At 50.5% G+C, this 57,671-nt stretch carries 36 protein-coding genes, 2 tRNA genes and 3 rRNA genes (2 of these 41 cut by a window edge); 13 read left to right on the top strand and 28 right to left on the bottom strand.

All coding sequences use genetic code 11. From position 1 onward, the window contains the following. From J5A66_RS09770 to J5A66_RS09820, 11 genes are all read right to left on the bottom strand, one after another. A protein-coding gene (locus J5A66_RS09770; protein ID WP_211790403.1) for a family 20 glycosylhydrolase crosses the window boundary here: on the bottom strand, window positions 1–526 show its 5' end (the start). The gene continues 1,532 nt to the left of window position 1, outside the view; the window shows 526 of its 2,058 coding nt (coding positions 1–526); the start codon lies at window positions 524–526; the stop codon falls past the left edge of the window. Between the two features lie 311 nt (window positions 527–837). Beyond that, window positions 838–2,466 carry a beta-N-acetylhexosaminidase gene (locus tag J5A66_RS09775; RefSeq protein WP_211790404.1) on the bottom strand — a complete coding sequence of 543 codons (1,629 nt, stop codon included), beginning with the start codon at window positions 2,464–2,466 and terminating at the stop codon, window positions 838–840. 113 nt (window positions 2,467–2,579) lie between these two features. Continuing rightward, window positions 2,580–3,551 (bottom strand): glycoside hydrolase family 130 protein, encoded by a 972-nt coding sequence (locus tag J5A66_RS09780; protein ID WP_211790405.1) that lies wholly within the window; start codon window positions 3,549–3,551, stop codon window positions 2,580–2,582. A 95-nt stretch (window positions 3,552–3,646) separates the two neighbouring features. Further along, complete coding sequence (locus tag J5A66_RS09785; protein WP_211790406.1) at window positions 3,647–4,981, bottom strand: MFS transporter; 1,335 nt, start codon at window positions 4,979–4,981, stop codon at window positions 3,647–3,649. Between the two features lie 90 nt (window positions 4,982–5,071). Continuing rightward, entirely contained in the window at window positions 5,072–6,934 is a 1,863-nt protein-coding gene (locus J5A66_RS09790; protein WP_211790407.1) for an alpha-L-fucosidase, read from the bottom strand. A 615-nt stretch (window positions 6,935–7,549) separates the two neighbouring features. Then, window positions 7,550–9,952: a glycoside hydrolase family 2 TIM barrel-domain containing protein gene (locus J5A66_RS09795; RefSeq protein ID WP_211790408.1), complete on the bottom strand. Its 2,403-nt coding sequence runs from the start codon at window positions 9,950–9,952 to the stop codon at window positions 7,550–7,552. A gap of 51 nt (window positions 9,953–10,003) precedes the next feature. Next, window positions 10,004–10,837, bottom strand: a complete 834-nt coding sequence (gene lgt, locus J5A66_RS09800; protein WP_211790409.1) for a prolipoprotein diacylglyceryl transferase — start codon at window positions 10,835–10,837, stop codon at window positions 10,004–10,006. A gap of 102 nt (window positions 10,838–10,939) precedes the next feature. Next, on the bottom strand, window positions 10,940–12,040 hold the full coding sequence (gene ychF / locus J5A66_RS09805; protein WP_211790410.1) for a redox-regulated ATPase YchF: 1,101 nt from the start codon (window positions 12,038–12,040) through the stop codon (window positions 10,940–10,942). A gap of 795 nt (window positions 12,041–12,835) precedes the next feature. Continuing rightward, window positions 12,836–14,200: a TolC family protein gene (locus tag J5A66_RS09810; protein WP_211790411.1), complete on the bottom strand. Its 1,365-nt coding sequence runs from the start codon at window positions 14,198–14,200 to the stop codon at window positions 12,836–12,838. 60 nt (window positions 14,201–14,260) lie between these two features. After that, window positions 14,261–17,389, bottom strand: a complete 3,129-nt coding sequence (locus J5A66_RS09815) for an efflux RND transporter permease subunit (protein WP_211790412.1) — start codon at window positions 17,387–17,389, stop codon at window positions 14,261–14,263. Between the two features lies 1 nt (window position 17,390). Beyond that, entirely contained in the window at window positions 17,391–18,410 is a 1,020-nt protein-coding gene (locus tag J5A66_RS09820; protein WP_211790413.1) for an efflux RND transporter periplasmic adaptor subunit, read from the bottom strand. 171 nt (window positions 18,411–18,581) lie between these two features. Between J5A66_RS09820 and J5A66_RS09825 the strand changes: the two genes are divergently transcribed. From J5A66_RS09825 to tsf, 6 genes are all read left to right on the top strand, one after another. After that, window positions 18,582–19,478, top strand: coding sequence for a helix-turn-helix domain-containing protein (locus tag J5A66_RS09825; protein WP_211790414.1), 897 nt, complete (start codon window positions 18,582–18,584; stop codon window positions 19,476–19,478). A gap of 639 nt (window positions 19,479–20,117) precedes the next feature. Further along, on the top strand, window positions 20,118–21,554 hold the full coding sequence (locus J5A66_RS09830; protein ID WP_249109966.1) for a DUF5723 family protein: 1,437 nt from the start codon (window positions 20,118–20,120) through the stop codon (window positions 21,552–21,554). 418 nt (window positions 21,555–21,972) lie between these two features. Then, window positions 21,973–22,434, top strand: coding sequence for a 50S ribosomal protein L13 (gene rplM, locus J5A66_RS09835; protein WP_211790415.1), 462 nt, complete (start codon window positions 21,973–21,975; stop codon window positions 22,432–22,434). 11 nt (window positions 22,435–22,445) lie between these two features. Continuing rightward, window positions 22,446–22,832: a 30S ribosomal protein S9 gene (gene rpsI / locus J5A66_RS09840; RefSeq protein WP_211790416.1), complete on the top strand. Its 387-nt coding sequence runs from the start codon at window positions 22,446–22,448 to the stop codon at window positions 22,830–22,832. A gap of 232 nt (window positions 22,833–23,064) precedes the next feature. Beyond that, entirely contained in the window at window positions 23,065–23,889 is an 825-nt protein-coding gene (gene rpsB / locus J5A66_RS09845; RefSeq protein ID WP_211790417.1) for a 30S ribosomal protein S2, read from the top strand. A gap of 100 nt (window positions 23,890–23,989) precedes the next feature. Beyond that, window positions 23,990–24,982, top strand: a complete 993-nt coding sequence (gene tsf, locus J5A66_RS09850) for a translation elongation factor Ts (protein WP_211790418.1) — start codon at window positions 23,990–23,992, stop codon at window positions 24,980–24,982. A 206-nt stretch (window positions 24,983–25,188) separates the two neighbouring features. On the opposite strand, the gene J5A66_RS09855 is transcribed toward tsf, so the two are convergent. The 15 genes from J5A66_RS09855 to J5A66_RS09925 form a co-directional block, all read right to left on the bottom strand. Then, window positions 25,189–26,076: a carbohydrate kinase gene (locus J5A66_RS09855; RefSeq protein WP_211790419.1), complete on the bottom strand. Its 888-nt coding sequence runs from the start codon at window positions 26,074–26,076 to the stop codon at window positions 25,189–25,191. A 35-nt stretch (window positions 26,077–26,111) separates the two neighbouring features. Next, window positions 26,112–27,854 carry a DUF4980 domain-containing protein gene (locus tag J5A66_RS09860; protein WP_211790420.1) on the bottom strand — a complete coding sequence of 581 codons (1,743 nt, stop codon included), beginning with the start codon at window positions 27,852–27,854 and terminating at the stop codon, window positions 26,112–26,114. Between the two features lie 791 nt (window positions 27,855–28,645). Further along, window positions 28,646–29,977, bottom strand: coding sequence for an Omp28-related outer membrane protein (locus tag J5A66_RS09865; protein ID WP_211790421.1), 1,332 nt, complete (start codon window positions 29,975–29,977; stop codon window positions 28,646–28,648). Between the two features lie 24 nt (window positions 29,978–30,001). Then, window positions 30,002–30,682 (bottom strand): hypothetical protein, encoded by a 681-nt coding sequence (locus J5A66_RS09870; RefSeq protein ID WP_211790422.1) that lies wholly within the window; start codon window positions 30,680–30,682, stop codon window positions 30,002–30,004. An 84-nt stretch (window positions 30,683–30,766) separates the two neighbouring features. Then, entirely contained in the window at window positions 30,767–31,558 is a 792-nt protein-coding gene (locus J5A66_RS09875) for an Omp28 family outer membrane lipoprotein (RefSeq protein WP_211790423.1), read from the bottom strand. Between the two features lie 5 nt (window positions 31,559–31,563). Continuing rightward, window positions 31,564–33,150: a DUF6029 family protein gene (locus J5A66_RS09880; RefSeq protein ID WP_211790424.1), complete on the bottom strand. Its 1,587-nt coding sequence runs from the start codon at window positions 33,148–33,150 to the stop codon at window positions 31,564–31,566. 55 nt (window positions 33,151–33,205) lie between these two features. Further along, window positions 33,206–33,697, bottom strand: a complete 492-nt coding sequence (locus tag J5A66_RS09885; protein WP_211790425.1) for a TlpA disulfide reductase family protein — start codon at window positions 33,695–33,697, stop codon at window positions 33,206–33,208. Between the two features lie 399 nt (window positions 33,698–34,096). Next, window positions 34,097–35,080 carry a FecR family protein gene (locus J5A66_RS09890; RefSeq protein ID WP_211790426.1) on the bottom strand — a complete coding sequence of 328 codons (984 nt, stop codon included), beginning with the start codon at window positions 35,078–35,080 and terminating at the stop codon, window positions 34,097–34,099. 334 nt (window positions 35,081–35,414) lie between these two features. Next, window positions 35,415–39,182: a LamG-like jellyroll fold domain-containing protein gene (locus J5A66_RS09895; protein WP_211790427.1), complete on the bottom strand. Its 3,768-nt coding sequence runs from the start codon at window positions 39,180–39,182 to the stop codon at window positions 35,415–35,417. A gap of 242 nt (window positions 39,183–39,424) precedes the next feature. Next, window positions 39,425–40,024: an RNA polymerase sigma-70 factor gene (locus J5A66_RS09900; RefSeq protein ID WP_249109967.1), complete on the bottom strand. Its 600-nt coding sequence runs from the start codon at window positions 40,022–40,024 to the stop codon at window positions 39,425–39,427. A gap of 692 nt (window positions 40,025–40,716) precedes the next feature. Then, a 5S ribosomal RNA gene (gene rrf, locus J5A66_RS09905) occupies window positions 40,717–40,829 on the bottom strand. Window positions 40,830–40,968: 139 nt separating this feature from the next. Beyond that, a 23S ribosomal RNA gene (locus tag J5A66_RS09910) occupies window positions 40,969–43,877 on the bottom strand. A gap of 148 nt (window positions 43,878–44,025) precedes the next feature. Then, window positions 44,026–44,099, bottom strand: a tRNA-Ala gene (locus J5A66_RS09915). A 109-nt stretch (window positions 44,100–44,208) separates the two neighbouring features. Continuing rightward, window positions 44,209–44,282 (bottom strand) — tRNA-Ile (locus J5A66_RS09920). Between the two features lie 137 nt (window positions 44,283–44,419). Next, window positions 44,420–45,949: ribosomal RNA gene (locus J5A66_RS09925) — 16S ribosomal RNA — on the bottom strand. The 16S, 23S and 5S rRNA genes sit together here with 2 tRNA genes alongside, the layout of an rRNA operon. A gap of 903 nt (window positions 45,950–46,852) precedes the next feature. Between J5A66_RS09925 and J5A66_RS09930 the strand changes: the two genes are divergently transcribed. The 7 genes from J5A66_RS09930 (at window position 46,853) to J5A66_RS09960 (ending at window position 54,480) form a co-directional block, all read left to right on the top strand. Then, window positions 46,853–48,535 (top strand): sigma-70 family RNA polymerase sigma factor, encoded by a 1,683-nt coding sequence (locus tag J5A66_RS09930; RefSeq protein WP_211790428.1) that lies wholly within the window; start codon window positions 46,853–46,855, stop codon window positions 48,533–48,535. Between the two features lie 89 nt (window positions 48,536–48,624). Further along, window positions 48,625–48,885 (top strand): hypothetical protein, encoded by a 261-nt coding sequence (locus tag J5A66_RS09935; protein WP_211790429.1) that lies wholly within the window; start codon window positions 48,625–48,627, stop codon window positions 48,883–48,885. Further along, window positions 48,882–49,289, top strand: coding sequence for a putative toxin-antitoxin system toxin component, PIN family (locus tag J5A66_RS09940; protein WP_211790430.1), 408 nt, complete (start codon window positions 48,882–48,884; stop codon window positions 49,287–49,289). Before J5A66_RS09935 ends, J5A66_RS09940 begins: the two co-directional genes overlap by 4 nt. 127 nt (window positions 49,290–49,416) lie before the next feature. After that, entirely contained in the window at window positions 49,417–50,499 is a 1,083-nt protein-coding gene (locus J5A66_RS09945) for a radical SAM/SPASM domain-containing protein (protein WP_211790431.1), read from the top strand. Continuing rightward, on the top strand, window positions 50,496–51,554 hold the full coding sequence (locus J5A66_RS09950) for a Gfo/Idh/MocA family protein (protein WP_211790432.1): 1,059 nt from the start codon (window positions 50,496–50,498) through the stop codon (window positions 51,552–51,554). The genes J5A66_RS09945 and J5A66_RS09950 overlap by 4 nt, the downstream gene beginning before the upstream one ends. Window positions 51,555–51,637: 83 nt before the next feature. After that, window positions 51,638–52,159: a hypothetical protein gene (locus tag J5A66_RS09955; protein WP_211790433.1), complete on the top strand. Its 522-nt coding sequence runs from the start codon at window positions 51,638–51,640 to the stop codon at window positions 52,157–52,159. A gap of 428 nt (window positions 52,160–52,587) precedes the next feature. Further along, on the top strand, window positions 52,588–54,480 hold the full coding sequence (locus J5A66_RS09960) for a DEAD/DEAH box helicase (RefSeq protein WP_211790434.1): 1,893 nt from the start codon (window positions 52,588–52,590) through the stop codon (window positions 54,478–54,480). Between the two features lie 267 nt (window positions 54,481–54,747). On the opposite strand, the gene J5A66_RS09965 is transcribed toward J5A66_RS09960, so the two are convergent. Together J5A66_RS09965 and J5A66_RS09970 are read right to left on the bottom strand one after the other, a co-directional pair. Then, complete coding sequence (locus J5A66_RS09965; RefSeq protein WP_211790435.1) at window positions 54,748–56,859, bottom strand: S46 family peptidase; 2,112 nt, start codon at window positions 56,857–56,859, stop codon at window positions 54,748–54,750. A 448-nt stretch (window positions 56,860–57,307) separates the two neighbouring features. Next, window positions 57,308–57,671 carry the 3' end of a lipopolysaccharide biosynthesis protein gene (locus tag J5A66_RS09970; RefSeq protein ID WP_211790436.1) on the bottom strand. It continues 1,100 nt past the right edge of the window, so 364 of the gene's 1,464 nt are visible here — the last part of the coding sequence; its start codon lies off the right edge, out of view — the gene reads right to left on this strand; the stop codon is at window positions 57,308–57,310.

Genomic DNA, 57,671 nt, shown 5'->3' on the forward strand with positions numbered 1-57,671 from the left:
TGGCATCCAGCTGTTTTTTGATGAAGCTGACGGGGAAAAAGTGGCGCGAGCAGTCGAGCATCATCCCGCGATACCTGAACCGCGGCTCGTCTTTCACCGAGGCACAAGCCACCCGCCCCTCTGCCGTCAGCTGCCGGATGGTTTGCAAAGCGTAGAAGAGACCTTGAGGCGTGCGGGCGATGACGGTGATTTTGTTCGGCGTAATGTTGAGCGTGTAGCTCTGCTCTTGGGTTACGGAGAGATCTTTTATCCGTATCACCAGCAGGTGAATGGAGTTTTTGACAGTCGATTTTCCGGCTTTGAGCGGACCGAATCGGTGCAGTTGCATGGTCTCGGTCACATAGTTGCGCAGCTGTTGGGCCTCTTTGCCCGTGAGATTGGTGTAGATGCGCGTGTCTTTGCTGAGTACGAAAAAGCCGGAAGAGCGACTGATGCTGTCGGGTTGAGGAATGATGGTCTGTGCGTGCAGAGCCAACGGAAGGACCAGCACGACAGATAGGAGGAGAAGTGTTAGCGTTTTCTTCATAAAAAAGAGATTTTTACAAACAGGGCAACGGTTGTTTTCTCGGTTTGTCGCCCTCCTTCGGCACCCTCTCTTCGAGGCTTTTTACCGTCTTTCTAACTCTCTTATTTTCAATGTCTTATGAAAGGCTTTGTAAAAGCTAAGCTTTTGAACCTCAAACACTAAGAAAACACACTTCAAAAGCTAAGAGATGGACCTGCGAAAGCTAAGCTTTTGCAGACGCATGCCTTGACATGCGTCTGCAAAGAGAGTAGAAAAGAGGATGAACGGGGGGCTCGAAGACCGAGATCAAGAAGGCCTGCGAGGAGACGTTTTTACCACACGGCGTTGGTGGGACGCCATTTGTCTTTCCACAAATGGCGGGCATATTCGTAGCCATAGAGGTCGTAAAGATCGCTCATACGGCGAGAACGAGCCACAAATTCTTTAAAGTTTTTGCGCTCTGCCGGTGTCCATTGCACCTCGGCCAGGGCAGCCATGCGGGGCAGAACCATGTATTCTGCTTGCGTGGTGAAGGGGATATACTCTGTCCAAAGGTTGGCCTGAACGCCCAGAATGTGATTCTTGGCCTCGGGAGAAAACGTCGGCGGCGTGGGTTCGAACTCATATACCTTGACAACGGGCAGAAAACCGCCGATGGCATCGGGTTCGTTTTTAGTGTTTTTGCTTTGATAATAGTCGAAGTAAGCATGCGAGACGGGTGTCATGATCACGTCGTGCCCCTGCAAAGCGGCCTTTTGACCCGGCTCGACACCACGCCAACTCATAATCGTAGCACTCGGATGGATGTCTCCTTCCAGGATTTCGTCCCAACCGATGATGCTCTTTCCTTTGCGGTTGACGTATTTCTCGATACGATTCGTGAAGTATTGTTGCAGCTTTTTGACGTCGATGTTCTGCTCTTTGGCCAGTTGCTGACACTTAGGACATACCTCCCAACGTGCCGTTGGCGTCTCGTCGCCGCCGATATGGAAGTATTTAGCGGGGAAAATATCGCAGATTTCGTCGATGACTTTCTGCACAAAGGTGTAGATTTTCTCATTGCCCAGACAGAGCACGTCCTTGTATACGCCCCATTTATGGCCCACTTCATAAGGTCCTCCGGTGCATCCCAGTTCGGGATAGGCGGCCAAAGCTGCGAGCATATGCCCGGGCATGTCTATCTCTGGGATAACGGTGATATTGCGCTGACGGGCATATTCGACAATCTCGCGGGCTTCTTCCTGCGTGTAATAACCGCCATAGGCGATGCTGTCGTCGATCATAGAGTTGTGTCCGACGACGGTTCCGCTTCTCTTCGATGCCACTTCGGCCAGTCGGGGCAGACTTTTTATCTCGATTCTCCAACCCTGATCTTCGGTGAGATGCCAATGGAAGACATTCATATTGTGCAGGGCCATGATGTCGATATACTTCTTGATGAAACCGATGGGGAAGAAATGGCGCGCACAGTCGAGCATCATGCCTCTATAACCAAAGCGCGGGGCATCTGTTATCTGAACGGCCGGCAATGAAATCTGGCTTTCCGTGGTTTGTATGGGCAGCGATTTGCGCAGCGTCTGTATGCCGTAGAATACGCCCGCCGAGGTATTGCCGGCAATCGTGATCTGTTTGCCGCTCACTGTCAGGCGATAGGCTTCCCGACCTTGTATCTTCGGGTCGATCAAAAGCACGATGGAGGCTTGCCTTTTGTCTTTTTTAGCGGTCTGATGAAGGCGTATACCGATTATCTGGGCTACGTAGTCGGCCAGAAACGCTGCGTTTTGCTTCATCTCCGGGCTTGTTCCTTCGTAGACAATCGGCGTTGCTGACGAGAGAATAAAGGGTTGTCCCTTCATCGTTTCTATCTTTTGAGGCATCGGAATCACGTTGTAATCCACGTTTCCGGCAGTAGCACTTAGCATGAAAGCGCATAAGGCAAGGGTCAATAGTTGTTTTTTCATATGATTGTTAATGATGGGTGAGTTTTCTTAGTCTTTAAATAGAAGGATTGCCAAGCGTGTTTTGAAAGCGGGTGAGCTTTGAGCGGAACTCAAAAACTCACCGGCTTGGAAACTTAAATGCTGTTGTTCTTCACAAAGTCTACAATTTCTTTGATGTAGCCAAAGGCCATTCCTACGACGGTATCTGCCGCTCCGTAGTATACGGCCACTCGTTCTCCGTCTTGCAAAGCGGCACAAGGGAACACTACATTGGGCACATCTCCTTGCAGTTCGTAGGGTGCTGCGGGAGCAAGAAGATAGGGACGGGTGCGATAAAGCACCTTTTCGGGGTGGTCTTTATCGAGAATGGCCGCTCCCATCGAATAGCGAAAACCGTTGCAAGTGGTGATCACACCGTGATAGAAGATGAGCCAACCCTCGTCAACAAGGAACGGAACAGAACCTGCTCCGATCTTTGTGCACTGCCAAGCACTCTCCGGAAAGGGTGTCACTTTCATCACACAACGGTGCTCTCCCCAGTATTTCATGTCGGGACTGTAACTCAAATAGATGTCGCCGAAGGGTGTATGCCCGTTGTCGCTGGGCCTACTGAGCATTGCATATTTGCCGTTGATCTTCTCAGGAAAGAGCACACCGTTGCGATTAAAGGGCAGGAAGGCGTTCTCGCACTGGTAGAACTTTTTGAAATCGAAGGTGTAGGCAATGCCGATCGTGGGTCCGTGATAGCCATTACACCAGGTAATCCAGTATCGATCCTCAATCCACGTTACCCGTGGGTCGTATTTATACTCGGATTCGATCATCTCTGTGTTGCCGGCCTCAAAAGAAATGGGTTCGTGTTGGATGTCCCAGTGAAGACCATCTTTGCTGAATCCGGCAAAGATATTCATCTGAACCGACTTGTTATCGCATCGGAATACGCCGGCAAAACCGTCTTCAAAGGGCACAACGGCACTGTTGAAGATGCTGTTTGAGGTAGGGATGTGGTAGCGTCCGATGACCGGATTCTTAGAATAACGCCACATCACGTCTGTCGTTCCCGCAGGTCTTTCTTCCCAGGGCATGATGTCTTTTAGCTGTTTCATTGTTATTTTGGGTTTTTATGTTTTTGAATTGAATAGTCGATGAGCGATTCGTTTTTCTTCCTTTTATCTGAGAAAAGAAACAGGTTGAGGTTCTTTCACGAGACAGTTTCTCCTGATTCGCTTTCCGTTTTCACAGGGGCGGAATAAGTAAACGGCACGAAATAGGTGATAAGGAAGGCCGGAATGGTGGCCACCAGCGTAAAGACAAAGAAGTATTTGTAACCCAATGCATCGCTGATAAAGCCGCTGATGCTGCCCGGAAGCATCACTCCGAGATTCATAATGCCCGATGCGAAGGCGTAATGGGCCATCTGATGCTTGCCGGGAGCCACTTGTTGCATCATGAAAAGGGTAAGACCTACGAAGCCAAAGCCATAACCGAAGTATTCCAACGTGATGGCTCCACCGATGAGAAGACCGTTTTCCGGCTGATAGAAAGAGAGTAAGGTATAGGCCACAAAGGGCAAATTGAACACGCAACAGAGCGAGAAAAGCGTCTTTTTCAGTCCGAAATGCGAGATGTAATAGCCCGCAAGAATCGATCCTAAGACAAAGGCTGCTGCCCCGAACGTACCATAATAAATTCCGATTTCTTCTTCGCTAAGTCCCAAACCGCCGATGTTACGACCGGCTTTGAGGAAAAGCGGAACGATTTTCATCACAAACCCTTCTGCAAAACGATAGAGAATGATGAAACATATATAATAGATAATGTGTCGTTTGTGGAAGAAGTCGCCCAAAACCTCTAACAAACGCTGCCATGTTTCGCGAGCACTCTCGGCTTTTTTTACGGCTACTCCGCCTGAGGGAAGCATTCTACTGTGATACAAACTGAGTAAAACCAAAATGCCGCCAAGGGCCATCATCACGATCATCCAGGCTTGAACGGTGGCCCGTTGCATAACTTCCGCCGACGCACCGGGCACTCCTCCATTCTGTTTGAGCAGCCAACCGGCCAACCAAACCAGTCCTCCCGAGGCCACAATCTTGGCAATATTGTAGAAAGCCCCTTGCCAACCGATGAACCGAGCTTGGTCTTCCTTGCTCAGTTCCGACATATATACGCCATCGGCAGCAATGTCATGGGTAGCACCGCTAAAGGCAATGATGGCCATGAGCACAATGCAAAGGGTGAAGAAGTGGGGCAAATGCAGAGCCAAACCTACCAAACCGAAGCCCACACCCGTGATTAACTGTGAGAGAACGACAAAGAACTTCTTCGTTTTGTACATCTCTAAGAACGGGCTCCACAAGAATTTCAGTGTCCATGGCATCATAATCCACGACGTCCAAAAGGTGATTTGTCCGTCGCTGATGCCCATTCCCTTGAACATCAGTACCGAAACCATGTTCAGCACCACAAAGGGAAGCCCCATGGCAAAGTAGACTGAGGGCACCCAAGTGATGGGATTGCTTTTGATTGAGGTCATTTTCTGTTGATGAATTTTGATATGTTTGAGTTTCTTTTGTTAGGAGATCCATATACGGTAGAACGCTTAATGGCTGCGAATCCTTCCCTTTCACCTCACGACAATCTGCTTCCACCGTAGTTGTTTGCCCTTGGATAGCCGAGTGGCAACCAATTTTAGGTAGCGCGTTTGTAAGCCCGGAAGCGTAAGAGTTTGAGGGATGGGATTGTTCTCGATATTCGAAAATTCGCCACCCAGCCAGCGTTTCCACTCCAACATATCGTCAGAAGCATACAGTTCGTAGTGAGTGGCCAGTCCGTCTTGATCGTTTTCGAGGGGGATATACACCAGTTGGCGACAAGCTACAGGCTCTTGCAGATCTATGAGCACAGCGTTGCTGCTGTCGTTGGCTATCGCTATGTTCAGAGAAGGCATCTGTTCATGAGCCGTCGAAGCTTTTTGCAGTGCCGATGCCGGGATTTTTACGGCGTCCTTAGGCAGCGGTGGAGCACAATACACACCGATATTCGAGATGAGCGGACAAGCCTTGGCATCATTGATGGTGAATCGTAGACGTGTGGTCTTGATGGTTGGGAAGCACACAATGCGTTTATAGCCAATCGTAGTGAGGCCCGTTGTACCCTCGGGAGCCCGTTCATCGCGCAGCGAAACCCACTTTCCGCCGACCCACGCTTCGAGTGTGAAACGCTTGACGCGCTGTCCCAGGGCGATATATTCCTGCGCAAGGAAACGGTTGATGCGTGTCGGTCGTTGGAAAGTCAGCGTCAGCGAAGCCCTTTTCACGCCATCATCGGTGGCCCAGTAGGTGTTTGTGCTACCGTCTATGGCCTTATCGGCGGCATAGGTCTTGCTTGCGCCGCGCACTTGCGATGCCGTTATCGTAGCGTTGCGGGCCAGATTGTGCGCCAGTTCGGCCCGAATCGTCTGCGCCATTGCCACGGCATGCGCCGAGTCGATAGGATGAATCAGTCCGTTTCGCGTGATGGGAAAGTTCAACAGCAGAGAGGCGTTGCGGCCCACCGACTCATAATACGTATCCACCAGTTTTTTTAAGCTTTTCACTTGGCTGTCTTCACGATCGTGATAGAACCATCCCGGGCGGATGGACGTGTCGCATTCTCCGGGCGACCAGTGTTGTCCGCCCTCCTGTCCGTTCATCAATGTGTCTCTGGGCGTATCGAAAACATAGTCGATGGTGCACCAGTTGGTGAGTCCGGCAAATCCCTTCTCGGTTCCGATCCACCGCAATTCGGCTCTGTCTCCCCAAATAACCAGATTGGGTTGGAGCCGATGGATGAGGTCGAATGTGGTCTTCCAGTCGTAGTAAGTGGCACCGTCGATTTGACGATTTTCCCTTGCTCCGCCATAATAACCTGTTCCGCCGTTAGCTCCATCGAACCAAACTTCAAACATTTCGCCATAATTGGTGAGCAGTTCTTCCAGTTGATTGCGAAAATAAGTGAGGTAAGCCGGACGGCCATAGTCGGCAAAATTTCGATCCCAGGGCGAGAGATACACGGCAAACTTCAGTCCGTATTCCCGGCAGGCATCGGCCAATTCGCGCACCACATCTCCCCGTCCGTCTTTCCACGGAGCGTTTTTTACCGAATATTCGGTGTATTTCGACGGCCACAGACAGAAGCCGCTGTGATGTTTGGCCGTGAGAATGATGCCCTTCATCCCGGCGTTTTTACAGGTGCGGGCCCATTGTCGTGCATCCAAATGCGAGGGATTGAAAAGCTGCGGATCTTCATCACCGAATCCCCACTCCTGATCAGTGTAGGTATTGAGGGAATAATGCAGAAAGGCATAGGTCTCCAGCTCGTGCCATTTCAGTTGATTCGCATTGGGAATCGGGCCGCAGGGAGCGGGAACCGTCACAGGTTTCTTAGTGCCTGCACAAAGACCGAGCGTCAGTGTCGTGAGAAACACTGCAAATAGGGTTCTTTTCATTCGTCAATAAGGGGGTTAGTCTTAATTCAAGTTGAAAGGTACTGCTTTTTCTTTGTTCGCCCCACATCCTTTCACATTGTTTAAAGATAAAGACGTTCTGCAGTCGTTGCCGCCTCGAAACGGCTGGTGCAAAATTATAATATTTCCCCCACAAACGTTACATATAGAACGTTTTTGTTGCGCCAAACGAACAAAGCCCAGTTCGTTTGAGCATTGCCATGGCGAGAGAACATGACCGCACGTTTTTCAAAAGCTAAGAAAACGAAGGGCAAAAGCTAAGAAAATGAGGTGCGAAAGCTAAGAGAATGGAACGCAAAAGCTAAGAGATGAGAATTCGTTTTGTAAACGACTGATGATCAGATGACTGGGCGTCGATATTCAGGAGCTTAAAAAGGCGATACCAACGGGATGTGTTTGCCTGTGCACAAACGCCGTTGGCATCGCCTTTTGGGGGTGTTGCCGGTCTTTCCTTCCGACTTGAACAACAGGTTGTGTCTCACGCTTTCCTGTCGAAAGGCTGAAAGTTCTCTCTCTCCTTCTGGATAGAAGGATGTGCTCTTCTCAAGAAAAAGGTATGTTGCTTGCGTGAAAGAGCAAAATAGGCTCTCCCGTTTTTTATCGAGAAGCAGAGCCGGCTGTGAGCGTTTTCGTGCCGGTAATGCCTCGTTGGGGGGCCGAGACGACGAGCTGAGCCGTTCCTTTCCGACCGTTACTCTGAACGGTAACCACTAATTGCCCATGGAAGAGACGCATGTGGGGCTGATGAAAGAGCTCTAAAGAGGTGGCATCGCCATTGCAAACGGCCTTGAAATGGGCGGCACCTGTGCAGCGAAACGTGAGTTCATCGTCGGCATCGGGACAGAGATTTCCGTCCTTATCTACCATCGAAACGGTGAGGTAGACCAGGTCTTCGCCATCGGCTTCAAGTCGTTGTCTGTCGGCCTCGATGACGAGATGATGGGGCTGACCGGCGGTTCGCACCACTTTTTCGGCTGCTTTGTTGCCTTTGGCATCGTAGGCCACCACCTTCAGTTCGCCGGGTTCATAGACGACGTTGTTCCAGCGCAGGCGATAACGGTCTAAGGGGCTTGTCTTCTCTTTGGAAAGTCGGCCCTGACTCTTGCCGTTGACAAAGAGTTCGGCCTCGGGATAGCTGGTGTAGCAATAAACAGGGGTCGTCTTTCCCTCGCGACCGGGCCACGTCCAATGGGGCAGAAGATGGAGGGTGGGCTGCTGTGTGTTCCACACCGAGCGGTAGAGATAGAACCTATCTTTGGGCAATCCGGCCAAGTCCACCGCCCCGAAGTAACTGCTTCGCGAGGGCCAATAAGAGTAATAGGGCGTGGGTTCGCCCAAATAGTCGATGCCCGTCCAGATAAATTGCCCGATGGCCCATGAGTGATCGTCTTGCGCAGCGAAGTCTATATCGGGCAGATTGCTCCATCCACAGCATTCCACATCATAGGAAGAGCATTGCCCATCGGGGTAGGTGGCCATCTTTTTCTCTTCCACCGGAAACTTATATACGCCCCGGCTGCTCACCGTCGACGTCGTTTCCGACCCGAGAAGGAAGCCCTGCGGCTGTTGGGAAATAAGCTCTTCGTAGAGATTCACACGGTAGTTGAATCCCGGAACGTCAAGGGCAGCATAGAATCCACACTCGGTATTGGCCTTGGGATTGTCTCCTCCGCAGGTCACAGTACGACTGGGGTCGAGCTGATGACAGAACTCGGTCATGGCTTTTGCTCGTGCTGCGCCTTCTTTGTTCCACTGTTCGGGAATCTCGTTGCCGATGCTCCACATCACGATAGAGGGGTGATTGCGATGTCCGCGGATCAGGTTTTCGAGGTCTTTGCGCCACCATTCGTCGTAGAAACGGTTGTAGCCGTTCTTCACTTTGGGCTCTTTCCAGGCGTCGAAGCTCTCGGCCATGACCATCATTCCCATCGAGTCGCACACGTCCATCTGCATTTGCGAGGGCATGTTGTGAGAGGTGCGGATGGCATCGGCCCCCATTTCCTTCATCAAACGTATCTGACGAATGAGCGCAGCCTTGTTGACGGCGGCTCCAAGCGGACCTAAATCGTGATGCAAACACACGCCCTTGAACTTGCGCGACTGCCCATTGAGTTGGAATCCATGCGTCTTCGAGATCGAAAGGGTGCGGATACCTACTCGCTGAGAAGTGCGATCGATGAGTCGTTTGCCCTGATACAAACTCAGACGGAGGGTGTAAAGGTGGGGCGTTTCGGGACTCCAGAGCTGCGCCCGACTCACGTTCAGTGCCGCAGAGACACGTCCTTGTGCGTCGGCAGGCAAGCTTTTCTGTGCTGCTATGCGCCCGTTGGGATCGATAAGGGCGATGTGAAAGCGCAGATGAGAGGCTGATGGGCGAGCCTTTGCCTGTGCGTCTACAGACAGTTGCGCCGTATTTTGGCGGACCGAAAGGGTGCGAAAGAAAGTGCTCCAGGGGTCGATGCGTGTCTCTCCGGTAAGGATGAGCTTCACGGGTCGGTAGAGACCGGCTCCGGGATACCATCTACTGCTCTCCTCTCGGTTGTTCAACGTCACGCGAAGTTGATTCTCTCCCGCCTTCACAAAGGGCGTAATGTCCAGTCGGAAGGCGTTGTAGCCATACATCCAACGGCCTGCTTCACGTCCATTGACATAGACAACAGGTTCGCTCATAGCTCCATCGAAGTAGAGTTCGGCATGTTGAGCACTTGCAGGTAGCCGGAAAGTGGTACGATATTCGCCCTCTCCAATCCAGGGTAATGCCCCCGAACGGCCTGTATGGTCTATGGCTTCGGTTTGTCCGTCTTGCTCGATGGCCAGGTGTTGGATGTCCCATTTGCGGTCGAATGGTCCTTGAATAGCCCAGTCGTGAGGCACTTTCACCTGCTCCCAGGTCTTTCCATCGCGCGTGAAACTCCATCTTGACAGAGTTGTTTCCTGTCTTGTCTGCGCCGTTGTGGCGGCAGACAGGGCGAGAAGCCCTGCTAAAATCAGTGGTCGCATGTATGTGTTGAATGTTAAGTTGACGAGTAAACGAGTTGACAAGTCGATGAGTCAACGAGCGGATTTCTTTCTTTTCATGCAGTAAATGCCTGCTACGATGAAAGGCAGAGAGAGGATTTGCCCCATGTTGAGCCACATTCCGCTTTCGAAATCCACCTGAATATCTTTGGTATATTCGATCAAAAAGCGGAAACTAAAGATGAGTGTGAGGCACAATCCGAAAAAGAATCCGGTGCCCACTCTTTGCGGTTGTTTGCGATACAGCCACCAACCCACCACAAAGAACACGGCATAGGCCAAGGCTTCGTAGAGCTGTCCGGGATGGCGAGGCAGCTGATCGACGCGTTCGAAGATAAAAGCCCAGGGCACATCCGTGGGTTTTCCGATGATTTCAGAGTTCATCAGATTTCCCAATCGGATGAAACAAGCCGTTATCGGGGTGGCAATAGCGATGTCGTCGAGCACCTGCCAGAGATTCATCCGCGTCTTTCGATAGTAGCAATAGAGGGCGATCATCAGTCCGAGTGTGCCTCCGTGCGAGGCCAATCCTTCATATCCCACAAATTTCCAACTGCCATCCGAGAGATATTTGATGGGCAGAAACATTTCCACAACGTGCTGCCAGCTGGACAAAAAGTGCTCCGGCTGATAAAAAAGACAATGCCCCAGGCGGGCTCCTACAAGGATTCCGACGAAGCAATAGACGAAAAGCGGATCGAAATATTCGTCTTTCACCTTTTGCTCCTTATAGAGTCGTTGCACAATGAAGTAGGCCAGGAGCAGTCCTATCAACCAACACAGGGAGTACCAACGAATGGACAATCCCCATAAACCGAATGCCTGCGTGTCAGGATTCCAAACAATATAATTCAATAGCTGTGCCATCTGTCTTGGGATAAATAATAGATGTGTTTCAAAAGAAAGAAGAAAGACGAGGATGGAAAGGCTGATGCTCTTGAGAACCCTCCTTCATTCTTCATCCGACTTTCAGACATTGAACCGGAAGTGCATAATGTCTCCATCCTGCACCACATAGTCTTTGCCCTCGATACCCAATTTTCCGGCCTCGCGCACGGCTGCTTCCGAACCGTAGGCCATGTAATCTTCATATTTAATCACTTCAGCTCGGATGAATCCTTTCTCAAAGTCGGTGTGGATAACGCCTGCACATTGCGGAGCCTTCCAGCCTCGATGGTAAGTCCAGGCTTTGACTTCCATCTCGCCGGCGGTGATAAACGTCTCGAGGTTGAGCAGAGAATAGGCCTTTTTGATGAGTCGATTCACGCCGCTTTCCTCCAATCCCAGTTCCTCTAAGAAGAGTTTCTTATCTTCATAGGTCTCAAGCGAGGCGATATCTTCTTCCGTTTTACCGGCAATGACGAGCACTTCTGCTCCCTCTTCTCTGGCCGTTTGCTCCACGAGCCGACTGTAATCGTTGCCGTTTTTGGCCCCGGCCTCATCCACATTGCAGACATACATCACCGGTTTGGCCGTCAACAAGAACAGATCTCGAGCCGCTTGCTGCTCTTCTTTGCTCTCGAAAGTCACCGTGCGAGCATTCTTTCCTTGCTCCAGCACAGCCTTATACGCCTCCAGCACGGCCACGTTTGTCTTGGCCTCTTTGTTTCCCGACGCAGCCATTTTTTGCTCTTTGGAGAGTTTGCCCTCAATGGTTTCGAGGTCTTTGAGTTGCAATTCGGTGTCGATAATCTCTTTATCGCGTATGGGATCGATGGTTCCGTCGACGTGTGTGATGTTTTCGTCGTCGAAACAGCGCAACACATGGATGATGGCATCGGTCTCGCGGATGTTGCCCAGAAACTTATTACCCAGTCCTTCACCTTTGGATGCCCCTTTCACCAGGCCTGCAATATCCACAATTTCGCAGGTAGCGGGCACGATACGCCCAGGGTGCACGATCTCAGCCAGGCGAGTAAGCCGTTCGTCGGGCACGGTAATGACGCCCACATTGGGCTCGATGGTACAGAAAGGGAAGTTGGCTGCCTGCGCTTTTGCACTCGACAGACAGTTGAATAGTGTAGACTTCCCCACATTGGGAAGCCCTACAATGCCACATTTTAATGCCATTTCTTTATCTTATCGTTGTATATACCTTATTATATATAGACAGAAGACCGCCTATTTGATGCAAAATAGCGCCAACCGAAGGCTATGGAGCTTGCTCAATATGGCTGAGGTGCCGCCTATTTTATGCAAAAATAGTGCAAATAATCGAGAAAGACAAGAATCTGCGACATTACCATGTGCAACAAGTAGAAAGAAAGACGGCAAGCCCATCTGTCTGCCTGATCTGACCAACAAACCCACCCCTACAGAATGATTGGCTTTCTCGACAACCTCACGACTCCTCTCCTCACTCCTTGCTACTCCTTTTCTTACTCCTTATTACTCCCCTCCTTACTACCCATTACTTCTCTTCTTACTACTGACTCCTTTTCTCCTTACTCCTTACTACTCCTCTCCTTACTACTCAAAAGCTAAGCTTTCGCCCTGCATTTTCTTAGCTTTTGCACGTCGTTTTCTTAGCTTTCGCACATCAAAAGATAAGAGATGGGAAACCGTTTGGTAACCGACTGAAAACCAGGAACAAATAGAGGGGGCAAAAAACAGGAAGAAGCGAAAGGAGAAAACAAGAGAGAGGGAGTACAAAGGTAGTAAGGAGAAAAGGAGTCAGTAGTAAGAAGAGAAGTAATGGGTAGTAAGGAGGGGAGTAATAAGGAGTAAGGGGAGGTGTAATAAGTAGTAAAGGAGAAAGGCGAAACCCAGGAAAAGACAAGCCCCGAGAGGGTCTTTCGATGAGAGAAAGACCGCCTCGGGGCTTACTGTTAGGGACTTGCCGCGACGGAAAAAGAGCAAGAGGCGTTATCGCTGGCTGCCTCTGCCGGTAGCGATCAGGTAGGCTGTGCGGCTGTTGAGATAGGCAATGACGGCCTCGGTGTACTGGTTCCGTGCTTGCTGGTCGCGCGTTTGAGCATCGAGCAGATGGGTCATCGTGCCCGTTCCTGCCTCGTAATAATCGCGGTTCAGCCGTAGATTCTCGGCTGCTTGCTCTATACTCTTGCGGGCAAGGAGTATCTGTTTGTAGGCCGTTTCAAAATTATCGTAGGCACTTTGCATCTGAATGAGCAGCAATTGTCGGCTGTTTTCCTTCTCGTCTATGGCTATTTGCTCGGCTATTCGCTGGCGTTTCAAGGCTCGGTTGCCCCACCAGTTGCTGATAGGCAGACTGAGTGTGGCCAGCCCTACAGCGTTGAACCGGCCCTTGTTGGTAAGATCTTGATACATACCGGCTACGCCAACGGCCAGCGTGGGCAGCATTTCGGCCCGCTTCATCTTGGTGAGCAGATGGTTGGCCTCAATGTTTTTGTCGAGCAGATGGGCTTCGGTGCGCTGTTCCAGGGCCGACGAATGCACCACGGCCAGCTCGCTGGGCGGAGGCAATTGGGTGGTGAGGGTGCGGTCGATATCGATGTTCTCTCCAGCCTTCCCGATGTATTGAGCCAATACCATCTTGGTGAGGCTGATGCCGTTTTGCAATTTGAGTCGGTTGATGGCCATATCGTTCTGCTTGAGTTGCACGCTCAACACGTCGTTTTTGTTCACCACACCCGCTTCATAAGCATGGGTGGCATCTTTCAAGATGGCTGCCAACTGCTGGTCGGCAGCATCCAATGTCTTCTCTTGCTCGTAGAGAGCGAGTAGCTGATTGTAGTACATCTCCGTCGTTCGGCTCACGTCATCGGCACTCTGTTGCAACATTAGCTCCTTCACTTCGGTTTGTACGCGCGCCAGTCGGTTGGCGTTGACGATGCGTCCGCCCGTGTAAATCGGCTGCATAGCCATGAGAGAGACGAGCGTTCCGTGCTTCACGGCCTGCAAAGTGTAGCTCGTGGGCAGCGAAGCAAGCACTGCCGGATTGCCACCCAACGCGGTGATGATGCCCGCGAGCTTATGTTGCGCATCGGTGGAGAGCGATACTTCTTCTTGAAGAAGGTGATCGGGGGCAATGAAATAGGTGCCGTTGGCGGTGACTGTTGGGAAATACTTCATCCAAGCTTCTTTCTTCAGTTCCTGGGCCGACTGTATTTCGAGTCTGCCACGACGCAGTTGAATGTTGTTTTCTTGGGCCAACGCCCGACATTGGGCCAGCGTGTAAACGGTCTGCGCCTGCATGGCAAGCGGCAGGAACAGTGCCAACAGCAATGTTTTTATTTTTCTTTCTATCATGTGTGTTGTCTTTTTGTTGAGAGGTTTCAGAGATTCGGCCCTTCGATCAGGCTCTTTCCTTCAGCGTTCGGCCTTGGCTATCTTGAGTGTTCTCTTACGGTCTTCCCACCGGAAAATCATCCAATAGCCAATGGGAATCATCGTGATGATGAAGAAAAGCGAAATGAGGGTGCCAAAACAAACCACTACTCCCATCGGTCCCCATAAGGGTGTGTTGGCGATAACCATTGGGATGACGCCCATAGAGGCGGCTGCACTGGTGAGGAAAATGGGTCGCATGCGTCGCTGAGCGGCTTGCAATGCGGCTCGTTTGGCCGAGAGACGATGGTCGACACGCAGCTCTTCGGCGTAATCGATCATGATAATGCCGTTGCGGACGATGATACCCATGAGCGAAATGATGCCCAAAATGCCTGTAACTCCTACTTCTTGTCCCATGATAAGCACGCCGCTGGCCGCGCCAAGAAGCGAGAAGAGCAACGAAATCATGATGAGAACAGACATCCGAATGTCTTTAAAGTGGAACAGAAGGATGGCAAAAATAACGACGATCGAGATGGCCAAACCGTTGTAGATCTGAGGTCCGGTTTCGAGATCTTTCTCCCGTTGTCCGCCCACAGAGAGGGTAATGCCCTCGGGAAGCTTGATTTTCGACACCTCGGCAATCACCTTATCGGTCACGTTATTGAGGTTCAAGCCGCGTTGGGTGTCGGCATATACCGAGAGAGAACGTATGCCATTGCGGTGGTGAATGGAAGTGTTGGTCCAGTCGGGAGATACCTTTGCCACTTGTCGCAGCGGCACATTGATACCCGGAAGCATGCCGCTCACGGTGGCATTGTTGAGGTCGGCCACGGTCTGATGTCCCGAATGACTGTCTTTGAGCATCACTTTCACCGGATAATCGCCCTCCCAAACAGTGGTGAGAGGAATGCCTTCGCCAAATCGTGTGGCCAAATTCAGCGAGAGAAGACTCTTACTTAGGCCCAGTCTACTGGCTTCATAATCGTTCATTTCCACAGTCAATCCGCTCGTAGTTCCATCGAATGTGCTGCGAACCAACAACAGTTCGGGCATCGAACGCATTACCTTTGTGGCACTGTCTACGGCCTGATGAATCTTGTTCAGATCGTTTCCACTGAATCTGATCTCAATCGGCGAGAGCGCATCGCTATAGTCGAGCTGCTTAATTCGCACCTGCGCATCGCTGAAATAATCGGTATACAGGTGGGTAAACTCGTCTACCAAGGCCATCGTTGCAGCGTCGTTCTCGGTGTTGACGATGAATTGTGCATAGTTGGAACCACCCAATTGCGGAGCGTAAGACGTTTGAAAACGCGGTGAAGAGGTGCCATAGAAGGTGCTGATATTCAGTATCCGCTTGTCGTGGGCCATCATATTGCGCAGACTGTCGGCCACTTCTGCCGTGCGTTCAATGGCTGTTCCCTGTGGAAGATATAGTTCAACAGCAAACTGGTTACGCTCTGCACGCGGCATTAACTTCTGTGGCATCTTGGCAAAAAGCACCGCACCCACCACAATCGACAAGACTCCAACGCTCAACGTATAGAAAGGATGAGCAAAACAGCGTTCTATCAGACGGTCGTAATAGGTCTGAACCATGTCGAGAAACGTACGGCGAGATTTCTTTCCGTCTTGTTGTGAATCCTGTTCTGCAGATTCTTTCTTGAGCCCCTTTCGTATAAAGGTGAACTGCATCCAAGGAACCACCAGCACTGCCACCAGCAACGAGGCTCCCAACACCACGCTAATGCCCAGCGGAAACCACTTGACAAAGTCTTTCATCATACCTTTCATCGTGAGCAAAAGCGGGAAAAAGGTAATCGAAATGGCTAAGGTGGCACTGAAAATAGAGGAGAAAAACTCTTTGGCCGAATAGGTTGCGGCATGCCAACGACTCATTCCCGCGTCTATTTTCTCGATATACGAGTCGATGATTACGATCGAATTGTCCACAATCATCCCCAATGCCACAATGAGAGAAGCCAGCGTAACGGTGTTGAGTTCTATGCCCATGGCGTAGAAAAGCCCAAGAGTGATGAAGATGGTAATGGGAATTGTGCTTGCCGCAACACTGGCAACGCGCATGGGAAGCAGCAACATGATGACCACAACCACAGAGACGATAGCGATGAGAAGCTCTTTTAGGAAGTCTACCACCGAGGAATTGACCACCTCACTCTGGTCGGTAATGGTATAGATCGACACATCTTTGGGCAGTGTTTGCTGGAAATCGGCGAGAATCTCTTTCACTTTGTCGCCGAACTGCACAATGTTGCTCCCCTCGTTCATCTCGATCGAGAGTACGATACACTTTCTCCCGTTGTTCTTGACATACTTTCCGGCATCGGGATATTCGCGTTTGATGGTAGCGATGTCGCGCAGACGGATGATATTACCTTTCGGATCGGAGTAGACAATGCGGTTAGCCACATCATTCTCCGTATTCATTTGCGAGCGCAAGTGAATGGGACGAGTGATGGTTCCATCGTCAACGGCTCCACTGATGAGCGTCATTCCCTGTGCAGAAAGGCTTGCCAGGAGTGTAGCCGAGTTGATACCATAATGCGAAAGCCTGTCGCGGTCGATATAAACGCCTATCTGTTCGCCCTGTTCGCCACTGACTCTGAGATTCGCCAGTTCGGGAATCGTGCGCAGTTGATCTTTCAATTGCGTCATATAGTCGTGCAGTTCGCGATAGGTTTTATCCTCGCTTTCCAGCGTAATCAGCATTGCCGAGGTATCGCCGAAGTCGTCATTGGCCATCAAAGCCAGAACTCCCTGCGGCAGCGAAGCCTTCAACTGCTGCAACTTGATTTTGAATTTGCTCCAGAAGTCGTCCTTGTTGGTCACGTCGTCATTCAGCTCCACAAAGACATAAACGATGCCATCTTTGGTTTGCGAGCGAGTTTTCTCCTTGCAAACCTCCTTAAAACCCCAGAGGAACGTTTCCAAAGGCTTGGTCACTTGTTCCTCGATCTCGGTCGATGTAGCCCCCGGATACACCGCCACCACGACGCCTTGACGCACCGTAAATGAAGGAAACTCATTCTTCGGCATCTGAATAAGGGCCACAACGCCAAAGGCGACGAGCACCGACATGAGCAGAAGCATGATGCTATTGTAGTGCATCACACTCTCGATGATATTTCTTTTGCGCGTTGCCATGCTATTTTTCTTTTACGACTGAGCCTTCGCTCACCTTGTTTTGTCCGCTGACGATCACCCTATCGCCCACCGAAACTCCTGTCGACACTACGACACCACTATCGCAAACACCCGTTTGCACGATGTTTCGGCGATGCGCCTGGCCCGCTTCCACTACCCAAACAAAGGGCTTTTCCCCGTCGATGAGCACGGCCTGCTGAGGAATGACGATCCCTTTCCCGCTTTTCCGCTCTGCGATTTGTGCGCTACACACCATACCGGGCAGCAAAGCGTGGTCGGCATTATCTACACCCACCGTCACATCATAGGTATGACTAAGGATATTGGCCTGGATTCCTTTCTCGGTTACCCGGCCCAAAAAACGACGACCGTCCAGTGCCGACACCGTGAAAGGCACCTCTTCGCCCCGGCGAATGCCTGAAATCTCGTTTTCGGGAACCGATATTTTCACCTCTACCCTACCGAGCTTCACTAATTTAAAACAGCCTATTCCCGGGGCCATATTGTTGCCTACGTCCACCATTCTCTGCGAGATCAGCCCGTCGAAAGGTGCCCGCAGCTCACAGTCTTGCAGTGTTTTGCGTGTGATTCGCTCAGTGGCCTGCGCCTCGGCGAGCTTGGTTTGCACGTCTACATATCGTATTTCGGGCAGACTTCCTTTCTTATAAAGCAAGTCCATGCGTCGAAAAGCATCTTTGGCCTGCGCCAAAGCAGACAGCGATAGGTCGTGTGCACTCTTGGCAGAAGTATTGTCGAGCACGGCCAACAACTGTCCGCGGCGCACGGCCTGCCCCTCTTCCACCAGCACACGGGCCACCGTTCCCAGGGTGGCAAAGCTCAAGGTAGAACCATAACTCTCCTGAATCGTACCCACATACGTACGCATCTCGCCCACGTTTCCATCTTGCACCTCCATCGTCTGCACTGCAACGGGAGCCACTTTACCGTCTTCTTTCTTTCCCGTACAGCCTGCCATCCATGTCATGCAAGCCGCAACGGCGATGTATTTCACTCTCAACATATTTGTTATAAATGTTTGTTTGATGGTGCAAATTTACAGATATATCGCTCTCTCAACAAGGTCTAAACACGGCGAAGAGTGTTCTATTTTATAGATTTTCATAAAAATTCAAGCCAAAACAGGTAAAAGATGGGCTATAAAGTGGTAAATTTGCAAGAAAACAAACAAGTTATGGCGAACCGATTTCAACTTCCTTTCAGGTGTAAAGCTTTCGATAGCGACGTGGTGAACAAAGAGATGGAGGGCGATCTCATCTCCATTCACAAGATTTTGGCCCTGGTGTTGTGCACCGAGGGCAGCATTACGGCACAAATAGATAAGAACACATACCTTATTAATAAGGGCGATGTGCTCTTCATTTCCCCATCGATCTATGCCCATATCACGAGCATTAGTCCCGACCTTCGCGGCATCATCCTCTACGTCGACCACGATTTCATCATGTCGATTGTCAACCGTGCGATGGACATTCGTTCGGCTCTTCACTTCAGCGAGCATCCTTACATGTCGCTCACCGTGAGCCAGTTCGACATCGTGCGCAGCGAGATGCAGGCCCTGATGCAACGAGTGGAGAAAGAAAACGAGAGCGATGCGGGGGCAGCTCGTGGCATCGTGCTCTACGAACTGCTCGTTTCGATGTGCCAAACTCTCATCTACGAGCTCATCAACTTCTACCTCCAAGGCCACCATCTGCAACTGGGCGAGTGGAGCGGAAGCGATAAAATCGTGCAAAACTTCATCCTCGAGGTATACAACCACTACCGCAAGCATCGCGAAGTGGCTTTTTATGCCGACCTGCTTTGCGTCACTCCCAGCTATCTCTCCAACCTGGTGAAAGAGAAAACCGGTAAACCGGCCCTGCAATGGATTATCGACACCGTCATATCGGATGCCCGCCAGCTGTTGCTCTACACCGATATGCCCATCAAAGAAATCATTGTCACGCTGGGATTCTCCAACCAGTCGTTCTTCGGAAAGTATTTCAAGCAATATGTAGGCAAGTCGCCCAAACTGTTTCGACAAGAAGGCAGGCGGTCTTCCTCGGCTTTTCTGCACTTAAACGCCTAACTTTCCATCCACATACACACCAAGAAAAGAGGGCCTCTCGCCCTCTTTTCTTGTACCGCCGTAAACATCTGATTACCAATCGTTTACAAAACACGCTGCAAAAGCTAAGAAAACGCACGCCAAAAGCTTAGGAAATAAAATGCAAAAGCTAAGAGAATGCAAGGCGAAAGCTTAGCTTTTGAGGAGTAAGGAGAAAAGGAGTAAGTAGTAAGGAGAGGAGTAGTAAGAAGTAAGGAGGGAGGTAGTAAAGAGTAAAGAGGGGACAGTCCATCGGTTCGAGACCATCAACATCTCTGTAGAAATGGGGTTGACGGTTTCTTGATCAACATATCCCATCACGGGAATGTTAGCCAACAAGCTATGCGGTTGGCCTATTTCCTTTACCCATTTTATCAATAAACAATGAACCGTTCCTCATGAAAAACAGACCCTAACAGATCCCCGCCTCACCAACTTAGAGGGGGCCAGACTGAAGTTTTCTCTCTCATAACTCCTCTCTCAATGAGAGGATATCAAAAAAAGTGTTATCTTTGCACCGTATCTCTTACAGAAGAGACGCCTTAAAAGCTCCATCATCTACTGCCCTTCCGATGCAGAATACATGACAATGATACAATACCTTCCAAACAATTATTAACAATGAGAAAAACAATTATGCCAAAAATGGCGAGCCTGCGGGCTCTTTCTGCCCTCCTTCTGTGCTGGTGTGCAATGGGGGAAGCTGCGGCCCAGTTTGCCCGAAGCACCTATTTGATGGAGGCAACACCCTTCCGCCAACAACTCAATCCAGCTCTGACACCCGAGCAGGGCTATGTGAACGTGCCCGTTTTGGGCGGAATGAACGTCTCGGTGAACTCCAACGCTCTGGGAACGAAAGACGTCACGGAGGTGGTAAAGAACAGTTCGGATGCCGATTACTTCTTAAGCGACGACTTCATGGGCCGACTGAAGTCCTCGAACAACGTCCAACTCAACCTCAGCACCGACCTTCTGTCCCTGGGATGGTATAAAGGTCGCGGCTTCTGGACGACGAATGTATCTCTGAAAGTAGACGCCGGGGCCAGCATTCCGCAAGCGGCGTTCCAGCGTCTTAGGGATGCCCGAGGGATGAACCCACTCGGTTGGACCAACTATTCGATGAACCTGGGCGGCGAAAAGGCCCGCATCAACTCTTATATCGAGGCCGCCGTGGGCTACGCTCATCCACTCTTCGGCGATCGGCTCACGCTGGGCGGACGGGTAAAAGTGCTCTTCGGCGTGGCCAACATCGAGCTCGACGTGCGCCGATTAGAAGTGAACACCCGGCTAACGGGCTTCGGTACGCAGCAAGACTGGACAAAACTCACCACCGCCGAGCTGAAAGCCCTGCGCGGCGAGGCCGGAATCACGACGGATGCCACCCTCGAAGCCTCGATGAGAGGTTTCGAACTGAGCTACGACAACAAAGGACGGGTGGACGATGTGAAACGAAAAGGCTCGCTGGGCGTAGCCGGAATGGGGCTCGGAGTTGACCTCGGTGCGGCCTATCAACCCATCTCGGGACTGACGTTTTCGGCCTCGCTGCTCGACCTGGGCTTTATTTCGTGGAGCAAGTCGGCCTCGCACCGCGCCTCGTCGGCCCTCACACAGAAGTATGCCTTCGACGGATCACATCTCAATGAAGCCCGCGACTTCCAGCAACTCATGGCCAGTGGGGAACTGCTCAACTTCGATCTTCTGCAAATAAAACAAGAAGAGGCCCGCTCGCGCACCACCTCGCTCTATGCCACCCTCGTGCTTGGAGGCGAATATCGGTTGCTCGACAATCATCTTTCGCTGGGCTTGCTTTCCACCACCCGCTTCACACAGCCCAAAGCTCTCTCGGAGATCACACTCTCCTCGGCCTATAGCGTGAACCGCTTCCTGGGCTTCTCACTATCCTATTCGGTGATTCAGAGCGGCGGTTTGGGGCTGGGCGCCGGCCTCAAGCTCGGCCCTTTCACCCTGGCAACCGACTATATCTATTTCAATCAGAACAATCGCAGCCTCAACGCCCTCTTCGGCATCTCCATTCCTTTGGGTGCACGCAAGGGATAATGCCCTCCGAGGCGTCACGTCGAAGAAGCTTTCGACGTGCAGCGGCTTACTCACTGATTTTCAAACATTTATAAATGGCCTTGCAAAAGCTAAGCTCTTGCAGGCCATTTTCTTAGCTTTTGGCGTGCATTTTCTTAGCTTTTGCACGGCGTTTTCTTAGCTTTTGTCTTTCACTCGTTCTTTCCTTTCCATCTTTCTACTTAGTTAATGATTCTTAACGCTTGATCTCTCCTCTTCTCCTCGGGTTCGTTTTCCCATAGAAATACGTACCTTTGCAGTCCGATTATTATGGAGGTTAACTTAGGACCTCCGCGTACAGTTCGTGTTAATAGTCATATCTTTGGCCAGGTGTGACGGTTAGTGAATCGGCTGTCGAAGAAAAACGTTTTTTAGTAGTATTACAATTTTAAAATTGAAAATGGACACTTTAAGTTACAAGACTATTTCCGTGAATAAGGAAACAGCGAAGAAAGAGTGGGTCGTTATCGATGCGACAGACCAGGTAGTTGGTCGCCTGTGCTCTAAAGTAGCCAAGCTGATTCGCGGTAAGTACAAGCCAAGCTTCACACCTCACGTAGATTGTGGAGACAACGTTATTATCATCAATGCCGCTAAGGTGGTATTCAGCGGCAAGAAAGAAACCGACAAGGTTTATACACGTTATACCGGTTATCCCGGAGGTCAGCGTTTCAACACGCCTGCCGAACTTCGCAAGCGCAAAGGCGGCGTCGATCGCATCATCCGTCACGCCGTAAAAGGCATGCTTCCCAAAGGAATCCTGGGACGGCATCTTCTTAACAACCTCTATGTTTTTGAAGGCACCGAGCACGATAAAGCCGCTCAGAAGCCGAAAGCAATAGATATTAACCAGTATAAATAAATCAAGGAAAGATGGAAATCATAAATGCAATTGGCCGTCGGAAGAGTGCCGTGGCTCGTGTTTACCTCACAGAGGGCAGCGGCAAGATTACAATCAATAAGAAAGACCTGACGGAATATTTCCCTTCTGCTATTCTTCAGTATGTCGTTAAGCAGCCGCTCGAACTCTTAGAGGTGGCCGAGAAATACGACATCAAAGTCAATCTCGACGGCGGAGGCTACACCGGGCAGAGCCAAGCACTGCGCCTGGCCATCGCACGAGCACTGGTGAAGGTGAACGAAGAAGACAAAAAGAGCCTCAGAAGTCAGGGCTTCCTCACCCGCGACTCGCGCGTGGTGGAACGCAAAAAGCCGGGACGTCCCAAGGCTCGTCGCCGCTTCCAGTTCAGTAAGCGTTAAAAAGAGCGGGCGGAATGCACTCGTCTTCCCTCCTCAACACTGAACACGTTTAGCATCTAAACAGGCAAGACTTGGCCCTAAGCGCAAGCAAAGGGAACGGAGAAAAAGAACGTCTCAAAACAAGATAGACCATTTTCAGACCTCTCACGTTGATTCTCCTCCAATTACTTGGTTGTTGATTCTAAATCAAAAGAATTCAAAGGAAAGTAAACATTTAAAAGAAAAAAGAAACATGTCAAGAACAAATTTTGACCAATTGTTGCAGGCAGGCTGCCATTTCGGACACCTCCGCCGCAAGTGGAACCCCGCAATGGCTCCCTATATCTTCATGGAGCGCAACGGCATCCATATCATCGACCTCCACAAAACTGTAGCCAAGGTAGACGAAGCTGCAGAGGCTTTGAAGCAAATTGCTAAGTCGGGAAAGCGCATTTTGTTCGTCGCTACTAAAAAACAAGCTAAGGACATTGTAGCCGATAAGGCTTCCAGTGTAAACATGCCTTATGTAAACGAACGCTGGCCAGGCGGGATGTTGACCAACTTCCCCACCATTCGTAAGGCAGTGAAGAAAATGACGAACATCGACAAACTGATGAACGACGGTACGTTTGCCAATCTTTCGAAACGCGAACTGCTGCAAATCACCCGTCAACGCGCAAAACTGGAGAAGAACCTTGGTTCTATTTCCGACCTCACTCGCTTGCCGAGTGCTCTCTTCGTGGTAGACATTATGAAGGAAGCCATTGCCGTAAAAGAGGCCAAACGATTGGGCATCCCCGTGTTCGCTATCGTCGATACCAACTCCGATCCTCGCGACATCGACTTCATTATCCCCGCTAACGACGATGCAAAAGATAGCGTCGAGGTGATTCTCTCGGCCTGCTGCGCAGCCGTTGCCGAAGGTCTGGAAGAGCGTAAGGTGGAGAAGGCCGACGAAAAAGCCGCTGCCGAACAGGCTGAAGAGGCTGCCGAGGGTAAGAAACACCCGGCTCGTGCAGCCCGTAAAGAGGCCGCTCCTGCTGAAGAAAAGGCCGAAGAGGCTCCGGCAGCAGAGTAAAGACAGTATAAATGAAAGGTGGCGAAGGGGCCGTTGGATGGCCCTGACGCCGCTTTTCAATTGACATCATCAACCCACAAAAGACAAAAAAGAAAAGATTATGGCTGTTTCAATAGCTGATATACAGAAGCTCCGCAAACTGACCGGAGCGGGTTTGGCCGACTGCAAGAAGGCTCTTGCAGAGACAGATGGCGACATCGAGAAGGCCATCGAAATCATTCGGGAGAAAGGACAGGCAATTGCCGCGAAACGTTCGGACCGCGAAACATCGAACGGATGCGTGCTTGTAAAGGTAGACAACGGCTTCGGAGCCATCGTGGCCTTGAAGTGCGAAACCGATTTCGTGGCCAATGGTAAAGACTATATCCAACTTACACAGGACATTCTCGATGCTGCCGTTGCCGCAAAGGCTAAAAGCTTGGATGAGGTGAAAGAACTAACGCTGGCCGATGGCACGAAGGTGCAAGACGCGGTAGTGGCCCGTTCAGGTATCACCGGCGAGAAAATGGAACTCGACGGCTACAATTTCATCGAAGGAGAGAACCTTTACTCTTACAATCACATGAACAAAAACCTGCTCTGCACCTTGGTTCAGATGAACAAACCGGCAGAGGAGCAGGGCCATGCTGTAACGATGCAGATTGCAGCAATGAACCCTGTGGCGCTGGATGAGGCCAGTGTGCCCCAGGAAGTGAAAGAGAGCGAACTGAAAGTAGCCATTGAAAAAACCAAAGAAGAGCAGGTAGAAAAAGCTGTTCAGGCTGCTTTGAAGAAGGCTGGTTTCAACCTTTACATCGCAGAAAGCGAAGAACATATCGCAGAAGGCATTGCTAAGGGCAATATTACCGAAGCACAGGCCGACGAAATTCGTAAGATCAAAACCGAGACGGCTGAACAAAAGGCTGCCAGTCTGCCCGAAGCAATGATTCAAAACATTGCCAACGGCCGTATGGCAAAGTTCTTTAAGGAAAGCTGTCTGCTGAATCAGGAGTTCATTCAGGACTCGAAACTCAGCGTTTCCGACTATCTGAAAGCTGCAGATAAAGACCTTACGGTCGTTGCTTTCAAGCGTTTCACGCTGCGTGCGGAGTAATCAACGCCGTACAAAGCATAACGAAGAAGTCCTCAACGACTTCATTACGTAGACAAATTATAGAGGATGCATCCCGTTCTATGTGGATGCATCCTCTTCTTTTTCTCTCTCCTTTTATAGAAATCGCATTCTACTTGAAGGATTGTCTTTATTGACACTCGGAGCAAAACTGTTATTTTGATCTATAGACAAACCCGATCAGAAATCTAATGACCCATGATTCTGCTTGTGAATTCGGCAGGTAGGTGCGGCATAGCACCCTTCTGCGTGCAGACGTAAGCACTGGTATCTACGGCCAGGCGATGAGCCTCGGCGATGGGCATTCCACTCAACAGGCCGGCACAAAGACTGGCAGTGAACGAGTCTCCCGCACCAACGGTGTCTGCAACGTCCACCTTCGGCGTATCGATATACGACATCGCGCCCGGCGAAAAGACGTAACTGCCGTTCACACCGCAAGTGAGCACGAGCACGTCGAGGTTGTATTTGCCCAGAATAAGCCAGCATTTGTTAGTCATATCAAGCCCGGGATAACCGAAAAGCCTACCGATGGTAACGAGTTCCTCATCGTTAATCTTCAAGATGTCGCAGCGTTTGAGCGACTCGCGAATCACTTCCTCATTGTAGAAAGTCTGCCGAAGGTTGATATCGAAAATCTTCAGACAGTCTTTCGGCGTAGCATCGAGAAAACGATGGATCGTCTTCCGACTTACCCGATTGCGCTGAGCCAGCGATCCCCAGCAAACTGCGCGGCAATGACGGGCCACGTTTTCGAGTTCGGGTGTGAAGGGAATGTTATCCCAAGCCACACCTTCCTTGATCTCATAAGTAGGAACACCCTGCGCATCAAGCGTCACCTGAACCGTACCCGTTGGGAAAGGCACACGCGGAAGGAGATATTTCAACCCGCGAGCATCGAACTTTTCAACAATCTCATCGCCCAAAGCATCGTTGCCTAAGGCACTTACGGCCAGCGTTTCGAGTCCGAACTGACCGGCATGATAAGCAAAGTTGGCGGGCGCACCGCCGATTTTTCTTCCTTCGGGGAGCACATCCCAGAGTGCTTCACCCAGTCCGACAATCACTTGATTCATTGTTATTGCGTTTTTTTAGTTGTTTCCTGATTTCGTTATCTCAGTTCGTACACCTCCACATCGGCCTCATTACCACGGCCATTTTGCAGCAGGAGAGTGTTATAAGGCTGAGTGGGGAAGACGAGATGGGTGAGCGAGAGCCGGCCGTCGGCATCGAAAACCTCCACGCTACTCTTATCTACGAAGATGCGCAGGCCACTGATTTGTCCGCGCACCGGAGCCGTTGTCACCGCCTTAAAGGCATCGCTGAAGTCGGTTTCGCCGCTAAGTGTGCGATCTACCGAGAGCGTGGCTGCCGCCACATCATAGGTAAGAACCACCCTTTCGCCCTTTTCATTCTGTAAGGAGAGTCGTGTTTGCCCAGCTGCCGAGGGTTTTATGTTGACCAAAAGCTCATAGGCCCCCTTCTCGGCATCGAATGTTCTACGGGCCGCGGCCGACCGTTTGAGCAGCCTCCGGCCACGCAACGCCAGCAATTCTTTGGCCGGTGTACGCCCCACATAAGTCTTTCCGGCATGTTCAAACAAGTCGATATCGCACGGAACAGCATTGGCCGATCGATATTGCAGCGTCGGCACCAGGTTGGCATATTGCCAATTGCTCATCCAGGCCATCAAGATATGCCGTCCGTCGGGTGCATTGTCGAAGGTGATCGCCGCATAATGGTCTTTTCCATAGTCCATCCATTTCGTCTCGTCGGGCTGATCTTCGCACGTGAACCGGTGCCCATCAAACTGCCCGATGAAGTATTGCGTAGCGTTTCCGCCAAACGGACCGCCGGGATTGATGTTGCAAATCAGCATCCATTTCTCTTTGTTCGTTCCGCGCACGGGCAGTTTGATCAAGTCGGGACACTCCCAAACACCATCATGATTGCCCCATCCCTCGCCGAAAGCACTCTCGTATTGCCAGTCCTTCAGGTTGGAAGAAGAGTATATTCTCATCTCTTGTCCGGCCGCAAGGAGCATCACCCAGCGCGCCGTTTCCCGATGCCAGAACACGTGCGGATCGCGAAAGTCGGGCACATCGGCCGTCACCACCGGGTTGCCATCATACTTCACAAAAGAGGCTCCGTTGTCTTTGCTGTAGGCCATGCTCTGCATCTGACTCTCACCCGCCGAGGTATAAAACGCCACAACGGCCCCTTTGCCAAAACCAGCAGTATTCTCATGGTCCACAACAGCACAACCACTAAAAATCGTTCCCAATGCATCAGGGGCCAGGGTCATGCCTTTGTTCTCCCAGTGCACCAGGTCGCGACTCACCGAATGCCCCCAATGCATATTCTCCCACTGAGATCCGTAGGGGTTCCATTGGTAATAAAGGTGATAGAGACCATCTTTATAAAACAGTCCATTGGGATCGTTCATCCATCCGTATGCAGGCGTATGATGATAGATAGGCCTCCATTTCTCGCGATTGACCGTGTCGAAAGCGTCAGAAAGGCGGATGTGGCTCCAGCAGACATGGTCTTTCCAACTGCCATTCTTGTGCACATCGCCAGCTGCCTGCACATCTACTAAGACATGTTTACCGGCATATCGCGCCAAGTCTACAGGCACAAAATAGTCGATTTGGCCTACAGCCAGTCGCACATTCATCGCCTGCACGGTTTCATTTCCCACGATGATTCGCAGGCGACACAGTTCGGCCTTCTCTTCAACGGGCAGCAACAGAAAGCGTGTTGCCACGTTCTTGATTTCCACCAAACAGTGGTTCTTACTTAAAAACTTCATTTCCGTTTCGTTGTCGGCGAGCAATTGCAACGTGCCTGCCATCAGCCATCATGCCATTGCAGCTAAAAGCCTTAAAGAGTGATGTGCCATAAGGGTTATTTTCCTGAATGATGATTGTTGAGAGGAAGAGCAACCGGAATGCCTTGCTCGAGATTTCGTTTCTCCAAAGATAGGATGAAGAAAGAGAAACAACAACACCTCCCCACCCCATCTTTCTATTATTAAATATAATTAAGACTTTACATTCTTCCCCGAGTGGGCACTTTCTGCTACAGGGAAAACACCCAGTTATCACGATAACAACGGGCCCCCGTTCACCCTTTTGTAACTCCCTCATTATCAGATGTCTGCAAAACCGTTTTCCATCTCTTAGCTTTCGACTGCCCATCTCTTAGCTTTTGCCATGCGTTTTCTTAGCTTTTAAGTTGCAAAAGCTAAGAAAATGGAATGCTCTTTGTAACACCTGCTGAAAATATACCTCAAACACTTTTGCGTTCACTGCACGCATATAGATGACCGTATGCAGCCTTAGGTGGGGAATCCATCCAGATTCCTTTGTGCCAACAGCCCCATCGGGATTGTTGATTCACACGAACCGACGTATCTTTTCTCCTTATGAGGGAGGGTAGAACGCCTCCAAATCGACAGTTGCTGATGACTCGAACAAACGTATTGTCACCCTCCTTACTCCTTACTACTCTCCTCCTTACTACTCAAAATCCTTTCCGACATTCCCCAAGAGGAACAAAAAAGAGTAGAATCCCGAGGGATCCTACTCTTCATTCACACTTGTAGACAAGGGAGAAAGGAGAGAAGTGATGAGAAAGAGGAGGCTATTTCACCACTTGCTTCACCACTGTTCCATCGCTATATTTCACAATATTCACGCCCCGAACGGGAGCGGCGACACGGCGACCATCCAAGGTGTAGCGCGCCACTTCCATCGTTTGTTCCGACGACTCAGCCCTTTCGATGCCCGTTGTGCCGGCACTGGCGATGCTACATTTGGCCGCATTGACCACCTCTTTTGTGTCCGTATTGAGCAAAAACACGACCACCTGCAAGCGTTTCTTGTCCTGAATGAGCGAATAGCGGTGGATGTTGCGCAGCGTTGTGCGGTGTATCTGCGGTTCGTCGGCCTTTGCCGGTGTCGCCACAGAGCCCGCAATGCCCTTGTTTACCCCCTCGCCCATGATGGCAACATCGTTGTAGGTCACTCCTTTTACCACGCTTCCGGCCTTGACATAATAGTCCAAATAGTCGGAGATGCCCAGCAAATGGTTCAGTCCCGAGAGCGAATTGTTCTGATTCCAGCCGCTCGACGTACCTTTTAAGCCCGACGCTGTGAGCACATAGGCCAGCGCATAAGGCGTCGACGGGTTATCTATTCGGAACGTTGTAGTGGTAGTTACTTGAATGTTTTGCTGCTGTTCATCCCACGAGGCAGCCACTTCCAGGTCCATTTCAGCCCCCTTTTCTTTTTCGCTTCTAAACTGTTCTTCGCCCGTATAGCCGCTCACCTTGTCGCGCCGGTTAGCCAAAACAGTGGGCAATCCTCTCACGCCGAGGTAATAACCGCCGGCATAATCGGTGCAATACAAGGGGTCGGTGCTGGGATGAACGGCAATTCCGATGAAGTCTTCGGGGTGTTTGTGCGAGAGATATTCCATCACAGCCGTACCGCGAGGGCAGTGTGGACACCACGTTGCGGTGAAGTCTTCCATGAGAACCCGACGAACGGCCACGTGATTCACTGTCGTTCGGGTGAGCGTTGTACTGGTAACGCTCGCCCGATTGTCGTATCCGTTCACTCGGGTGATGGCAAACACAAGAGAAGAATTGCCTAATTGCCGACCGGCGGGGATGTGCATGGAGAGCGTTCCGGTGTCCATCCGCGGCAAAGGCTGATCCAGCACAACGTCTTTCTCTTCCAAGAGCGTGCCGTCTTCGGTGAGTGTATAGTGAAATTGGGTTACTTCCACTCCGCCGTAATTCACAAACGAGAACGTGGAAGTAGCGCCGCTGCCGCCCAAAGCCACAAAGACCCGCGGCCCGGCGATGGGTGCCAAATTCACATTAGAGGGATCTGGGGCAGCGTATAGTTGGTGTGAATCGATCAACAACAGCAACAACGCAAGCAGTCTAAAGAGGTATTTTTTCTTCATATCGATGGATGGCGTGTGTAAGGGTTAGGGCACTAAGTGTTTATAAGTGTCGATGGGACCACTGTTTCGGGCTTTCTGCACGATGTAAGTACCTTTTGGCAATCCTTGCAAAGAGGGCAAACGCCTGCCCACCGTCTGTCCTTGCAGCGTGAAGACGTTGTAGAACACGTCCTCATGACTGGCTACAGAGCGGATGGAAGTGGCGTTAGGGTCGAACACTAAGGTAATGCTGGCGTTGGGTTGCTGAGGTTTCCAGTCGCCACCTTGTTCTTTGGCGGTGAACAGTTGTAAGGTCACAACACTCCGTCCGCTACCGGTGGCAATGAATTCGATGTCCAACGGAGAATCTTTCCCTGCCCCGGGCTCTATTTTTCCGCCACTGGTGAGATAGTCGCCCACCGCCGGCCAGGGGTTGCACTCTTCGAGAAAGCACACCTGTAGATAGCCGTCCTGCTGCTCTTTGACCTGCCCCTTCAACAAACCGGACAAGGCCTCGCTATGCGTATTGCGCACCAAGATAGGGGCTTTGATGACCTGTCGCCCGAAGTCATCTTCTTCTAACTTGTGGAATGTCACAGTGGCATTGTCTGAAAAGACCTGTCCGTGAGCATCGACAAACACCAATCGATGGGCCTTTTCCTGTGCATACGCACTCACAAAGGTGCCAAACAGGAGGGCGAGAAAGAGAAAACGCGTTTTTTTCATTGTTCTGATGAATTGTATTGAATGTTCTGATACATTGGATTTTACGAAATCATACTTTTTAATGGGTGTGCTTCTGCCCGCTCATCACGGTGCCGACGTCACCCTGCAACGCTCTACTTGCAGCACACCGCTGGCATTATACACGAACGCCACTATCCAAGCGTGATGGGGAACACAGTCTGTCGGCAACACATACTGATGCTTCTGGGTGGCGAGGGTTTCTTTTTCAAGCGTCGTTTCCTGCCCCCAATCGCCGTTGATGGCGGCCCGAAGCACGTGGCGATGCAGGTAATGGCGGTCCACTTGATTGCCGGGCAATTGCTGAATGGCCTCCACACTATCCTCCACCAGCCATAGTTGAAGCCGTCCTTTCACCTCGGTAGAGAGGGCTTTCAGCTGTGTCTGAATGTCCACCGTCCGCGTATCGGCATGGTATTGACACGAAAGCGAGAGGCAGAGAGGCGTTTCTTGCTGGATCTCTTCATATACATAGCCCCCCCATTTGTCTCTGATGCTGGTGCTGCCTCTGCGATTAATGAGTGCATGCGGCAAGGCTCCGATGCCCCATCGCTGATAATAGCTATCGCCAAGAGTCGTTCGCAGTCCCCTCACTTTGGACGAAGGGAAGAGAGATAGGCTACCGGCATGAATGCTGACAGCCACCAACCGATCGGCGGTATAGATCTTTTGGAGAGCCGAAATCTCTTTGGCGGCCTGTGGACAGTTGAGACAAGCCTGCCCGGTAAACTCTTCAATGAGCACATTTCGCCGAACGGTGGCCGGAGAAACGTCTATCCATCGACGATCGGGAGCCACATTGTCACAGCCGACCAACAGAACGATGAGAGGAAGAAAGAAGAGGTAACGAAGATTCATTTGCACTAAAAATTATAATTATAAGACAGCGTCCAGCCCTTAGTGGCAGGGATGTGGCGACACACACCACCAGCGCAGTTATAGCCTTCTCGGGTTCTTCCATAACCGATTTGCAAGCGGTGGGCACCGGGCGTAAAGGTAACGAGAGCCTGATAATAGTGTATATGGGTGCGACCGCTGTTGTAAAGGTCGCTCAGAGTAAACATCCAGGCCGGTGCAAGCGAGCATTCTGCCAGAGCAAAAAGCCAATCCCGATCGCCATCTTTCGAGCGGAGATACTGCACCTCGGTGCGAAGAGCCGTCTTGGCACCGAACTTATGCTTTACATCGGCCACAAAAACATCCGACCGAAGCATGCCTCCTTCGCCCTCGATGGCCGTCCGGTTGTAGAGCTGATTCATGTACATGAAGTGCATTTTGGTGGTTGGGCAGAGCTGTTTTTCCACTTGTAGGTTCAAGTCTTGGTAGTAAGTGGAAGGACCCCAGGCCCAAAATGCCGACCCATAACCATCGGTTCCCTTACCGCCTTTGTCGTTTCGGCGGATAGAATGCACATGCGAGAAGTTGAGTTTCAGGCCCATGCCATAGCGTCCGCCCAGGGTCGAGCCTCTCGGCACTTTGTAACCCGCACTCGCCTGATAAGCCCATTCGCCGTCAGGCTGCGTGGCATAGGGATAGAGAGCGGCCAAAGCGTAGGTGTGTTCCTGAGTGAAAGCGGGTAGATGGTTGACAAACGAAGACGTGCCCGACAAGCTTCGCCCACTGCGGAAGCCCATGTTGACACTGCGTTTGGCCTGCAACAGCAAGCTCATTCCTCGACGGGAATACGACCCGGAGAGCATCGCAACATAACCATTTCGATAGATATAGCCATTGTCGAACGAGGGATCTTGGCTCTTCCAGGCATATTCCGCCAGCCAATTGAAGGCTCCGTGTTGCAGTTTCACCCGCACATCGAAGGCATTCACATACCGTGGAAGTCGCAATCGATGACTGGCGTCGGCCATGACCACCTCGTCTGCCTCATGTTTGTTGACGAACGATGCCCCCAACGTTAAGTAAGTTTGATGTGAAGACAAGCCTTTCAGCCACTCGTCGAGAGCCAACTCTACATCTCCGCCCGACACCAGCGAGGCATTATAGTGCCAATAGCGTCGTTGTTTGCCGCTCAACATCTTGAGACCAACCCCTTTCCAGGGTCGAAAAGATAAGCGTGCACCCCACAAAGCATTGTCTACGCCCAGACTACGCTCTTCGTACGTGCGCAACACAAAGCCCGAACCGAATTGCTCGTAGAAGCTTCCCAACGTCAGTTCCAGCGTTTGATACCGCCCTTTGACGTAATAATGCCGAATGCCCCAGCCTTTCAAGTCGTTCTCGAAGCCCGGCAACGGGTGTTGCATATACTCCATCCGCACGCCGGCATCTACATATCGACTGCTCGCAGTGAGATCTGCGTAGGTGTTGGTAAGGAAATCGCTCGACGGTCGTTGAGCCCCCGTCTTCTCATCGCTTTGCGGAAGGAGCACATCATTCTGAATACTACCCGTCAACCTGATCTTATCCCTTCCCTCGGGCTCTTCTGCAGCCATCGTCGTGCAGACAAAACACAGGGCCATAGCTGCCCAAAGCCCCTGTCGCAACCATTTAGTGCCCACAGGCTTCCCTCACTTTCTCGTACAATTCGGTCTCGGCTCCGTCGGTATAGCCATTGTGTCGGTAGACGATACGTCCCTGTCCGTCTACCACCAACGTATAAGGAATCATCTGAATGCCCAATGCCCGCTTCAATTCTCCATTCGTATCGAGGAGCACGTCATAAGTCCACCCGTTTTCATCGACAAGTGGTTTTACTTTATTAGCATTCTGTGCCTGGTCGATCGATACAGCTACGAGTCGCACACCGGTTTCTTTCTGCCAGTCGGCATATACCTCGTCGATGGCTTTGAGTTCGCGATTGCAGGGCTTGCACCAAGTAGCAAAGAACGCAACAACCATCGGCCGACCGCCATTTTGCAGAGTATCGGTCTGCACGCTTCTACCTTCGATGCTCTTGAGCACCACTTTCGGCAAGCGCGCCTGTGCAAAAGAAGTCATGGCAAGGGCCCATAGAAGCCATAGTAGATTGAGTTTTTTCATTCCTTTTCTTTTGAGTTTTCCATCTGCAAAAGTACAAAGAAAAATGAAGATCGCCAAAAAGGCGATGCTTCTGTTCCGCCAAATGCGCCAGACAACACCTGTTTTCTATCACTCAAAAACAAGCCTTTTCCCTGTCATCTCACAGTCTTTAAATATTACTTGCAACTCTATGATAATCAGACGCATACAAACCGACTTGCAAAAGCTTAGCTTTCGCCATGCGTTTTCTTAGCTTTTGCAGGTCGTTTCCTTAGCTTTTGGCGTGCGAAAGCTAAGAGCTGGGAATACGAAAATGGGGCGAGGAGAGAGTGGGCTTTGAAAGGTCACAAAACCAACATCGGCATCAAGCCTTTTTGCTTGATGCCGATGCTTTGCAGAAGAGAGGGGATATGGGGGCTGTTAAAGCGGACAGAGCATAATGGTTCCGTCTGTCTGGACGCATGTCTCAAAGGGAATGGTGTAGGAAAGATCGCGCAAGACGGCCTGAATGCTTTTGCGATATTTCACCACACCCGAGTAGGTGCGGGCCGGCGCGGGGCCTTCGATGCAGATGTGCACGCGGTAGGCTTTCTCTAAGATGGCGGCAATGCCTTTGAGATCGATGTTATCGAACGGGATGAGACCGTCGTGCCACAACGCATCCAAGGGTGCATAGACGGACTCTATCTCCATATGATGATGGATTTTGTCGACTCGTACTTTCTGGTTGGGTATGAGTCGTAGTTTGTTCTCGGTGCCCAGTTCTTTCACTTCCACTTGTCCCTCTATCAAAGAGACTTCTTCGGTGTGGTCGGTGGAACGGGTGTTCATGTTGAATTTGGTGCCAAGCACGCGGATTTGCACAGCATCGCTCTTGACAATGAAGGGCCGCCGGGGGTTCTTTGTCACCTCGAAAAGGGCTTCGCCACAAAGATTCACGCTCCGTTCATCGCTCGAAAATTCTGCGGGATAGGTGAGTTCGGACGCTCCGTTGAGCCATACCTGCGTGCCATCGGGCAGCGTCAGTCGTTTCACGGCATGCGCTGCGGTTCTGACATGCACCATTTCGGGGCCTTCCCACAGGGCGTAAAGGCTCACACCTCCCAGCAAAAGGACGGCCACCAACATGGCTGCGTAACGCATCAGACGAACGATTCGCCCTCGGCGACTGCGCTTCTCGCTCTCGCGAATGGTGCGGAAAAGGGCGGCTTCGGCTTCTTCTACACGGTGCTGGCCGGAGAAGGTATTGGCAAACTTGTGACTAAGATGTTGGTCTTTCAGCCGAAAGAGCGTGCGTTCGTTCTCCTGAGAGAGGCTCGCCCATGCGGCGATCTCTTCCATCTGCCGAGCCGTGCATCGACCCAAGATGTAGTCTTTTATGTGTTTGTTGCTGAGGGGTTTCATCGATTCGGGGGTTTTCGTATTTTAATAAGGTGTAACGGTGTTACGATTGACGGTGTAAAGGCGGGGCAAATTCGTGCTATGGGCTAACTGTCTGATGTGCCTGCCTTTATGTTTATTACAACTCAAACGGGGAAATAGCTTATTAACAATGTCAAAAGAATAACAAGATACGTTCTTTTTTTATTCCTCAAGAGGGACGGTCTTCAACCTGCCATCAACAGAAGAGCCCGGTACTGTGGCTCTTGCCTACAGCACCGGGCTTCAACGTCTTATCTAAAAATGTTGATGAGGTCGTTTTTCTGCTCCTGTTCATTGGAACAGTGCGACTTTCACACTATTGCTTGATCACCTTAACGGCCTTGTAATGCTTACCGTTCTTGAGCACGCGCACGAGATAGAGCCCGTTGTTGCCGGTCACAGTCACATTGACAATCTGCCCTGCGCTGGGCTGTGCCTTGGTGGTTTGCAACAAGGCTCCCGATGCATTGAGCACTTGGATGGTGTAGTCGCCACCTTCTGCAAAGCGCAGATTGACGCTTTCAACAAACGGATTGGGATAAACCGAGAAACCAAGTTCGGCATCTACGCCATCAATGGAGTTGGTGGTGCCTTCCACTTCTACCGTTCCTTCCAACGTTTTAGAGGCTTTTCCCCATTCGTTTTCAAGAGTGACGCTACCCTTATAGGAGCCGCCATACAGATAGGAGACAACGGCTACATCGCCTGTGCTTTGTATCGTGGCATTGGCAAGCGTCCACTCGGTAGTGGTTTTGATTTCTTTGCTTCCCACAATACCGGGATAACCCAAGAAATCGTTAAAGGCTTGCTGCTGCTCATAAGAAGCTTTGGAGGTGTTCTCACCACCACTATTCTTCATGACAACAATCTTTCCTACCTTGTCGGCACCAGCTTTTCCGTAGTTGAGGAAGGTGCCGTCGGCTTCCATCTTTTCGAAAGTGTAATAAGCTTGGAGGTTGGCCGGAATCTGATCGGCGGCATAACCCTTCATGGCTTCGCGCACTTCTTCGTCGGAGAGAGCCTTGTCCCATACCTGAACTTCGTCTATCAAACCGCTGAAGGCTGCTTTATAAACACCGCCTCCACCGATAAAGATGTTGGCAGGCTGACCTGTCTGGATGCGATAGTCGCCCCGAGTTTCACGACGCAGACTTCCCGGGAAGTTGGCATCGGCCACTTTCACGCCATTGAAATAGAGCTTCTGATGAGTGCCTTGCTGAGTGACGACGATGTGAGTCCAAACACCGGGGGTTACTTGATAGTCGGTAGACATCATATCAGCCTTGGGATTGTCGTGTTCCTCCCAGCCCATCGTATTGAAAGAAACCTCGTTAGCTTTGTGATTCTTCCATGTCGGACGGATTTGTACCCAAAGATCGCCCCAGTTATTGTGTGGCCACTTATCGTGAATGGTGTTCTTGCTGATGAGGTTGGTTCCCTGTTTGTCGTGCGAGAACTTGTCGGCCTTGAACCAAAGGGCGTACGAATAGTTCATACCTTTCTGCACATCGGCAGGAACCATAAACATATTGGGGTCTTTTACTTCCAATGCACGCGACACTTTACCTTCGCCTTTCTTTCCTGTATAGCTGTAGGTGACACGGTCGCCGGTCTTCACCTGATTCTTATCCACCGAAACAGCATCTACTGTAGGAACAGATCCTGTGGCTTCAGGAGTAACCAATACCTTACCACGTGTGATGTGTTTGACACCCCCAGCATCGGTGAGATAGAGGTCGTAAAGGCCTGCATGGTCTACCGTCACTTTGCATTCGGAAGAATTGTCGGCTGTTGCCACCACTGCGTTGGTCTGCGGATCTCTCACTTCCCATCGCTGTGCAGGCTGCACCATCTCGTCAAGCATCTTCAAGGTGAAAGGTTCGTTAGGCTTAATCACCTGCTTATCGGTAACAACATCAGAGAGTGGCTGATCGTAAGGTATGGCTTGGTATGCTGTCCACACAATCTTCGTTCCATGTTTTCCGTCAGGAGACACCGCTCTTACGCCAAAACGTGCACGACGACCTTCGGTTCCGCTCACCATCGGAGCATCGATGACATAGGCAGCCCATGAAGTTGTAGCGGTGAGCAACTGCTGGTCGCGATTTTCTTGCTGGAAGTAGATTTCGTAGTACCATACATCGACATCGTCATTGTAGACCTTGGTGCCCGTCGTTCCGTTGTCGCAGCTGTAACGCATCTTGAAGTCGATAGCGTTGAATCGGCCACGAAGAATCTGCACTTCTTCCACTTTCGGTTCAACGGTGGCAAACTGCTGCTGCGGATTGCGCAAGGCAATCTCGCCCACCAACATGTTATAATCGCTGGGAGTGTTGGCAAACGAAAGTCCAATCATAGCCACCTTGCTTCCTGCAGGCACGTTCAGCTTCGACATAGTGGTGGTAAAGGTGACCCACTGACCCACTTTGCTGGCATCGGTAGGTATCTCTACCTCTTTATAATCAGAGGTTGCATCTTTCAATGCTACAAAAATCTTGGCATGTGTATCGGCCTTTCGCGGCATCTTATAGGTGATGGACAAGGTATAATCTTCTTGTACATCGAGCATGGTCTTGAAGAGTTTGACACGAGAGAAGGTCGTCTGTCCGTGCAAACGAAGACACGAGCCACCGAAATAGGCATCGTCGAAAGTCAGATCTGCCTTTACGAGCGACTTTACGCTTGAAGCGTCCACCTGATCGGTAGCGTCGGTAATCCACCAACGCCACGTCGGCATGATGTCCTGCGTGTTAAGGTTGTACCATTTATGGTCGAATGTCACCTTACCCTCGTTGCGGAACTTCAAGCCATTGCCCAAATTGAAACGCGACACAAAGGGAACGGTGGTAATAGTCGACTTGGCTGTAAGGAAACTGGCCAGACCATGGAATCGGGTCAAGGCTGCATTGGCCAGCGTTGTTCCTCTACCCACTTCGGGTGTAGCGGCTGGATTGCGGTTACCGCCGCTGAAAACCAACTCTTGTTTTTGCAAATAAGCCTTTTGGATGGCAAGGTCGGAGGTTCCGTCGTCTGTGGCACTCTGGTGCAATAAGCTCTGAGAGTGAGCTCCCCAGAAGCCGATAGAGATTTCGCTATTCGTCAATGACGGCCAAGCATTCATCTCCAAAGCTTTTCCTTGAATGTCGAAACCGGCATAAACATCATAAGGACTACGATTCATATTTTTAGCCAATCTGGCCGAATTAGTCAGATGTGAAGAGCCCCAATTGTAGTTCAAGAAGAACATGTCTACTTTCTTATGATCCTTGTCACCAAAAATACCCATGTTATGACCACCCAAATAGTTGGCAAAAGAGATATTTCCTTCGGTGCTCATCAGGTCGTACCAATGCACTTGGAACTCCCAACCGATGGCCTCAGCCTTCTTATGGCACTCTTCAAAGAAGCCTAAGATGTCTTGCATACCTTCTTCATCAGAGTTGAACTCTGAGTTGATGCCGATGCCGTTAACACCGTAATATTTCATAAAGCGCACCAACTTATCCGTCCATTTGTAATGTCCGTCCGTACCTTTCTCCAACAGATAGTAAAAGAGCTTGGCATAATCGTTACGCCAATATTGGGAAGGAATGACCGTATGACTGAAAGGAACCGACAAAAGACAGCCCACTTTCACGCCATTCTTTGCAGCCACATCCGACAATCCGGCAGAGACACGCACCCAAGGTGCCGTCCAGTTGCCGTGAATATCCAAATACGACCACATACTAAAGTTGTCGCCCTCGAAGCAATAGCGCGGAAACGCTTTCCAGGTGCTCGTTGGATCGTCCAACGGAGTCCACAGACACATCTTTCGTTCACGATGAAGCCCGGTCTTTACGATATAGTCTCCATCAGATTCGCCAATGCGTTTACGGGGCTTGACACGAGAGGTGTAAAACTCATCGTCTATCCGAGATACTCCCTGCAATGGCTGTCCCTGCTCCCAACTTTTGAAAGCATTCATCCATTCAAGGAAGTCCATCGTCTTGATGTCCATCGGATGCGACGGACTACGCTGCGCCGACGCACTCAACGAGAAAGCCGAGAACGCAAGAGCCAACAAAGTAGATTTTGTTTTCATACACAAAAAGGTTCTTAATTATTGATATGGGTAAATTGTAAATTCGGTCTTTATACTTATATATATAGGTATCCTGCAATGATTACCTAAGGATTTGCCGAATATTTAACATCATTAAACAAAGGTATAGCACAACAGAGCTTTTCGTAAAAGATTTTTCTCAATCACAGAAAAGAACGCTCAACAGAAAAACAAAAGGAGGTTGACTTAGAAAAAGATGATCCTTCTCTCATCAAATCCTACTACAACCAAAGCAACAGACCATCACACAACACCAGCATAATGCCCATCAAGAGGCCGAGTATACTGTTCTTATCCAACTTCGAGCGCAATTGTCTGAGGGCATTATAAATATGTGCATCCACCGTTCGCACCGAAACGTTCATCACTTCTGCAATTTCCTTATTCTTCAGTCCGTGCAAATAGCTCATCACAAACACCTGCCTACTCTTGGGCGGCAACTCGTTGATGGCTAAATTGATTCGCTGTTGAAGTTCGTCATTCCTGAGTTTCTGCAACACCTCGCTATTGTTGGGATCGAGACTGTCAAGCCGCCTGTTCTCCATCTCAATCACTGCATCCGAATATTTCCGCACCACTTGCCTGTGTTTAATCACATTCAGTGCATGCGTATAGACGCTTCGATAGACAAACGACTTGACATGCGCTGGTTCCAAAATATCCGTTCTCCTGTTCCACAACTCGAGAAACGAGCCTTGCAGCACGTCGTCCACATCGCTATCGCCCAAGAGTCGGGCAGCATAACGGGCCAGTTGCGGATACAAATCGCGGAAATAGGTACGAAAATCCTTCTCGGTCATTAGTCGAATGCTTGCAGCCAAGTTACTGTTCTAAAATCTATGCAAATATAACGCATTTCCCGCGATTAACCCCACGGGCTTCCTATATTTTATGTAGTTCGAGATAAGTTTCAAGTGGGCGATGCATCTACAGTTGCTTGGAGAACGGTTTATCCTCCTAAACGAGCACTTTGGATGTCTTCCTCTTACCACTCATCATCACATAGAGGTTTTTACTCGGCCTTTTCACTTCTACTTCACAAGTGTTATTGAGCCACTCAATTCCACCAATTTGTTCTCCGTGGCGTTACTGAGTCACTCAATTTCATCAAATTACTCTCCGCGGCGTTACTGAGTCGCTCAATTGCACCAATTTGCTCTCCGTGGTGTTATTGCGTCGCTCAATTGCATCAAATTGTTCTCCGTGGTGTTACTGAGTCGCTCAATTCCATCAATTTGGTCTCCGCGGCGGTTTTGAGCCACTCAGCAACTCGATGTCGTCATTTCTCTATCAACTCTTCTGATTTTCAGATCTCTACAAAGCACCTTTCATTTCCTTAGCTTTTGCATTGCGTTTCCTTAGCTTTTGCACGCCGTTTTCTTAGCTTTTATCATGCGTTTTCTTTGTCTTGGCATCTCACTGCTCCTTGTCAACTCGTTAACTTATCTCCTTGTCAACTAAAAAAGGAGGATGCTCCCGCTTCAGGGGGCATCCTCCAAGGAGGGTTTTTGAAAGGGGGCGGCCTCCTACTCTCCCGCATTGCATTGCAGTACCATCGGCGCAAGCGGGCTTAACTGCTCTGTTCGGAATGGGAAGAGGTGGAACACCGCCGCAATAGCCACCCAAAAGGGGTTGGCGCATTGTACAAGCTAAGATGCATGAGTCTTCATCGAGATGCTATATTAACGATTGCCTCTCTCATGCCATTCGGCATCCATCAGGGATGACGAAATACACAATTTCTGATGTGGCGGAGGATGGGGTAGAAAAGAAGCTTTCGGGCAATTAGTAGCACTCGGCTTTGGCGTCGCCGCCTTTACACCTGTGCCCTATCGACGTCCTCGTCTTGAACGGCCCTGATGAGGAGCTCTTATCTTGCGGCCGGCTTCGCACTTAGATGCTTTCAGTGCTTATCCGATCCAGACTCGGCTACCCGGCGGTGCACCTGGCGGCACAACCGGTAGACCGGAGGTCTGTCCATCACGGTCCTCTCGTACTAGTGACAGAGCCACGCAAAGCTCCAACGCCCACGATAGATAGAGACCGAACTGTCTCACGACGTTCTGAACCCAGCTCGCGTGCCACTTTAATGGGCGAACAGCCCAACCCTTGGGACCTTCTCCAGCCCCAGGATGTGACGAGCCGACATCGAGGTGCCAAACCACCCCGTCGATGTGAGCTCTTGGGGGGGATCAGCCTGTTATCCCCGGAGTACCTTTTATCCTTTGAGCGACGGAGTTTCCATACACATCCGCCGGATCACTATGCCCCAGTTTCCTGCCTGATCGGCATGTCTGCCTCCCAGTCAAGCACCCTTTTGCCATTGCACTCTATGAGGTCGGTTACCAATCGACCTGAGGGTACCTTTGGAAGCCTCCGTTACGCTTTTGGAGGCGACCACCCCAGTCAAACTGCCCACCAAGCGATGTCCCCACAATAAGCGGGTTAGACCTCGGACAGCCAAAGGGCCGTATTTCAAGGATGGCTCCACACAGGCTGGCGCCCATGCTTCAAAGCCTCCGGCCTATCCTACACATCGGATGGCCAAGGTCAACGCTAAGATGCAGTAAAGGTTCACGGGGTCTTTTCGTCCCATCGCGGGTAATCGGCATCTTCACCGATACTACAATTTCACTGGGATCATGGTTGAGACAGTGTCCGGATCATTACACCATTCGTGCAGGTCGGAACTTACCCGACAAGGAATTTCGCTACCTTAGGACCGTTATAGTTACGGCCGCCGTTTACCGGGGCTTCAATTCAATGCTTCCCATTGCTGGTGACATCTCCTCTTAACCTTCCGGCACCGGGCAGGTGTCAGGCTGTATACTTCATCTTTCGAGTTCGCACAGCCCTGTGTTTTTGTTAAACAGTTGCCTGGACCTATTCTCTGCGCCTCATATTGCTATGAGGACCCCTTATCCCGAAGTTACGGGGTCAATTTGCCTAGTTCCTTAACCATGAATCTCCCAACGCCTGAGTATATTCTACTCGACTACGTGTGTCCGTTTACGGTACGGGTACCACAGAGATGATGCTTAGCGGATTTTCTCGGGAGTTTGATTACCCACGCTATTGCCTTTCCCCGAAGGGAAGGGCATACTTTCGGAGTTCAACTCGGAAGGTGGATTTGCCTGCCTTCCTCTACATCTACGTCCTTCAACGGAGCAGTCCGTCGCTCCGCGGTGGTGTCACGCCTCCGTCTCCGCGTCGCTCCCTGAGGTAGTTGCGGAATATTAACCGCATCTGCCATCGGCTTCGCCGTTCGGCTGAGCCTTAGGGCCCGACTAACCCCGGGGTGATTGACATTGCCCGGGAAACCTTAGTCTTACGGCGGGAGGGAATCTTACCCTCCTTATCGTTACTTATACCTACATTTGCTTTTCCATGCGCTCCAGAAAGGGTCACCCCTCGCATTCTACGCACATGGAATGCTCCCCTACCGATACTTTTAATTTACATTACTATCCCGCGTCTTCGGTGTTTGCCTTATACCCGATTATTATCCATGCACGTCCCCTCGACCAGTGAGCTGTTACGCACTCTTTGAATGAATGGCTGCTTCCAAGCCAACATCCTGGCTGTCACCGGGAACATACTTCGTTAGACTAACTTAGGCAAAACTTCGGGACCTTAGACGGCGGTCCGGATTCTTCTCCTCTCGGGGACGGACCTTAGCACCCGCCCCCTTACTGCACAGCTTCTGTCCACAGGCATTCGGAGTTCGTCAGGTCGCGATAGGCGGTGAAGCCCTCTTGACCTATCGGTCGCTCTACCTCCTGAGGAGAACACTGCACGCGGCACCTAAATGCCTTTCGGGGAGTACGAGCTATCTCCAAGTTTGATTGGCCTTTCACTCCTACACACATCTCATCGGGAAGCTTTTCAACGCTTATCCGTTCGGACCTCCATCCCGCGTTACCGGGACTTCATCCTGGACATGTGTAGATCACTTGGTTTCGCGTCTACCACTACCAACTTAAACGCCCTATTCAGGCTCGCTTCCACTACGGATTCAAGTCTCATGACTCTTAACCTTGCTGGTAACGGTAACTCGTAGGTTCATTATGCAAAAGGCACGCCGTCACTGCTAAAAGCAGCTCCGACCGCTTGTAGGCGCATGGTTTCAGGAACTATTTCACTCCCCTCATTGGGGTGCTTTTCACCTTTCCCTCACGGTACTATTTCACTATCGGTCTCACAGGAGTATTTAGCCTTACCGGATGGTCCCGGCAGATTCACACAGGATTTCTCGTGTCCCGCGCTACTCAGGATACCGCTATGTCTTAATTGTCTTCGAATACGGGATTATCACCCTCTATGATCTCTCTTTCCAAAGAGTTCTTCTCAACAAATAAGTACAACAACGCGGTCCTACTACCCCGGCATTGCAAAAATACAACACCGGTTTGGGCTTTTCCCACTTCGCTCGCCACTACTAAGGGAATCATTTAATTATTTTCTTTTCCTCGGGGTACTAAGATGTTTCAGTTCCCCCGGTTTGCCTCACTACCTTTGCAGTGATACCTGTCCTTCTAACAGGTGGGTTGTCCCATTCGGAAATCTGCGTATCAATGGCTATTTGCACCTACACGCAGCTTATCGCAGCTTATCACGTCCTTCATCGCCTCTGTGAGCCTAGGCATCCGCCATGCGCCCTTATCTCGCTTCTTTAAAAAGTACTACCTTAAATAAAATCAAGATAGATACCCATACTTCAGCTACATCATCTATTATAGGCAATCATTTGCCTCGTCTATTCATGCAGTCTTGCTTGTATCAATATGCCAAAGAACTCATGCGATATATACACATCGCAAAGTGGAGAATAACGGATTCGAACCGTTGACCCCCTGCTTGCAAAGCAGGTGCTCTAGCCAGCTGAGCTAATCCCCCTAAAAATAGGGATTCCTAATCCAAGGTTCCTTCACTTACCTCCTACATATAAAAGGTATACGCTCAGGTAAACTTACCACCCTCAAACATCACTCTATCAAATCAGATGTAGTCCCAGGCAGACTTGAACTGCCGACCTCCACATTATCAGTGTGGCGCTCTAACCAACTGAGCTATAGGACTCAGGAGGCTTAACAAAATCTATAACCTAAAGACTCTGAGGAACCTATCGGGAAAGAAAGACAATAGTAGAGGCACAAGAGCTAAGAACAAACAAAACCCATAACCATCTCAAAAAAGATGAAGGTAAGCCCATCCAGAAAGGAGGTGTTCCAGCCGCACCTTCCGGTACGGCTACCTTGTTACGACTTAGCCCCAATCACCGGTTTCACCCTAGGCCGACCCTTGCGGTCACGGACTTCAGGCGCCCCCGGCTTTCATGGCTTGACGGGCGGTGTGTACAAGGCCCGGGAACGTATTCACCGCGCCATGGCTGATGCGCGATTACTAGCGAATCCAGCTTCGTGGGGTCGGGTTGCAGACCCCAGTCCGAACTGAGGCGCGCTTTCAGGATTAGATGCTACTCACATAACACCAACTCGCTGTACGCGCCATTGTAACACGTGTGTAGCCCCGGACGTAAGGGCCGTGCTGATTTGACGTCATCCCCGCCTTCCTCACACCTTGCGGCGGCAGTATCTACAGAGTGCCCGGCATTACCCGATGGCAACTATAAAAAGGGGTTGCGCTCGTTATGGCACTTAAGCCGACACCTCACGGCACGAGCTGACGACAACCATGCAGCACCTCCGCAGCAGTCCCGAAGGACCTCATCATCTCTGAATCGTTCCGCTGCAGTTCAAGCCCGGGTAAGGTTCCTCGCGTATCATCGAATTAAACCACATGTTCCTCCGCTTGTGCGGGCCCCCGTCAATTCCTTTGAGTTTCACCGTTGCCGGCGTACTCCCCAGGTGGGATGCTTAACGTTTTCACTTGGTCACTGATATATATATACCAACAACGAGCATCCATCGTTTACCGCGTGGACTACCAGGGTATCTAATCCTGTTCGATACCCACGCTTTCGAGCATCAGCGTCAGTTAAGCTGCAGTAAGCTGCCTTCGCAATCGGAGTTCTTCGTGATATCTAAGCATTTCACCGCTACACCACGAATTCCGCCTACCTTCAGCATACTCAAGCCCCCCAGTTCGCGCTGCAAGTCAGATGTTGAGCAACTGAATTTCACAACACGCTTAAAAGGCCGCCTACGCTCCCTTTAAACCCAATAAATCCGGATAACGCCCGGACCTTCCGTATTACCGCGGCTGCTGGCACGGAATTAGCCGGTCCTTATTCATGCAATACCTGCAATAACCCACACGTAGGCTAATTTATTCTTGCATAAAAGCAGTTTACAACCCATAGGGCCGTCATCCTGCACGCTACTTGGCTGGTTCAGGCTTACGCCCATTGACCAATATTCCTCACTGCTGCCTCCCGTAGGAGTCTGGACCGTGTCTCAGTTCCAGTGTGGGGGACCTTCCTCTCAGAACCCCTACCGATCGATGTCTTGGTGGGCCGTTACCCCGCCAACTAACTAATCGGACGCATCCCCATCTATTACCGCAAAACCTTTAGTCTACTGCTGATGCCAATCGAAGACCACATACGGTATTAGTCCGACTTTCGCCGGGTTATCCCGTGGTAATAGGTAGGTTGGATACGCGTTACTCACCCGTGCGCCGGTCGCCATCATCGGTTGCAAGCAACCAACATGCTGCCCCGCGACTTGCATGTGTTAAGCCTGTAGCTAGCGTTCATCCTGAGCCAGGATCAAACTCTCCATTGTAAAAATGACGTTCGCATTTAAAATGCATTTCCCGATTGGACTATACCTATAAAACAATAAAAAAGCTTTACAGCTCACATCGCTTTATCTAAAGTGCTATCAAGCACCCAGGTCTCATCGTCCATATAAAGTAACACCCAAAAAGGCGTCACCCGCTCTTGTACTACTACTGTCTATCAATACTTTCAATGAACTCTTTTCAATACACTCCCAAAGCTAAAAAATAACCCGAAAGCGGATGCAAAGGTATGTCTTTCTTTATCACCCGCCAAATATTTCAATCAAAAACTTGCCCCACCTTTGCTATTTTAACATTTAAACACAAATCACTCTCTTTTCTTTAGCCTATTTACCTTATTATATATAAAGATGGAAACGTGCGGAAAAGCGACAAGAAAGGCGATCTTTCCGAACAAAACCGGCGCGTTCTACGAAGCTCTTCTTTCCCTTCCTGACTTTCGGTCTCTGCATCCTCGCCATACGAAAGCTAAGAAAACACCCTCCAAAAGCTAAGAAAACGCAATGCAAAAGCTAAGAGAATGCGAGCCAAAAGCTAAGAGTTGGAAATCCGTTTTGTAAGCGTCTGATGGTCAGAACCTTCCAACGCCCTTTTCCAAAAGCAAAAAGAGCCTTCCCTTCTTGTTCTTTTTCTCCACCCGATTTCTTACTGTCACCGTCGCCTCTCATCCCATTTTTCAAGGAAATCAGGCAGAAAAGCTCTGCAACACCACTCCTTTTCTTACCTTTGCAGATAGAACCGAAACCACTGATCCACGCCTCTGGCAGGGCGAATTCTCGTCGGGTGCGGGGCATCATAAACAAAAAAAACAGGAATTCGTGCAGTCTTTTCGCCTCATGTTTCTCCCTTTAAGTAAAAGAGGACATCTCTTTGCTCGAAAAACGATGAATATAGACGCATGCAGACAGGGCGACCGGAAGGCTCTCGGAGAACTATATGCGGCATATTCCCACCGCTTGATGGGGATATGCCGCCGCTATGTAAAAGACGAAAGCGTGGCCGAAGACCTGCTTCACGATGCTTTCATTCTGATATTCGCCTCGATAGGCACCCTCAAAGACGATGCCCGACTGGAGGGATGGATGTCTACCATTGTGCGGAATCTATGTCTGCACCATCTGCAAAGTTCTTCGCGACCGACAGAATCGCTGGATGTACTCCCGGAAGAACCCTCTTACGGCGAGCCCTCAGAGGACGACCCTATCGCAGACTTGGACACGCTGTTGGCCGCTATCGAGGCTCTGCCCAAGGGAAGCCGAGAGATTTTCAAGCTATCGGTGCTCGACGAACTATCGCACAAGGAGATTGGGCAGTTGCTGGGCATAGCTCCTCACAGTTCGTCTTCGCAGTTGTTCAGAGCAAAGAAGATGCTTCGCGGCATGCTGCGCCACCTTTGGTTGCTGCTTTTGCTGGCATCTGCACCGCTGTGGGTCTATTTTTTCACAACCAACAAGGAAGAACGCCTTTCGGAAAACAGACCTGCGACCGTGAATCGGCCTCCCAACAAACGACAGAAAACAGACCTCAAAGAAGGAGGGAAAACGGCGAGAACAACCGATTTCCAGGTTCAAGCTCCCTCTCACCAAGGGTTGTATAGGGCCGCTAAAGGAGAACATCATACCGATTCTGCCACCGATACGCGGATCAAAGTGCTCGATGCGGGAGCAGACATACGCCCCGCCATGGCCCATTCTGATGCCATACAACAGCTCATCGCTGTGCACCCGACAACTACAGACTCGCTCCTACTGTTGCCTTCGCTGCCCCACCGGGACGACAGAACGGCCAACGCGGGTGCAGAAATCCACCGAAAGAAACGCTATCCCTGGACGTTCAACCTCGGTTCTTCGTCAAATGCGACGACGGGTGCGGGCTTATCCAACGAGAATTATCTCTCGGTGATAGACTATGCCAAAGGGGGTGCAGCCTCGAAGATCCACACTTGGGAGGAATACAAAGACTATATGACCCGCAACGAGGCTTTGATGGACTCGGCGGAGCGCGTTCGGCTCGCCCGGATAGGCACCTATTTCTCTTCCGGCAACAAGGGTTTGGGCGAAGATGTGCGGCATCATCGGCCTCGAGGACTTGGCTTGTCGCTCAACAAACAGCTCGATGCGCATTGGATTTTCGGTACAGGTGTGACCTATACGCTGCTAAAATCGGAACGAACGAGCCAATTCCACCACACCGCCATCCTCAAAACGCAACGCATCTCGTATATCGGCATTCCGCTTCGGCTCACCTATCGCATCTGGGAAAAAGGCCGTTTCATGGCTTATGCCACAGGCGGCGTGACGCTCGAACTGCCCGTCAGCGGTTCGTTGCAAACGAAATACATCACCGGCAGCGACTCGATCAGCAGCTTTAGAAACACGCTCCGGCCTCGTTTCCAATGGTCGGTGGGCCTGGGCGTAGGCCTTCAGTATCGGCTTTTCAGGCCCTTCAGCTTCTACATCGAGCCCAATGCCGGCTATTACTTCCGAAACGGCAGCACCATCGAGACCTATCGCACGGCACATCCCTTCACGTTCGGCGTTCCGTTCGGGCTCCGACTCACGTGGTGACGAGATTTTCCGCTTTCCTAAATACACATTTGGAAATGTTGGAAAAATGTCGTATATTTGCCAAAAAGGAATCAAAGAAAGGAGTAAAGATGACAACTCTTCAATTGAACAATGAATTGCAACGACAATTGAGCTACATCTCTGACGACGCAATTTTACTGAAAAAGGCCATCAACTATATTAAACAGTTGGGTAAAGAACGCCATGCGGCATACGCACAAGAAGACTTGAACGCAGATATCGACAAACTGCTGACCGTCTTTCACGTAGAAAACATTACCCAAGAGGAGATCAACCGTGAATGCGAAATGGTGAGGAGGGAGCAATTCAGTAAGAAAACTGCGAAATGAAAGTCGTTATTGACACGAATTTATGGATTAGTTTCTTGATGGGAGGTTCTTCTTCAGATCGTTTGGAGAAACTGTTCCGAAACCATTCCATCAAAATTGTCATGTCAGAACAATTGGAATCTGAAATCATGAATGTTGTGCAGCGTCCTAAATTCCGCAAATATTTCACGGAGAAAGATTATCAACATTTACTTTATTTTATACGAAGACGCTCCGAATACCATGAACCTCCGAGAGTCAATCGCTATTGCCGCGACCCCAAAGATGATTTCCTACTCGAATTAGCTCTCGTATCTAACGCCCACTTTCTATTAACTGGAGATGAGGATTTACTGATAGTGGAACACGTTGGTAAATGTTGTATTCTTACACTCTCTGCATTTGAACAGCATTACAAAATTTAGCCTGAAGGTAAATGCCTAAGATAAGGGAGAGCTATCCGTCTCATATCCCTCCTTTTCCCTCTCTTTCCTTGCAGTCTTTTCCTCGATTTCGCCTCTTTATCCATAGAGACGAATCAACGAAAAGACGATGTACAACCTACAAGACTATCTATATAACGGACTGATATTTGTCAACAACATCCTGCGAAAACGGCATAAGAAACTCACTTCGCTGATGATCTATTCTACCACCAGCTGTCAGTCGCGTTGCCAACACTGCTCCATTTGGAAGAAACCAACCGTCCATTTAACTCTGAACGACATTATCCAACTGATGAACAGCCGATGTATCACCCCTCAAACAGTCGTGGGACTGGAGGGCGGAGAGTTTGTTCTGCATCCCGAGGCCGACGAAATCATGCAATGGTTCGACACGCATCACCCCAACTACACGCTGCTTACCAACGCTCTGGCCGTAGAAAAGGTGATCGCTGCCGTGAAACGCCATCGCCCCAAACATCTGTATGTGTCTCTCGATGGCAAGCGGGACACCTATTTATATATGCGCGGCAGAGATGGATACGACAAGGTGATGCAGGTGATCGAGGCCTGTAAAACACGCTTGCCGGTATCGTTGATGTTCTGTCTTTCTCCCTGGAACACGTTCGAAGACATGACACACGTCATCGAGATAGCCCAAAAATACGGGATCGATGTGCGTATCGGCATCTACAGTACGATGTCTTTCTTCGACACAACAAAGGGCCTGATGGAGACGAACGACAACGATTTTCTTTCGAAAATACCGCCCGGCATCCATCAAACAAAGGAGAACTACGACTTTGTGGCTCTGTATGACGAGTGGAAAAACCAACGACTGCAACTGCGTTGTCACAGCATTTTCAGTGAGTTGGTGGTGCACTCCAATGGCGATGTGCCATTATGCCAAAACTTAGATGTGATCTTGGGCAACATTCATCATAACACATTGGACGAGATTTTCAACTCTCGCCCAACTCGTAAGACGCAATGCCGCTATTCGAACACCTGCAACAACTGCTGGATCAACTACCATCGGAAATACGACATCATCCTTTTGCGAAACCTCGAAAAGATGTTTCCCAAACGATTGATCGAGCTTTTCTACGGCAAATATCAATGGACGAACTGTCGCCACACCACCTATCGCCGCCATATCAAAAGTATAACCGCTTCAACATTCACACGATGAACTATTTGAAGAGCCTCATCACCCGATATAAAAATCGTCGCAGCAACTCCGTTTTGACCGACTGCTACACACACTCATATGCTCTTGTGGGGTTAGGAAACCATTGCATCGAGAATCTCTTGCCCGTCATCCACCATCTGCAATTGCCTTTAAAGTATGTTTGTTGCACGTCTAAGCAGAAAGCAAACTTCATCACGAGAAAGTATCCAGGCGTAAAAGGAACCGTCTCTCTTCCCGAAATCTTGAACGATAGGGCTGTTTCGGGTGTCTTTGTAGCCACCCATCCGCAGGCACATTTCGATATTGCAGGCAGCATGATCGAAGCCGGTAAAGCTCTTTTCATCGAAAAACCACCCTGCAAAGACGGTGCACAGCTCTCGGCATTGCTCGAAAAGAGAAAGCAATATGGCGAACAACCCATCATCGTGGGCCTGCAACGACGTTTTGCTCCGGCAACGCACATCCTGCGAAAACAACTGAAGAAAGACGCCGCTTACCACTATCATTATCGCTATCTCACAGGGCTCTACCCCGAAGGTGATGCTTTGCTCGACCTGATGATTCATCCACTCGATTACGTTTCCTTTCTCTTCGGACCGGCAACGATCAAGGCTTCCGAGTCCATCCAACTCAAAAACGGCGGGCAGACGTGGTTCATTCTCCTGCAACATCAACGAGTGACGGGTATCATCGAACTGTCTACGGCCTACTCTTGGGCACAATCTGAAGAGCAATTGGACATCAATACCAATGGCGGACGTTATACTTTGCACAATCTCGAACAGCTGAATTTCTGCCCAAAGCAGCCTTCTCCGTTTGGGATTCCTTTGGAAAAGGTCTTTACCAACAGCTCTACCCGCTGTCTATACAGCCCAAACAGTTTCATTCCGACCGTCCGCAACAACTCCATCTATACACAAGGATTCCTCACAGAGATAAAAACCTTTGCCGAAATGGTAGAGAAAAGGCGCGAAGATACGGGTCTATTCGGCTTGGAAAGCCTTGCAGGCACCTACGCTCTGATCGATCAACTGCGCAAAAAAGAAAACGTTTAAAGTGCCGGAACGCGACCACATGCAAAAGCATCCGCTCCCTTTCGGCCAACCATAATGACCATTTTTTAACGAATAAAACCATCATGATGAAGAGAAAAATGCTGTATGTGCTGATGAGCCTGTTAGGTTTCTCGGCCTGTTCTTCCGAAAACGCAGTGCTTGACGCCCCGCAAGTGTATGATGTTTCACGCTCGGACTGTAAACGAAATGCCTCGAAAGCAGACAGCCGACCCGAGTATTACGAAGCTGTTGAGCAAACAAAGGCCACACTCAGTCTGACCTTAGCAACAGACGGAGTTTTGAAAGGACGCTTCGAAAACGTAACGGATCTCTGCGGAGTCGACCGCTTTTCGGTAGAAGCGCGTATGATTTCGGGGAACATCAGATTGATTCTACGCCCCAACTACCTGCCAGGCAGCGAGCTACTCGACTGCATTTGCGTGTACGATGTGGACTTTAAAGCCCGTCGATTCACGTCGGGTAGCCATCGTTTGCAGGTCTACAAGGCCTTGGAGGGCGAGTCGATCGACCGCGCAAGAGTGCTTTATGACGGTCAGATGACCCTTCAACAGGGTCAAACCATACAACTCGAGCTCAACCGATAGTCTGCTTCCAACAGACCGTCTGCCATCCTTTGCCCCGCAACGCACAAGCTACTGTGCGGGCATCGGTCGACAATGATGTCGAAAAAGACCTTTCACACTCATACAATTGGGCTTCCATCCCCACCCGATCCCCCTCTTTCGACACCACCGAAAGAGGGGTTTTATTGTGCGAAAGCACAAAAAGACGGCCTCAACAGTCGTTAACTCATTTATTTTCACTACCTTTGCAGCGTTCAAACGAAGGCGTTGTCTGTTATGGCTGGGTGGCAACGAATGGTTGAACGAGTGATAATAGACAGAGTTTCTGTGCAAGTTGGCAAGCAAACAGCCCCGCAAACGGGCAGCTTGCAAGAACAAAACCGGTGAGCGCACAGGTTGTTTCGATACGCAAACGGCAAGCGGGGAAACTCATAAACGCAACAAAACATTTGAAGACATTTGAAGAATTGGGCGTGAGCGAGCAGATTTGCCGCGCCATTGAAGAGCTGGGCTTCGAGCAGCCCATGCCAGTTCAGGAAGAAGTAATCCCCTATCTGTTGGGAAATGGTAACGATGTCATCGCTCTGGCGCAAACAGGAACGGGCAAGACCGCCGCTTATGGCATACCCGTACTGCAAAAAACAGATCCCCAGAGCAAACAAACACAAGCTTTGATTTTAAGTCCGACGCGCGAACTTTGCCTGCAAATCGCCGACGACCTGGCCGACTTTTCCAAGTATATCCAGGGTTTACACGTCGTGCCCGTTTACGGAGGAGCTTCCATCGAGATGCAAATCCGCCAACTCAGAAAGGGTGCACAGATCATCGTTGCTACTCCGGGACGCCTCATCGACTTGATGAAGCGCGGCGTAGCACAGCTCGATGCCGTGAATAACGTGGTGCTCGACGAGGCAGACGAGATGCTCAACATGGGCTTTACCGAAAGTATCAACGCCATTTTCGAAGGTGTTCCCGCCGAAAGGAACACGCTCTTGTTCTCGGCCACCATGAGTAGAGAAATCGAAAAGATTGCCAAGAGCTATCTGCACGACTACAAAGAGATTGTCGTCGGCAGCCGGAACGAGGGTGCAGAGAAGGTGAACCACATCTATTATATGGTGAATGCGAAGGACAAATACCTGGCTTTGAAACGCCTGGTCGACTTCTACCCGCGCATTTTCGCCATTATCTTCTGCCGAACGAAGGTAGAGACGCAAGAGATTGCCGACAAACTGATTCGAGATGGCTACAATGCAGAAGCCCTTCACGGCGATTTGAGTCAGCAACAGCGAGACCTCACGATGCAGAAGTTCCGTAATCACAACGTGCAGTTCCTTGTTGCCACCGATGTAGCGGCCCGTGGGCTCGACGTCGACGACCTGACGCACGTCATCAACTATGGTTTGCCCGACGACATCGAGAGCTACACCCATCGAAGCGGCCGTACCGGGCGCGCCGGAAAGAAAGGAACGTCGATCTCCATCATCCATACCCGCGAACGCTCGAAGGTGAAAGCCATCGAGAAAATCATCCAAAAAGAGTTCGTAGACGGCACGTTGCCCTCGGCAAAAGAGATCTGCAGCAAACAGCTTTACAAGGTGATGGACGAGATTCTCAAGGTAGACGTCAACGAAGAAGACATTGCGCCCTTCCTGGAGGAAATCAATCGCCACTTTGAATACATCGATAAGGAAGACCTGATCAAAAAGATTGTGAGCATGACCTTTGGTCGTTTTCTCGATTATTATGCCAATGCGCCCGAAATCGAAAAGCCTTCGGGCAAGCGAAGCGAACGAAACGCGGGCAGATCGGAGCGCGGCGGGCGTACGGAACGGGGCACAAGAGGACAGCGAAAGGCCGAAGCGGGCTATTGTCGCCTCTTTATCAACCTCGGAAAAGACGACGGTTTTTATCCCGGCGAGGTGATGCAGTTCATCAATCGCCATGTGCACGGCCGGCAAGAGGTGGGTCACATCGATTTGCTGGGCAAGTTTTCGTATATCGAAGTGCCCGAGACCGACGCGCAAAAGGTGATTCGTGCCATCGACGGAACCCAATACAAAGGGCGCGATGTGCGCTGCAACCATGCCGATGAGCCCGGCCATGGCCGTGCCTACGGTGGTGGAAAAGGCGGCAGAAAGACCGGGCGTTACGACGTTTTTAAGGGAAAACCGAACACCGAAAGCAACGGCAAGCGTGGCAAACGCCAACAACGCAGCTTGGAAGAAGAGGCCAACACGGGCGACTGGCGACAGTTTTTCCAGCACAACACGCCGAAACTGAAAGGCGAGGAGCCCGATTTCTCGGAAGAGGGATGGGCCAGACGCCGCCCCAAGAAATAGTCTTCGTTCCGCCGTTTCTGCGAAAGGGGAAACGAACATTCGATCAAGGCTCCGACAAAAGCTTAGCTTTCACATCCCAAAAGCTAAGAAAATGCAATGCAAAAGCTAAGAGATGGCTGTGCCATCTCTTAGCTTTTAAAATATCTTTTATAACCACCTGTATTTCAAGGGCTTGCCAAGCTGCATACGTTCGTCCGCTAAGCAGGAGCGAAACGGGCGGTATCTGCCGCCGCACAAACCCTTTGAGGACGGAGGGAAAATACTTGTTTAGAGTCCCATCTCGCGCAACAGACGGTGGGCATGGCCCCATTTGTCCATCATGAAGAGCACGAAACGAATGTCGACACCGATGCAACGAGCCAGTCGGGCGTCGAAGTTGATGTCGCTCGAGAGGCTGTCCCAATTGCCGTCGAAAGCCAAACCGATGAGTTCGCCCTTACCGTTGAACATGGGCGAACCGCTGTTTCCGCCGGTGATGTCGTTGTTGGTGAGGAAGCAGAGATGCATTTGACCCGTTGTTTTGTCGGTATATCGACCGAAATCGCGGGCCGAGAGCAGTTCTTTCATGATGGGTTCGGCCTCGTAGTCGGTGATGTGTGCCGCGCGATTCATCTTCTCGACGATACTCTCGGGGGTGGTATAATAGCCCGAGGGCTTGCCGCCGAGCTCGAATTCCTTCACCTGTCCGTAGCTCAGACGCATGGTAAAGTTGGCGTCGGAGTAGTGAGGCAGGTCGGCTTCCATCCGCAATTTAGCCGCACAGAGATAGCGTTCTTGTGTCTCGATGGAATCGTTGATGGCCCCCATTCCCTCGTTGAGATCATAGAAAACATCCATCACGTCTTGTCCGAAACGCACACCGGGATCGGCTTTGTAGGCTTTGGTGTTGTAATAGAGCTTCGCCCCCTTCTTCATGAGCAGCGAACGGGTGTAGAGATAGTCGACAAAGCGGGTGTAGTCGCCCTCGAAACGGGTGTCGATAGTGGTGTAGAATTTAGGCAGATAGCGGGCATCGACATGCTCACGGTAGTTCTTGAGAAGGACAGAAAGCACCTCACGGTCGAGCGCAGCGTCCCATTCGTTGCTATTGTCGGCAAAAGAATGATATTTTTTAGCTGCGTTTTTCTTCGGTCCTTTCACCTCCATGCCCGTGGCAAGTTGCATGGCACGGGTAGAGAACTCATTGGTTCGGCGGAAGGTTTCGCGCCAATACATCATCGTTCGCACCCGCTCCTGCCGGCGGGCATAGAGCTTTTCGAGCAGCGGAAAACTGAGTTGGCCCTTGAGAAAACCTGTAGAGTCTTGCCATTGACGGAGCCGTGCCTCGTAATCGCGCTTCTGTTGAATGATGCCTATCGAGTCGATACATTTGTTCATACCGATAGAGTTTTTCCAATAGTTGGCACTTTGGGCAAACTTCGAGTCGTATTTGATGCGCACAGCCTCGCTGGCACGCATGTATCGGCGCATCACTTCCTGCTTCACTCCTCGCACTTGGGCACGCGGAGTGTTCTCTGCGTCGCGCCGTTCGACAATGCCATAACTCGAGATATAGCGGCTGGTGCTGCCCGGATAGCCCATGGTCATGGCGAAAGAGCCGACCTGATAGCCCTCAAGTGATGGGCGTGCCCAGTGCTGCGGGTGGTAGGGCACGTTGTCTTTCGAGTAAGCTGCGGGACCGTTTGTCTTGGGATCGGCATAGATTCTAAACACGGAGAAGTCGCAAGTTTGGCGTGGCCACATCCAGTTATCGGTCTCTCCGCCGAACTTTCCCATCGATTTGGGCACGGTGAAGACCAGTCGCAGGTCGGTGAAATCTTGGTAGACGGTGGCGTAATGCCGGTTTCCTTCGTAGAAAGGGTCGATGTCTACGTGCAGCGTAGGGTCGATTTGCCTAACAGAATCGGTGAGCGCACGCTGCAAAGAGTCGACCATCGCCGCCTGTTGGTCCTTTCCGCAGCGGCTATATCCTAAACTTTCGAGCTGCGGGGTGACATCTTTCTGCTCGCGCATAAAGCTCACAAACATATCTTTGTTGGGCAGTTCGTCGGCCAAGGTTTTGGCAAAGAACCCGTTCAACATATAATCGTGCTCTACGGTAGAGTGGCTTCGGATGGCTTCGAAGCCGCAATGATGATTGGTAAAGACGAGTCCGTCGGGCGAAACAACTACTCCAGAGCAATATCCAGAGAAGTTAACCACGGCGTTTTTAATAGCGTCTTTGCTCTCATAAAGGTCGCGATAGGGCAACAAGAAGCCTTCGCTTTGCATCTGTCGGTACACTGCTTGCGGCAGATTGTACAACGTCCACATGCCCTCATCGGCCTTAACGGTACCGAATGTCATGAGGGCGGCAATGAGTAATGTCGATTTTTTCATATGTAATTGGTTATGATTTCTTTGAGGAGTGAAAGGAGTAAAAGAGTGAAAGGAGTAAAGACGTATGTAATTGGTTATGATTTCTTTGAGGAGTGAAAGGAGTGAAGGAGTGAAAGGAGTAAAGACGTATGTCTTATTGTTTGAGTTGTCATGCTCCATCATACAGAAGAAGCTCATGTCTTGACTTCTTTCACTCCTCCACTTCTTTCACTCCTGGATTTGTCTTCACTCCTTCCACTCCTCCACTTCTTTCACTCCTGGATTTGTCTTCATTCCTTTCACTCCTCCACTCCTTTCACTCCTGGATTTGTCTTCACTCCTTCCACTCCTCCACTTCTTTCACTCCTGGATTTGTCTTCACTCCTTTCACTCCTTCACTTCTTTCACTCCTGGATTTGTCTTCACTCCTTTCACTCCTCCACTTCTTTCACTCCTAAAAATATCTTCTTCAATTCCTCCTCCTCAGATCCCATTTCACAAAATGCGCCACGAACAAAAGGATGAGTGCCGTGTTAGCTACGAGTGCCCAAAGGGTGGACAAATGTCGATTGGTATAGCCCATCAGGAAATAGAAAAAGGCAGCGATCGCCACATAAACAGCGATGCTCTTCAACGGATAAGCAATGGGATATTTACGCTGACCCACCACATAACTCAGCACCATAGCCGTTGCATAGCCGGCGAATCCGGCCCAAGCGCAAGCCATATAGCCATAACGTGGCACAAAAAGAAGGTTCACTGCCACGAGCACCGCACAGCCGATGCCCGAGAAATAGGCCCCCCAGATAGTTTTATCGATGAGTTTATACCAG

Source organism: Prevotella sp. oral taxon 475 (genome assembly GCF_018127805.1).
In the GTDB taxonomy this organism is placed as follows: domain Bacteria; phylum Bacteroidota; class Bacteroidia; order Bacteroidales; family Bacteroidaceae; genus Prevotella.

Excerpts from the sequence above, each read along its gene's own strand:
- J5A66_RS09965 (WP_211790435.1), bottom strand. The coding sequence starts at position 56,859 with ATGAAAAAATCGACATTACTCATTGCCGCCCTCATGACATTCGGTACC.
- lgt (WP_211790409.1), bottom strand. The coding sequence starts at position 10,837 with ATGGCACAGCTATTGAATTATATTGTTTGGAATCCTGACACGCAGGCA.
- J5A66_RS09795 (WP_211790408.1), bottom strand. The coding sequence starts at position 9,952 with ATGCGACCACTGATTTTAGCAGGGCTTCTCGCCCTGTCTGCCGCCACA.
- J5A66_RS09930 (WP_211790428.1), top strand. The coding sequence starts at position 46,853 with ATGAATATAGACGCATGCAGACAGGGCGACCGGAAGGCTCTCGGAGAA.
- J5A66_RS09880 (WP_211790424.1), bottom strand. The coding sequence starts at position 33,150 with ATGGCTGCAGAAGAGCCCGAGGGAAGGGATAAGATCAGGTTGACGGGT.
- J5A66_RS09885 (WP_211790425.1), bottom strand. The coding sequence starts at position 33,697 with ATGAAAAAACTCAATCTACTATGGCTTCTATGGGCCCTTGCCATGACT.
- J5A66_RS09775 (WP_211790404.1), bottom strand. The coding sequence starts at position 2,466 with ATGAAAAAACAACTATTGACCCTTGCCTTATGCGCTTTCATGCTAAGT.
- rpsB (WP_211790417.1), top strand. The coding sequence starts at position 23,065 with ATGTCAAGAACAAATTTTGACCAATTGTTGCAGGCAGGCTGCCATTTC.
- J5A66_RS09825 (WP_211790414.1), top strand. The coding sequence starts at position 18,582 with ATGGCGAACCGATTTCAACTTCCTTTCAGGTGTAAAGCTTTCGATAGC.
- ychF (WP_211790410.1), bottom strand. The coding sequence starts at position 12,040 with ATGGCATTAAAATGTGGCATTGTAGGGCTTCCCAATGTGGGGAAGTCT.
- J5A66_RS09810 (WP_211790411.1), bottom strand. The coding sequence starts at position 14,200 with ATGATAGAAAGAAAAATAAAAACATTGCTGTTGGCACTGTTCCTGCCG.
- tsf (WP_211790418.1), top strand. The coding sequence starts at position 23,990 with ATGGCTGTTTCAATAGCTGATATACAGAAGCTCCGCAAACTGACCGGA.
- rplM (WP_211790415.1), top strand. The coding sequence starts at position 21,973 with ATGGACACTTTAAGTTACAAGACTATTTCCGTGAATAAGGAAACAGCG.
- J5A66_RS09785 (WP_211790406.1), bottom strand. The coding sequence starts at position 4,981 with ATGACCTCAATCAAAAGCAATCCCATCACTTGGGTGCCCTCAGTCTAC.
- J5A66_RS09830 (WP_249109966.1), top strand. The coding sequence starts at position 20,118 with ATGAGAAAAACAATTATGCCAAAAATGGCGAGCCTGCGGGCTCTTTCT.
- J5A66_RS09935 (WP_211790429.1), top strand. The coding sequence starts at position 48,625 with ATGACAACTCTTCAATTGAACAATGAATTGCAACGACAATTGAGCTAC.
- J5A66_RS09950 (WP_211790432.1), top strand. The coding sequence starts at position 50,496 with ATGAACTATTTGAAGAGCCTCATCACCCGATATAAAAATCGTCGCAGC.
- J5A66_RS09865 (WP_211790421.1), bottom strand. The coding sequence starts at position 29,977 with ATGAAGAAAAAATACCTCTTTAGACTGCTTGCGTTGTTGCTGTTGTTG.
- J5A66_RS09895 (WP_211790427.1), bottom strand. The coding sequence starts at position 39,182 with ATGAAAACAAAATCTACTTTGTTGGCTCTTGCGTTCTCGGCTTTCTCG.
- J5A66_RS09875 (WP_211790423.1), bottom strand. The coding sequence starts at position 31,558 with ATGAATCTTCGTTACCTCTTCTTTCTTCCTCTCATCGTTCTGTTGGTC.
- rpsI (WP_211790416.1), top strand. The coding sequence starts at position 22,446 with ATGGAAATCATAAATGCAATTGGCCGTCGGAAGAGTGCCGTGGCTCGT.
- J5A66_RS09820 (WP_211790413.1), bottom strand. The coding sequence starts at position 18,410 with ATGTTGAGAGTGAAATACATCGCCGTTGCGGCTTGCATGACATGGATG.
- J5A66_RS09780 (WP_211790405.1), bottom strand. The coding sequence starts at position 3,551 with ATGAAACAGCTAAAAGACATCATGCCCTGGGAAGAAAGACCTGCGGGA.
- J5A66_RS09955 (WP_211790433.1), top strand. The coding sequence starts at position 51,638 with ATGATGAAGAGAAAAATGCTGTATGTGCTGATGAGCCTGTTAGGTTTC.
- J5A66_RS09815 (WP_211790412.1), bottom strand. The coding sequence starts at position 17,389 with ATGGCAACGCGCAAAAGAAATATCATCGAGAGTGTGATGCACTACAAT.
- J5A66_RS09855 (WP_211790419.1), bottom strand. The coding sequence starts at position 26,076 with ATGAATCAAGTGATTGTCGGACTGGGTGAAGCACTCTGGGATGTGCTC.
- J5A66_RS09870 (WP_211790422.1), bottom strand. The coding sequence starts at position 30,682 with ATGAAAAAAACGCGTTTTCTCTTTCTCGCCCTCCTGTTTGGCACCTTT.
- J5A66_RS09940 (WP_211790430.1), top strand. The coding sequence starts at position 48,882 with ATGAAAGTCGTTATTGACACGAATTTATGGATTAGTTTCTTGATGGGA.
- J5A66_RS09860 (WP_211790420.1), bottom strand. The coding sequence starts at position 27,854 with ATGGCAGGCACGTTGCAATTGCTCGCCGACAACGAAACGGAAATGAAG.
- J5A66_RS09945 (WP_211790431.1), top strand. The coding sequence starts at position 49,417 with ATGTACAACCTACAAGACTATCTATATAACGGACTGATATTTGTCAAC.
- J5A66_RS09890 (WP_211790426.1), bottom strand. The coding sequence starts at position 35,080 with ATGAAACCCCTCAGCAACAAACACATAAAAGACTACATCTTGGGTCGA.
- J5A66_RS09790 (WP_211790407.1), bottom strand. The coding sequence starts at position 6,934 with ATGAAAAGAACCCTATTTGCAGTGTTTCTCACGACACTGACGCTCGGT.